A 56136-nucleotide genomic window follows, 5' to 3' on the forward strand; every position below is an offset into this window, starting at 1 on the left:
GCGGCGCCATCGCGCTGGGCCATCCGCTCGGCGCGTCCGGCGCGCGCCTGGTCCTCACCGCCTTGCGCCAGCTAGAAGCCATCGGCGGCCAGCGCGGCCTCGCCACCCTCTGCATCGGCGTAGGCCAGGGCGCGGCCCTGGCCTTCGAACGCGTCTAGGAGCCGCCGATGAACCCGAACTTCAAGCGCGAGGACGCAGGCCAACCGCCGTCGCTGCACGCTCCCTACGCCTCGACCGTCCCGCGCTCGCCGCGCCAGCCGTTGGTCAGGATCCCCCACACCCTGACCGAGACGACCGGCCCGTCCAACGCCTGGCCGCGCCTGATGGGCGGGGCGATGGCGGACCTGACCACCCAGCACAAGGCCATGCCCCAGGGCCAGCGGATCATCGTCTCGGGTCGCGTCCTGGACGAGGACGGCCGCCCCGTGCCCAACACCGTGATGGAGATCTGGCAGGCCAACGCCGCCGGGCGCTACATCCACAAGAAGGACCAGTGGGACGCCCCGCTGGACCCCAATTTCACCGGCGCGGGCCGAGTGATCACGGACGACGAGGGCCGCTACCAGTTCGTCAGCATCCGGCCGGGGGCCTATCCGTGGGGCAACCACCACAACGCCTGGCGACCGGCGCATATCCATCTGTCGCTGCTGGGTCCGGCCTTCGCCACGCGGCTGGTGACGCAGATGTATTTCCCCGACGATCCGCTGATCGAAATCGATCCGATCGCCAACGCCGTGCCCCTGCCCTATCGCCAACGCCTGGTCTCCCGGTTCGATATCGAGACCACCAAACCCAACTGGGCGCTGGGCTATCTGTTCGACGTGGTTCTGCGCGGGCGGGATCAGACGCCGTTCGAGGACGACCATCATGCATGACCAGGTCAATCCGGCCCCGCGCCTCGACAACCAGGATCCGGTCCTGTTCGGCCAGACGCCCTCCCAGACCGTTGGCCCTTTCTTCCACTATGGCCTGCCCTGGAAGGGCTGCGCCGACCTGATCGGCGACAGCGAGATCGGCGCTCGCCCCGAGCTGTTTCCGGCCGAGCACTACGTCCTGGCCTCCCCCACCGCCAAGGGCGAGGTGGCGGGCGAACCGATCGTGATCGAGGGCGCGGTGCTGGACGCCGACGGCAAGGCCGTATCCGACGCCATGATCGAGATCTGGCAGGCCGACGCGGCCGGTCGCTATGTCGACGGGTCTAGCCATAGCGGCTTCATCGGCTGGGGTCGCGCCTCGACCGGCGAGGACGGCGTCTATCGCTTCGTCACCATCCGCCCCGGCCGCGTGGATGACCAACAGGCGCCGCACATCGCCATCGGCGTCTTCGGGCGAGGCGTGATCAAGCGGCTGGCGACGCGGCTCTATTTCGAGGACGACGCCGCCAATGCCGCCGACCCGATCCTGGCTCTGGTTCCCGCCGAGCGCCGCCAAACCCTGATCGCCCGCAAGGTCGGCCAAGCCTGGCGCTTCGACATCGTCTTACAAGGCGACCGCGAAACTGTCTTCTTCGACATCTGAGCTGAAAGGAGCCGCCGTCTTGAGCTGCCTGCTGCGCGACCGTCCGGCCTCGACGCCGGAAATGCTGACCGCGTTCAGCGACGAGGCCCTACTGCGCGCGGCCCTGACCTTCGAGACCATGCTGGCTCGGGCCCAGGCGGACGTGGGTCTGATCCCGAGCGACGCGGCCGAGACGATCGCGACCGCCTGCGCCGAGCTTCCCGATGTCGTGTCCCTGGCGGAAGCCGCGGCCCACGCCGGCACCCTGGCGATCCCGCTGGTCGCCCTGATCCGCGAGCGCATCGCCGATCCCGAAGTCGCCAAGTTGGTCCACAAGGGCGCGACCAGCCAGGATCTGGCCGACACCGCCCTTATGCTGCAAGCCAAGACCGGCGCAGCCCTGGTGCTCCGCGACGCGTCGCGCCTCGCCCAGGCGCTGGCGGTTCTGGCGCAACGGCACGCGGCCACGCCCATGCTGGGCCGGACCCTGCTGCAGGCGGCCCAACCCATCACCTTCGGCCTCAAGGCCGCCGGCTGGCTGCAAGGCGTCGCCAGCGCCCTGGCGCGTTTCGAGCGGGAGACCGGTGCCATCCAGATGCAACTGGGCGGCGCGACAGGCTCGCTGGCCGGACTGGACGGACGGGCCGGCGACGTCGCCGAACGCCTGGCCGCGCGGCTTGGCCTGCCCGCGCCCGAGACGCCGTGGCACGCGCGCCGCGAAGGCCTGGCGGGCCTGGCCTCCAGCCTGGCCATCCTCACCGGAGCGGTCGGCAAGATCGCCGGCGACATCGCCCTGATGGCCCAGACCGAGGTCGCCGAGGCCTTCGAGCCCAAGGTCGTCGGACGCGGCGGCTCCTCGACCATGGCGCACAAGCGCAATCCCACCGGTTGCCAGGTGGCGCTGTCAGCGTCGATCCGCGCGCCGCACCTAGCCGCGACCATCCTGTCGGCCCTGCCTCAACAGCATGAGCGCGGACTGGGCGGCTGGCAGGTCGAAGGTCCTGTGCTGGCCGAACTGTTTGAACTGGCGCATGGCGCCCTGGCGGCGATGGCCGTCGTGGTCGAGGGCCTTGAGGTCGACGCCGACCGCATGGCCGCCAACCTCGCGGCCGCCCGGGTCGGAATCGACACCGGCGAATCCGAGCGCCTGGTCGCACGCGCTCTCAACGCCCACCCAAAGGACCGCTGATGCCCTTCGCTGTCTCGCAAGGCGCCCGGATCTACTGGCGGACCGATGGCGCGGCCGACAAGCCCTTGCTGGTGCTGCTGAACTCGATCGGTTGCGATCTTTCGCTGCACGATCCCGTCACGCCCCTGCTGACGCCCGACTTCCGCGTCCTACGCATCGACACACGCGGCCACGGCGCCTCGGACGCGCCGAGCGGCGATTACAGCCTCGACCTACTGGCCGACGATGTGCTGGCGGTGATGGACGCGGCGGGCGCAGCCAAGGCGACGATCTGTGGCACATCACTGGGCGGGATGATCGCCATGGCCCTAGCCTCCAGGGCGCCGGACCGGGTCGAGGCGCTGGTCCTGGCCTGCACCTCGCCGGCCATGGACTCCTCGTCATGGGAGCAGCGCCTGGCCGTGATCCGCGCCGAGGGGCTGTCGGCCATCGTCGAGGCGGTGATGAGCCGCTTCTTCTCGGATGACTTCCGCGCGCTGCACCCCGAGGTGGTCGAGACGGTCCGCGCCGGCATGCTGGCCCAGAACCCCGACGGCTATTGCGGCTGCGGCGCGGCGATCCGGGATATGGCCCTGCTGGACCGCCTGCCGAAGATCGCCGCACCGACCCTGGTGCTGACCGGCTCCAAGGATGTGGCGACGCCGTTCGAAGGCCACGCGGATCGGATAGTCGCGGCCGTGCCCGGAGCCCGCCACGCCGTGATCGAGGCCGCCCATCTGCCCAGCCTGGAGGCTCCCGCCGCCTTCGCCGGCGCTGTGCGCGGCTTTTTGGCCGAAGTCCTTCACGGCGCCGCCGTCAGCGACGCCAAGGCCGTACTGTTCGAGGCCGGCCTCGTGACGCGACGCAGGGTGCTGGGCGACGCCTGGGTCGACAAGTCGCTAGCCAAGCGCACGGCCTTCACCGCCGACTACCAGGCGATGATCACACGCTACGCCTGGAACGAGATCTGGGGCCGTCCGGGCCTGGACCACCGCACGCGCCGCCTTCTGGTGCTAGCGATCTGCGCCAGCCTGGCGCGCTGGGAGGAGTTCCGCCTCCACGTCCGCGCCGGTCTCGAACAAGGCGGCTTCACCCAGGACGAGCTCAAGGAGGTGCTGATGCAGATCGCCATCTACGCGGGCGTGCCCGCCGCCAACACCGCCTTCACCGAGGCCGTGGACGTGATGTCCGAACTCGGCTGAACGGCGCGCCACCAGATCGAACCGCAGAGTTCGACATCGAGGAAACGCCAGGAGCTCCCATGACCACCAAAGGCCGATCCGCACCCGGAACCCATGGTGGCTTAGTCGCCGTCGCGATTTGCTGCCTCCTGGCGGTCTTCGAGGGGTTCGACCTCCAGGCCGCCGGCGTCGCCGCGCCGCGCCTGGCCCCTGACCTTGGCCTGAAGCCGGAGGATCTTGGCTGGTTCTTCAGCATCAGCACGTTCGGCCTGATGGTCGGCGCCGCGCTGGGCGGGCGTCTTTCCGATCGCTTCGGCCGCAAGGTCACGCTGCTGGTCTCCGTTGCGGCGTTTGGTCTGCTGTCGATCGCCACGGGCCTGGCCCAGGATCTAAACGGCCTGCTGGTCGCTCGCTTTCTAACCGGGGTTGGGCTGGGCGGCGCCTTGCCTAACCTGATCGCCATCGTGGCCGAGAGCGTCTCGCCCAAGCTTCGTGGTCGCGCCGTGGGCTTCCTCTATGCCGGCTTGCCCTGTGGCGGCGCCCTGGCCAGCCTCGTCAGCCTAGCGGGGGCCGATCCCTCAGACTGGCGCATCGTCTTCTTCGTCGGAGGCGTCGGACCGCTGCTGGCCATGCTGCTTGCGATGGTCCTGCTGCCCGATACTCCCATGGCCCAGGTCGGCCCGGTCGGCGACCAGAAGTCAGGTTTCGTCGAAGCGCTGGCCGGCGAGGGTCGAGGCCTGACCACCCTGCTGCTGTGGATCGCCTTCTTCCTGGCGCTGCTGATCATGTACCTGCTGCTCAGCTGGCTGCCATCGCTGATGATCGGGCGGGGCCTCAGCCGCTCCGACGCTGGACTGATCCAGATGGCGTTCAATCTGGCCGGAGCGGCCGGCAGCGTCGCCACAGGCTGGCTGATGGATCACCGTCGCTGGCGCACCCTGACGATCCTGGGCGCGTTCGGCGCTTCTGCCGCAGCTATGGCGACAGCCGCCGCCGCGCCGGCGTCACTGGCCGTGTTCCTGATCGTCGGCGCGGCGTTGGGCGCCACGGTGTCAGGCGTCCAGTCGGTGGTCTACGGCCTGGCGCCGGGCTTCTACCCGGCCCGGCTGCGCGGCACCGGCGTGGGCGCGGCGGTGGTCGTGGGACGGCTCGGCTCGGCGGCCGGCCCATTGCTAGCCGCCACCCTGATCGGGGCCGGAGGATCCTCCAACCAGGTGCTGCTGGCGCTGATGCCGGTCATCGCCCTGGGCGGCCTAGTCAGCCTGCTGCTGGCGACACGCCCGCATTCGGAAGACTGACGACCCAGCCAGGGTCGCCCCGGCGTGCGGCCAGAGCGACATCTCTAAGCGGCCTAGACATGGGGCGTAAGAGCCGGCCGTAGGCCCAACTCCCACAGGCTCGTCTGGATGAAGCGCTAGGCCTTGCCGTTGGTCCTGGGCGTGTAGGGCCTGGCGCGCACGCTTGGCCAGCCATCAGAACTGGCGATTGGTGCTGGCGGCGGCCGGGGGGCGTCATCGGCCGCGCTCTTGTTGGGACGAGCGTTCCCGTCCTGCTGGTCAACGCAGCGCCGACCAAGGTGAGCCTGGCCCGAACGGCGGGCTTGGACTCGAAAGCGCCCATGCACCGGAAGGCGCGAAGCGACGCCCCGCCTTTGCCCAGCGCCTGAGACGGCGGACACAGAACGATCAAGCGCAGATCACCAAGGTCCCGCACGCGCGGTAGGTTGGAATCAAACCGACGTCATGAAGCCAAGATCGGGCGTCGCAAACGCCGGTAACCTGGGTATGATTTTGGCGAGGTTGTCGGAGGGAACGCCAAACCACTTGGCCAAAGTCGCCATGTACTGATCCACCGACGTGGTCGGGATCAAGGCTGTGCCGGACATGTCGGGGTTGTTGAAGCCCGTCGCCGCGTCATCGACGCCGACCGTGGGAAACTGTCCATAGATGTCGCCGCCCTTGACCGCGCCGCCAAGGATAAGGTGGTGCGCGCCCCAGGCGTGATCGGTGCCGTCGCCGTTGGTGGTGAAGGTGCGGCTGAAGTCCGAGGCGGTGAACGTCGTGACAGCCTCGCCATAACCTTTGGCGGTCATCTCGGCGTCGAAATAGGCCAAGGCGTGGTCCACCTGAGCCAACAACAGGCTTTGCCGATCGTTCTGGCCATCGTGGGTGTCGAACGAGCCGATCTGCACAAAGAACACTTGGCGCTTTGGCCCCAGGGTCCCATGGGCGACGATCGTCTGCGCCACGGCGCGCAATTGATCAGCGAGACTGTTGGTCTGCGTCGCACCGGTCAGGGGATTGGTGAAAGCGGGGGGCGCGCTCACCGGAGAACTTGCGAGCGCCGTGCTAAAGGCCGCCGCCGTGTTGTTGGACGTGACCATCGCATCGGCATAGGCCTGGCCGAGCACACTGCCCTCGGCGTCATTGCCCAGAAGCGTCGCCGACAGCGCCGACAGGAAGGTGGGCGAGTTGTTGTACGAGCCCGTCTTCTGCAACAAATCAACCCGCACGGCGCTGCCGCCCGTGGGACCGACCGAGATGCGATACGCCTTGACTTGGGCGCCCACCGGAAACCCGGTCAGTCCTGCGGTCGTAAAGGCGGTGAAGTTGATGCTCGCCGCACCGCTGCTGGAGGCGGCGAACACATCGCCCATTTGCCCCCCATAACCCAAGGCGCCGTAACCAACCTGGCCGGTTTGCCATGTCTGCTGCTGGTCATTGTGCGAAAACAGCCTTGGGGGGATCTGCACGCCCGCCGTCGGCTTCTGATACTGCGCCTTGGTCAAGGGCGCGACCAATGTCCCGACATTGGCCAAGGCGGCCAGCCGTCCGGCGTTGAAGGCCTTTTGCATGTTCGGCATTAACGGATGCAGACCAAAGGTGCGCGCCGGCGCGCCGGGCGCCGCTCCGGCCGCGCGCTGCGGCGTCTTTGGCGTGATCGGCAGCACGCCGCCCCAGTACTCTGGGAAATTGGTGGCGCTCACCGTGCGCTTGCTCACAGCATTCACCGACCCGATGGGCGTGGGAGCCGTCCCCGGCGGCATAAGCGCGATCGGCGTGGCGCCGCGGAATCTCGCGGACCAATAGCGTTGCCAACTGGCGTCATCGGTCGCCACGAGCAGATTGTTGGCGTCGTTGCCGCCGACGAGAAACAGGCAAACGATCGCCTTGTAGTCCGTCGGGTTCTCGGCGGCTGCGGCGGCGCCGACCGCCGACAGGTTCAACACCAGCGGCGCGGCGGTTCCAAAGCCAATCAGACCCTTCAGGGCGTCGCGACGGCTGGGCGTTCTTGGGCGCGTCATCTCCGTCTCCCTCAGCGCTGGATCAAGAAGTCGGTCGACACCATGGCCAGAGCCACGGCGTTTCGAACACGGTTGAGGTTGAGCGTGGTCAGCTGAGCGGACGTCGGCTTGGCGATGGTCGTTGAGCCGACGACCTCAATGATCCGTTTGGCCAGCTTGTCGCCCATCTGGCCGCCGAACAGCAGCATGTTCAAACGCCGCGCCAAGCGTTTACCGTCCACCAAACCGTTGACGTCAGTGAGCGCCAGCTCTCTGGCGTAGGTGGTGGTGACGTCCTTGTTTCCCCAGTTCTGCTCCTGGACGTTGCTCAGGATTTTATTGGCGTAGCTGGCGGTCGTCAGAACATCGACCCCCTGGAACTCGGGTGCGACCTTGTTGGCCTTGGCGATGGCGCTGCCCAAGGGCGCGAAATCAGGCATCCAGAAATTGAACACCGACGGCGCCATGAGCGGCGCCTGGTTGAAGGCGGCCGCGGGGCTAAAGTCGTACGGCAAGCGATAGTTCTTCGACTCCGACGCCGCCGAGAAAGCCCGCAGGAAACTTGAAAGGCGCAAGATTGGCTCGCGCAGCTTACCGTCGAACTCACCAAAACTGCTCGGCCACGCCTCGGGATCTGAAAGCACCGCCGCGATCACAGCGGTGAGATTGCCGCGGACTTTGGCCCCGTCATCCACGAAGACCTTGGCCACGCGCTCGATATAGGCCGGACTAGGGTTGCTCTTGACGAACCGCTGGATCAGACGCCGCGCCATGAACGGCGGGGTGTTGGGGTGGTTGGCGAGGGTGTCGAGGGCGAACTTCAGTCCCGCCACCTGATAGGCCCCGACGCTCTTGGTCGTGCCGGCCGGCGGCGTCCAGGCGCTGTAGGTCGGAAAGCTAGCGCCAAGGAAGGTCTTGGACAGCTGCGAGTGATAGGCCGTGTAGCCCATCAGCGGCTTGATGTCGGCGTCGACGTCGCGGGGCTTGGCAAAGGTCGCGCTGGTTGGCTTGGCTGACCAAAAGCCCCAGCCGGTGAAGATCTTGGCCAAGCCTGCGATATCGTCCTGCCCGTAGGTCGGGATCGCCGCCCCCTGCGCGTCGAGCTTGGCCGAGCCGTCCATATTGAGCTGATAGAGCCCGATCGACATGAGCTGCATGATCTCGCGGGCGTAGTTCTCGTCCGGCCGACGGGTCTTGTCGTTGTCAGCCTGGATGTTCCCGATGATGTTCAGATACGTGCCCATGGCGGGCGACAGCGACACCGCCTCAATCAGATCGCGGTAGGTTCCCAGCGAACGCGCGCGAAGCATGTCAAAATAGGCCGCGCCCATTCGCGCCGTGACCGTCGAGCCCTGAAACGAGACCACGCAGATTTCGGACAGCGCGAACGCCATGCGCGTGCGCAGCTGCTCGGGACCGGCCAAGGCTGCGGCCCAGAACGCCTCCTGGACCTGATCAAAGCTGGCGCGGGCCTTCTTCTTGGGATCGGCGGCGTTGATCTCGGTGTCGCGCCGCACATACCAGTCGATGAAATGCGTGGCGCTGAACGCGATGTCGGCCTGGCGCTTGACCCATTGCGCCGGCGCGACCTCCTTGGTCTCGGTCACAGTTGCGGCCGTCGCGCCGAAGGTGGCGAAGTTCAGCAATCGCGCGGCGTCAAGGTCGGCGGGGGTCGGATCGCCCGCCTCCGCGCCGCTCAGCACACCGCCACTGCTGGTGGCGAGGATGGCGACCGTCGCGGCCGCCGCCGCCGTGGCGGCGATCACCGCCGTCGAGGCCGTAGTGTTTGACGCGCCCGTGGCCATCAGACCCTCCCCGCTGGTCGCCCGCACGAACATCCCACACGCGGCAAGCGACGATTTCCCTAACGTCTAATCAAAACTGCTTTTTAACCTAACGTTCTCGACTTGGCGGGACGCTTGGTCACATTGGCTGAGGCCCGCTTGGATGCGGAACTGGACCTGAAACGCGCTGGGAAAAAGGAATCCGTCGCAAGGCGAAGATCTTTTTTGTCACAGCGACGGACTTGGCTCCCGAGCGCGTGAAAAGGCTGACCTTGTGCGGCGCGTACGAAGCGCGTGATAGTCATGGAGGACACACTGGGGGAGTTGGTGCGCCGTTCTGTTCGATCCCGTTCAGCGCCTGGCCTGGCCTGGGCCTGCGGCGTCGCCGCGATCGGCTTGCTTTGCGCCGCTCGGGGGCACGCTCAGGTCTTGGAGATCGACGACCAAGGCGCCGTTCGCCGCTTTGATGGTCCCACCCAATTCCTAGGCGATGGTCCGCCGGTTCCCCTTCAGGCTGCTTCACGCGCCGAGCGTCATCGGATGGGAAGCGACCGCACGCCGACCGCGCCGGTCAAACGCCTCCTCGAAGATGCAGCGCAGCGCTCACAGATCAGCCCCGACCTGTTGACCGCCGTCGCCCGTCGCGAATCCGGACTAAACCCGCAAGCGCGGTCCGCGAAGGGCGCGCTGGGCGTCATGCAGTTGATGCCTGGCACGGCCAAGGACCTGGCCGTCGATCCGCTTGATCCCGCCGCCAATGTCGACGGCGGAACGCGTTACCTGAAAACACTTCTGGCCCGCTATGACGGCGACGTCATCAAGGCCCTCGCCGCTTACAACGCGGGCATGGGCGCGGTGGACCGTCACGGCGGCGTTCCCCCGTTTCCTGAGACCAAAGCCTATGTGGACGCCATTCTCGAGCACATGGCCCAGGCCGTGGCGCCGCGCCGCAAGCCCTGATCGGAGCGCATCTTGACCCTGGTTCGTCGTCTTTCGCCGGCTTTGGCCCTCGCCGCGCTCGCCGCCCCCGCTCACGCCCAAACGGTGCAGAGCGACCCGGCCGGTTCGGGGCCCCTGCTGGCGGCGTTGCAATGGATGCAAGGCACCTTGCTGGGCAATCTGGCGACCACAGCGGCCGTCATCGCCGTGGCGATCGTCGGCCTGATGATGCTGACCGGCCGCATTGATTGGCGGCGGGGCGTCACCGTGATCGTCGGCGCCTTTATCGTCTTTGGCGCAGCGGCCATCGTGGCCGGCATCCGGAGTATCGCGACGGGCGTGCAATGAGCGGACCTGGTTCTGACCCCGTGTTCGCAGCGCTGACCCGCCCGCAGATGGTCGCCGGCGTCACCTACAGCTACGCGGTCTTCAACCTCATCGTGACCATGGAGGCCTTTTTGATCAGCAAGTCCTTCTGGGCGCTGCTGATCGCGCCGCTCGTGCATGCCGTGGGATACCTCGGCTGCCTGAACGAGCCGCGCTTCTTCGACCTCTGGATCACCAAGGTCAGCCGCTGTCCGAACATCCGCAATCGCGGGTTCTGGCAGGCCAACTCCTACCGCCCATGACCTCGCGGTTCCTCAGCCTGGATCTTGGAGGACGTCTGGCGCCGCGCGAAGCCAGCATTGGCGATCGTCTCCCCTATGCGCGGCATATCGATGACCTGACCCTGATCACGCGCGATGGTCAGCTGCTGCAAGTCATCCAGTTGGATGGGCTGGCGTTCGAGACGTCCGACGATCAGGAACTGACCTACCGCAAACACATGCGGGAGATCTTGCTGCGCAGCGCCGCCAGCTCGCGGATCATCATCTATCATCATCTGATCCGCCGGCAGGTCGAGCCCAAGTCCGAGCCTGTGCGGAGCGACCCCTTCAGCCAAGCGCTGGACCAAGCCTGGCGAGACCGGCTGGCCGGTCGGCGACTGTTCGTCAACCAGCTCTATCTGACTCTGGTCAGCCGCCCGGCGCAGGGCAAGGTCGGCTGGCTGGACCGGCTGGCGCGCGCGGCCCCGGCCGGGGCTGACGCCCAGGCCCAGGACCTACGCCGTCTGCACAGTCTGCGCGAGAGCTTGCAAGCGGGTTTGACCGCCTATGGCGCGCGCGCCCTTGGCAAGCAGCGCGTGCGCGGCGTCGAGCGGTCAGAGCCCTGCGCCTTCCTCGCCGAGATCCTCAACGGTGAGCCTAACACGATGGCGACGCCCAGCGGCGATATCGGTCAGGCGCTTGGCGATCGTCGGCTGACCTTTGGCCTGGACGCTCTGGAGATCGGCGCAGGCGCCAAGCGCGACCGCCGCTTTGGGGCGATTGTGTCGCTCAAGGACTACCCCGCTCGCTCCGCGCCCGGGATGTTCGATGCGGTGTTTCGCCTGCCGGCCGAGATGGTGATGACGGAGAGCTTCTCGTTCCTGGATCGCCAGGCTGCGCTCGACCGGATGGGCTTGGCCCTGCGCCGCTTGCGCGCCGCCGAGGACGATGCGTTCTCGTTGCGCGATGACCTTACCGCCGCGCGCGATGAGGTTGGCGCGGGCCGTTCAGCGTTTGGCGAACATCACATGTCGGTGCTCGTCAAGGCCGACAGCCTAGCCGAGTTGGACGCCAGCGTGGCCGACCTGCAAGCCGCGTTCAATGAAGCCGGCGCGGTGGCGGTGCGCGAGGACGTCAATCTGGAGCCGGCGTTCTGGGCGCAGTTTCCAGGAAACTTCAAGTTCATCGCACGCAAGGCGATGATTTCAGCGGGCAATTTTGCGGCCTTCGCCTCCCTGCATAACCATTCGCCCGGTAAGGCCGAGGGGGGGCCTTGGGGCCCGCCGGTCAGCCTCCTTGAGACGACCGCGCATGGTCCCTACCACTTCAATTTCCACAATGGGGATCTTGGCAATTTCACGGTTATCGGCCCCAGCGGGGCGGGTAAAACCGTGCTCCTGACCTTCCTTTTGGCCCAGGCTCGGCGGTTTGATCCCCAGATTGTCTATTTCGACAAGGACCGCGGGGCCGAGCCCTTCATCCGCGCCATCGGCGGCCGCTACGACGTGCTGCGTCCCGGGGAGCCTTCTGGCCTGAATCCGCTGCTGATGGACGACACTGCGGCCAACCGCGCTTTTGTCGCCGACTGGCTGGCGCAGTTGCTGGGCGGCGCCGAGCGCCTGGAAGCCGAGGACTTGGCGATGATCGCAGATGCGGTCGACGCCAATTTTGACCAGCCCCCCGCCAATCGCCGCCTGACGTTTCTCCGCGAGCTCTTTGTCGGGGCCCGCCGTCCTCGCGCCGGCGATCTGGCCGCGCGCCTGCGCCCCTGGTGCGAGGGCGGCGAACACGCCTGGCTGTTCGACAGCACCGAAGACCTCATGCGCCTAGATGAGCGCGCCTATGGCTTCGACATGACGCGCATTCTCGATGCGCCGATCACCCGCACGCCAGCGATGATGTACCTGTTCCACCGCATCGAGCAGGCGCTCGACGGTCGCCCCACCATCATCGTCGTCGACGAGGGCTGGAAAGCGCTCGACGACAGCATCTTCACCCAGCGGCTGAAGGACTGGGAAAAGACCTTGCGCAAACGCAACGGCGTTGTCGGCTTCTGTACGCAGAGCGCCGCCGACGCGCTGGAGAGCCGGATCGCCTCCGCGATCGTCGAACAGGCCGCCACCCAGATCTTCCTGCCCAACCCGAAAGCCAAGCCGGCCGACTATATCGACGGTTTTGGCCTCACCCCCCACGAGTTTGACCTCGTGCGCGCCTTGCCCGACACCAGCCGCTGCTTCCTGGTCAAGCAAGCCGACCACAGCGCGGTGGCGCGCCTGGATCTCGCCGGCCTGGACGATGTGCTGACGGTCCTGGCCGGCAACGAACGGCGCGTGCGAAGACTAGATCAGGTGCGCGCGGAGGTCGGCGACGATCCCGCCGCCTGGCTGCCGCCGTACGTCGCCAGCGTGAGCGAGCATCGCTAGTGGACGTCTGCCCCGCCCCTCCTCCGACCGCCGGCGTCATCCGGGGCGTCCTGTCCACAATCGACTGCCACACGCGCGTTTACGCCCAGAGCGGCTATGAGGCGCTGAACGGTCCCCAGTCGATCTTTCCGACCGCGCTCACCCTTATGCTGACGCTCTACATCGCGCTGCTGGGCTATCGCATGCTGCTGGGTGTGAGCACGACCCGGCTGACAGATGCGCCCTTGATCGCGTTGAAGGTCGGTGTGGTCTTGTCGTTGGCCCTGAACTGGAACACGTTCCAGACGCTGGTGTTCGACGTGACCATGAAAGCGCCGCTACAACTGGCGCAAAACATCGGCGCTCCGGCCGCCGCCAGCGGCGCTGCCCTGGTCTCCGATCCACTCGGCGGGCTGCAGGTGACCTATGACGAGTTGGCGCGGAGCGCCTCGGCCCTGGGTAAGCTGGCCGGGCCCAACCCCGAAGTTTTGCGCGGCGGTGAGGCGGCGGCCGCGCAAGCGCTTTGGCAGGCGCAGACCGCGTTGTTCATGAGCACAGCCGGGGTGATGGCCATCGCCATCATCGCTGTGGGCGTGCTCTCGGCGACCGGCCCTGTGTTCATTGCGCTGGTGATGTTCGACGCCACGCGCGGCCTGTTCGAAGGCTGGCTGCGCGCCTTGCTCGCCGCAGCGTTCATCCCGATGCTGTGTTGGTCCGCCACGACGCTGCTGCTGGTCGTGGTCGATCCGCTTTTGGTGCGGCTAGCGCAGGGGCGGCTGGCCGGCGCGCCGGACACCCAGGCGGCGGTTATGGTCTCGGCGATCGTCTTCATCTTCGCCGCCGCCCAAGCGGCCTTGACCGTCGGGGCGGCGGTCATGGCCGGTGGCTTCCGGCCCGGCGGCGCCGATCAACGCGCCGGGCCCGCGCCGCGCTCGGAGGGCGCAGCGGCCTCCCCGGCCCCGGCCCTGTCTCGTCCCGATCGCCTGGCCCAGAGCCTGCAAGCCCGGTCCGCCCCCACATCGCACACGCTCGCCGCTATCTCCCTCGCCGCCAGCGCGTCGCCGCTCACGGCTCCGCCTCGAGCGACCTTGGCCTCTCCTCGCGCGCAAGCGCGCGAGGCGCCTCATCGCCGTAGCGCCTTCATGGATCACTATCGCAACCTGACCGGAGGGTCCCGATGACCTGGACGCGCGCCTTGCTCGGCGCTTTGGCGGCGTTGCTCCTGACCAACCCCGTCGCTTCCGCGAACGCCGCGCCTGACCAGCGTGTCCGGATCGTACGTTATGTACCCGACCAGGTCGTGCGGCTGGACGCCACGCTCGGCTTTGTCGTCACGCTGTTTTTCGGCGAGGACGAGCGGATCGAGAACGTCGCCGTCGGCGACAGCCTAGGCTGGCAGATCACGCCAAACCGCCGCGCGCGCGTTCTATTTGTCAAACCCAATGAGCGGGCCACGGCGACCAACATGACCGTAGTCACCACGCTGCGCAGCTATAACTTCGACCTGCGCGCCGTGGCGAGTTCGCGCGCCCGTCAGCCGCTGTTCTCCCTGCGCTTCGACTACCCAGCGCCCGCAAAGGCCGTCCTCGCAACACCGGCGATCACCCCTCCATCGCCGCCCGAACCACCCCAAGAGGTCAACAAGGCCTACAGCTTCCGCGGCTCGTCTCAAGGACTGCCCGAGCGGGTGTTCGACGATGGCGTATCGACCTTTTTCGTCTTCCCGGCGGGCGTCGACTATCCGGCGATCTTCGCGGTCGATCCCGACAACAAGGAGGCGGTCGTTAACATCGCCCAGCGAGATGGCTTTGTCATCGTCGACCGCCTGGCCAGCGCCTTCGTCCTGCGGCGGGGCCAACAGGTGACCCGCATCATCAATGACGGATATCGCGAGGCGACGACGGCCACCAGCCTCTCGGCTCGAAAGTCGCGTTGAGGACTCCCAGACCATGACCGCGCCTTCGCCTCCCTCAGACCCCCATCTCGACAGCCCCGTGCTGCGTCCACTGGGCTACGGGCCCACCGCCGTCAGCCGCCCACAGTCGCCGTGGGGTCTGGCGCTGGGGATCGTCGCGATCATCATCTTGGGCATGGTGGTCTACGCGTCGCTCAGTCAGGCCCGCGAAGCGGCTCAACGTCCGCCGACGCCGCCCCCGGCGCTCGCGGCCGAGACAGCGCCGCCGTCGCCCGCAGCATCAATACCCGCGATCGCTGTGGCGGATAGCGGAGCGATGCAACAAGGCCTGCCCTCGCCTGACGGCCTGCCTGAAGGCCCTTTAACCCCACAGACAGATACGGCTGCGCAAGAGGCGACGACGCGCTTGCGCGCCCCGGCCATGGTGGTCGATCTGGACAGTCGCCCCGCGCCAGACGGAGACGTCCGCGTCGCGGCGACAATAGGCGCTGAGCCTGCGCCAACCCGCGCCGCCCCGCGTCCACCCGCAGACGACAGCAAGATCTCAGCTGAAGAGCGCTTTGCTGAGAAGGTCGCCGGCGCCAACGCCGATGCGGCGCGCGCCACGCGCTTGACTGATCCCAGCCTCGTCGCGCCGCAAGGCACGGTGATCCCGGCGATTCTGGAAACGGCGATCAACTCCGACCTCCCGGGCTTTGTGCGCGCTGTGGTCAGCCGCGACGTGCGCGGCTTCGATGGCTCCACCGTGCTCATACCGCGTGGCTCCAAGCTGATCGGCCAGTACAAGAGCGGCGTGGCCGCCGGTCAGACGCGGGCGTTCATTGTCTGGTCGCGCGTGCTGACACCCCAGGGCGTGTCGATCGACATCGCCTCGCCGGGCGCCGACCGTCTGGGTCGCGGCGGCCTTGATGGCGAGACCAACACTCACTTCTTCCGCAGGTTTGGGGCTTCGATCCTGCTGTCGGTGCTCAACGCGGGCCTCAACGCCGCGTCCAACAACGGCAACGGCGGCGACAACACCGCCATCATCATCGGCTCGCCGCAGCAGGCCTCGAACATCGCGTCCATCGCCCTGCAGCGCGAGATCGATATCCCCACGACTATCACCGTCGCCCAAGGAGCGCCGATCCGCGTGTTCGTGGCGCGCGATCTTGATTTTTCCGGCGTGGTTCAAAAGACGCGATGAGCACGGGGGTCTATCTCGCCGCCTATCTGGCGCCGCTACAGCCTTGGCTGGATCGCGCTGACGTCACGGACATTTGGGTGAACCGGCCCGGAGAGGTTTGGATCGAGACCACCGAGGGGGTGACCTCACGCCTCGCTGCGCCGGACCTCACCGATCAGGCGTTGCAGCGCCTGGCCCGCCAGATCGCCGCCGCCAGCCACCAGGGCGTCAGTCGCGAACAGCCGCTGCTCAGCGCCAGTCTGCCAAACGGCGCCCGCGTACAGATCATTGCGCCGCCAGCCACGCGCGGCGACCTTGCCCTGGCCATCCGCAAACACACGCTCAGCGACCTCAGCCTCAGCGACCTCGCCATCGGCGGGACCTTGGCGCCCCCGGCCTTGGCCGGTCGGGCCGATGCGGACGCTCAGTTGCGCGCCTTGCTGAGCGCCGGCGACGTCGAAGGTTTTCTTCGAACCGCCATCCAACGCCGCAAGACGATCGTCCTGTCGGGCGGCACGTCCTCGGGCAAAACCACCTTGCTCAACGCTCTGGTCAAGGAGATCCCGGCGCACGAGCGCCTCGTCCTGATCGAAGACGCCCCCGAAATCCAACTGCGTCACGAGAACGCGATCGGCCTGATCGCCGCGCGCAGCGACACGGGCGAGGCCCAGGTCGACGCCGAGGATCTCCTACAAGCCAGCCTGCGGATGCGCCCTGACCGGATCTTGCTGGGCGAGTTGCGCGGTCGTGAGGCCTTCGCTTTCCTCCGGGCGGTCAATACCGGCCATCCCGGCTCCATCACCACGGTCCATGCCGATAGTCCGCAAGGCGCCCTGGATCAGATCGCGCTGCTTTCGCTGCTCGCGGGCGTGGACCTAGGCTGGGACACGGTTCGCAACTATGTGCGCCAGGTCGTCGATATCGTGGTGCAACTCAATCGGGTTGGCGGCGGCCGCAAGGTGACGGCGGTGGAGTTTCTGTGTTGAGCCGAACTTTCGATTAAGTCAGGCCTCACGATAACATGTTGAACAGAAAGCATAAATTCGAGTGACGGGTGGTGACGTGCCCCCCCCTGAAACTCCTCCAAAAACAACTAGAGTCCGCCCCACCATGACCTTGCCCCCAACCTTGGACTAGGTAGGGCTGGGATTTCTCGCCGGTCAGGCGCTGGCGGGCCATATGGCCCGGCGCCGTTCATCAGCTCAATCGGGCACTTGTCGCCGATCGCGCTGTGGGGACGATGTTCGTTATAGTCCTTACACCGAGCCTCGCGTTTTGAGCGGGCGTCGTCGAGGGATATGAACCAGGCGGTGTTCAGGCATTCGGCCCGGACCTTGCCCCATGCGTCACTCACGGCCACGAACCCAGTAGCGAAACACCCAAGAGCGCCCACCGGTCCCGGCGACCTGCGAATGAAGGCCATCACCGTCCGGATCGAAACCCGGCGAGTCGAGGCGCCTCAGCGCCGAAGCATTCAGCCGCTGCACCAGACGGGGCGTGGTCAGTCCGCTTCTTTATACGGTTCTTTATACGGTCTTTGAACGCGCCAGATGGAGATGCGTGTGGACGCACGCGGACATCCACCCGAGTCGAAAAGTTATAAATGATTGAAAATTCGCGACTTTTCCAGCACCCCTGGACACGCTCAGACGAGCGTTGACACGCGGGAATTACCAAAAAAAGGGAGGAATGGCGGAGACGGAGGGATTCGAACCCTCGATACCCTTTTGAGGTATGCCGCTTTAGCAAAGCGGTGCCTTCAGCCTCTCGGCCACGTCTCCTCCTGAGAGGGAGCGGTTCGATAGCGTGTTCGCTTCGCGATGACAACGGCGGATGTCGGAATTTTCCGGTGTTAACGTGACGCTCAGACGGGATCGCTAGGCTGAACGTGGTTTTCCCAACGACGAGCATCCTGCGTCCCGTGTCTCCTCCCCTCTCCCAGGCTGAACCCCTCGCCTTCGCCCCCACGCCGGAGACTTCTTCTCCTCGCTCGGGGGACGGAGGAGGCGATCCGTCGGGCGCGGCGAAGCGAGGGCCTTTCCGGCCGGGCCGACTGGTGCCTTCGCGCGCACGGTTGGAAACACGGCTGCTGGCCCGCACCTTTCGCGCCGTCGACATCCTGATCGCCGCCGCCGTCGCGGTTGCGGTCACCGCGCTGGGCGCGCCCATTGTGGCGGGTCTTTGGGCCATAGCCGCCTTGATCGGCCTTCGCCTTGTCGGCGCCTACGTCTTCCCGAGGAAGCAGCCTCTGACCGCGCACATGACGCGCGCGGGGCTGGCCCTCGGCGTCAGCCTGCTGATAGGGATCGGGGCCAGCCTGGCGACCGGCGGAGCCCAAACGCCTGTCGTGTGGACTCTTTTGGCGGCGTCCGGCGCCGTGGCCGGAGCGCACGTCGCCTGGTGGACGGTGATCGCACGCGGCCGCGCCCAAGGGCGACTGACGCCCAACATCGTCGTGGTCGGCGCGACCAAGAACGCCGAACGCCTGATCGAGGCGGCCATGCGGACCGGCGAGGTCAATGTGTTGGGCGTCTTCGACGACCGCCTGGACCGCGCGCCGGCCAACATCCTCGGCGTGCCGGTGTTGGGCGACACCGGCGCCCTGCTCGACCACCGCATCATGCCCTATGTTGACCGCGTCGTGATCGCGGTGGCCTCGACCGCGCAGACCCGCGTGCGGCAGCTGGTCGAGAAGCTGGACGTCCTGCCCAACCCGCTGCACCTGTTCATCGATGTCGGCGGCGCGGCCGAGGACGATGCGGCGCTGGTCCGTATCGCCGCCGGAAGCGCAGCGCCGCTCTCGGGTTCGCCCGCCTCGACCCGTCGCGCCCTGCTCAAGCGCGCCCAGGATCTGGTGGTCGCGGGCGCGGGCCTCTTGGTCGCCGGACCGGTGATGCTGCTGGTCGCCCTGGCGGTGAAGCTGGACAGCCCGGGCCCGGTCTTTTTCCGCCAGCGCCGTCACGGCTTCAATAACGAGGCGATTCTCGTCTGGAAGTTCCGCTCGATGCGGCATGAGATGGCCGACGCCAGCGCCGCCCGCCAGGTCAGCGCCGATGACGACCGCGTCACGCGCGTGGGCAAGTTCATCCGCAAGACCAGCCTTGATGAGCTGCCCCAACTGTTCAACGTGCTGACGGGCGAGATGTCGATCGTCGGCCCCCGCCCCCACGCCATCGGCATGAAGACCGCCGGCGTGGAGTCGGCCAAGCTGGTCGCCCAGTACGCCCACCGCCATCGTATGAAGCCCGGCGTCACCGGCTGGGCCGCCATCAAGGGCTCGCGCGGTCCGGTCGACACGCCCGAAAGCGTCCGCCTGCGGGTGGCGCTGGACGTCGAGTACATCGAGCGTCAGTCGTTCTGGCTGGATATCTACATCATCGCCATGACCATCCCCTGCCTGCTGGGGGATCGGTCCGCCGTGCGCTAGGCCGCGCATGTTCTGGCGCGGCGTCCTCGGCTATCTGCCGGTCAACATCGTCCAAGGCGTGGTGGGCCTGCTCACCATCGTCCTCTTCACGCGCCTGCTGGATCCGGCGCAATACGGCGTCTACGCCCTGGCGTTCTCGGTCTTCAGCCTGGTGCAGACCGGTCTGCTGACCTGGACCGAGGCGGCCATGGCGCGGTTCCTGGCCACGCGGAGCGAGGACGGTCGGATCGCCGACCACTTCGCGACGCTCTATCGGCTCTGGCTCGGCGCAGCCCTGGCCGTGCCTGTGGTCGGCGGCGCGGTCCTGGCCTTCGCACCGCTGAACGGCCCCCTGCGTATCGCGCTCGCGGCCGGCTTCGCCGCCGTGCTGGTCAACAGCCTGGTGAAGCTGGCGCAGGAACGTCGACGTGCGGCGGGCGAGGTCTCGGGCGCGGCTATGCTGTCGATGGTCCAGACCGCCGGCGGCTTCGCCCTGGGCCTGGGCTTCGCGCTGGCGGGCCTGGGCGGCGCGGCGCCGCTGCTGGGGATCGGGATCGTGTCCCTGGCCTGCGTCGCCGTGGTGCTGTCGCGCGAGTTGAAGTTCATGACCGGCGGACGCTTCGATAAGGCGCTGGCGCGAACCTATTTCACCTACGGCGCGCCCGTGGCGCTGTCGCTGATCCTGGCCCTGGTGCTGGCCAGCACCGACCGCCTGCTGCTGGCGACCTTCCTCGACGAGGCCACGGTCGGTGTCTACCATGCCGGCTACTCGCTGGGCAGCCGCACGCTCGACGTGGTGTTCATCTGGCTGGGCATGGCCGGCGGTCCTGCCTTGATCCAGGCGCTGGAGCGCGGCGGCCAGCCGGCCCTGGAAGACGCCGCCCGCGAGCAGGCCGGCGTCATCGTGCTGCTGACCCTGCCCGCCGCCGTCGGCCTCGCGCTCGTCGCCCGCCCCCTGGCGGACCTGATGGTCGGCGAGGCCATGCGCGAACAAGCCAGTCACGTCACCCCATGGATCGCCGCCAGCGGCTGGCTGTCGGGCGTCACCACCTACTATCTGCTGCAGGCCTTCACCCTGGCGCGTCGGACCTCGCTGCTGATCGTCAGCATGAGCGCGCCGGCCCTGGCCAATGTGGCCCTGAACCTTGTCCTGATCCCGCGCCTTGGCCTCGACGGCGCGCTGATCGCCACCACGGTCAGCTACGGCCTGGGCGCCGTCGCGGCCTGGGCGCTGGGCCGCCGCGCCTGCCCTCTGCCGATCCCCTGGGCGGTGCTGACTAAGGCCGCCGGCGCGAGCCTGGCCATGGCCGCCTGCGTCGCGCTGCTTCCCGCGCCGGGCGGGCTGCTTGAACTGGTCCTGAAGGCCGGCGTCGGCGCAGCCGTCTACGGCGCCCTGGTGCTGGGCCTTGATGTCGCCGGCCTGCGCGGCAAGCTTTCCCTGATCCTTCGTCGAAAGGCGCAAGCCGCATGAACGCGCCCGTCACTGATCTGCGCCTCGAGAACGCCGCCTGGGCCGCGGCGCAGCCGCGCCTGTCGGTGCTGATCCCGACCTTCCGCGACGACCCCAGCGCCCTGCTCAAGGCCCTGGACCACACCAATGCCGCCGTAGAGGTCGTGGTGCTGGACGACGGTGGCGGCGATGACGCCCTGGCCGAACGGATCGCCCGACGGATCGAGAAGATGCGCACGCCCGCCCGCTTCGTGCGCCTGTCGCGCAATGAGGGCCGCGCCAAGGGCCGCAATCGCTTGGCCTCGCACGCGCGCGGCGGCCACTTCCTGTTCTTGGACAGCGACATGCTGCCCGACACCCCCGACTTCCTGGACCGCTGGTCGGCGGTGGCAGATACCGGCGCAGCGGTAGCCTTCGGCGGCTTCACCCTGGACCAGACCCCTCAGCGTCCCGAGCACGCCCTGCACCGGGCCATGGCCCTGAAGAGCGACTGCACGCCGGCGCCCGAGCGCGCCAAGGCGCCGGAAAAGCACGTCTTCACCTCGAACCTGCTGGTCCGCCGCGATGTCTTCGAGACCGTCGGCTTCGACGAGGGCTTTTCCGGCTGGGGCTGGGAGGATGTGGAGTGGGCGATGCGCGTCGCACGCCAGCATCCGATCCTGCACATCGACAACACCGCCACGCATCTGGGCCTGGACCCCGCCCCGGTGATGGCCGCCAAGTACGAACAGTCCGCCGCCAATTTCGCGCGCGTGGTGGCCAGCCACCGCGACGTGGTCAGCGCCTATCCCAGCTACAAGGTCGCCAAGCTGCTGAAGGCCGTTCCGCTCAGCAGCGTCTGGCGGCCGCTTCTGAAAAAGGTGGCGCTGGCCGAGGCCGCGCCCGTCTCCCTTCGCGCCTTCGCCATGCGGCTCTATCGCGCGGCGCTCTACAGCGAGGCCGTCTGATGCAGGTGGAATTCGAGAAGGTCGACGCCTACGAGCCCGACCGCAGCCTGAAGGGCAAGCTGCGCCGCCGGCTGATCCGGCTGGCCCACCGCCGGCCGGCCAAGGTGGCGCTGGAGCGTCCGATGGTGTCGTTCAGCTTCGACGACGCCCCCACCACCGCCTGTGAGGCCGGCGCCAGGGCTCTGGAGGCGCGGGGCCTGCGCGGCACCTATTACTTCGCGGCGGGTCTGACGGGCCGCGACGGTCCGATGGGCCGCTACGCCACGGGCGAGGACGCGCGCCGCCTGCATGAGGCCGGCCACGAGATCGCCTGCCACACCTACTCCCACCTCGATTGCGGCCAGTCGAGCCAGGCCGAGACGCTGGCGGACGTGGACCGCAACGCCGAGAGCCTCGCGGCCTGGGGCGCGGGAGACCCAGTCAGCTTCGCCTATCCCTACGGGGATGTGGCCGCGCCGGCCAAGACCGCGCTGAGCGGCCGGTTCAAGACGCTGCGCGCCCTGCACCACGGGCTGATCACCGACGGCGCGGATCTCAACCAGACGCCCGCCGTCGGCATCGAGGGCGAGGATGGGGAGACAGTCGCCAAGGCTTGGCTCGACAAGGCCAAGGCGCGCAAGGCCTGGCTGATCCTCTACACCCACGATGTGGCTGAGCAGCCGTCCCAATGGGGCTGCACCACGGAGGCGCTGGAGCGCCTGATCGATCGCGCCCTCGCCGACGGGTTCGATGTGGTGACCGTGGCCGAGGGCTCGCGGCGGATCGGGCTCTAGACTTCCTCCTGAGCCCGGTCGGAGAAGGCCAGCTTGGCGGCCAGCGAGACGAACAGCACCCAGCGGAAGTCGTTATAGACCACCGCGATGCTCTCGGTCAGGCTGACCAGGGTGAACACCACCAGGAACGGGAAGGCCAGCATCGCGCCGCGCTCGCGATAAACCGCGACCACCGCCAGCGACATGGTCTGCAGGTAGAACAGCCCCCAGGCGATCAGGCCGAACAGGCCGATGCCGAGCCACTGTTCCAGCCAGGAATTGTGGGCGTGCTGGGGGACGAACTTGGCGTCATTGACGATCCAGGCCAGCGGCCCCCAGCCGGACTTGTCGCTCCAGACCGCCGCATAACCATAGCCCTGCCAGGGTCGCTGCTCGATCTGGCGCATGGCGGCGGTCCAGATCTCGGTGCGGCCCGTCAGGGTGGCGTCCTTGCCGAGAATCTCGAACAGCATGTCCGAGGCCAGCAGCACGAACATCACCAGCAGCAGCGCCCCGGTGACCCCGGCCCAGGTGGCGGCCGCGCCGAGGGCCGGCCCGCGCTGGACGATCCACACGAACCCGAGCGCCGTCATGCCCAGCAGGAGCGAGGCCAGCGCCGTCTTGGACTGCGACAGCAGCACCAGGCCTATGGCCAGACCCGCGAACAGCGTGAAAAGCTTGGCGCGATCCGGGTTCAGCAAGGCCGCCGCGCCCAGCAGACAGGCCCCGAAGGCCATCAGTCCGCCCAGTCCGTTCTTCTCCATCCATAGCCCGCGCCAGGCGCCGGGAAAGATCTCGGTCATCACGCCGATCGAGGGAAGGGCCAGGCTGACCAGGTAGCTGGCCACGATCAGGAAGCAGTAGGTGATCGCGAACAACCGGGCCAACTCAGCCCAGCGGAAGCGAGAGGCCAGGGCCAGGCCCGCCAGGGTCGTGCAGCCGACGGCGAAGCCGCGGCGGATCGAGACATCCGGCTGGATCGACCAGGAGATCGAGGCCACGACCACGACCATCAGGATGATCAGAAACGGCTGTCGAACCGTGACCCGGACCATGTTCCAGGGCCGCCCCATGATCAGCAGGAAGGCCAGACCATAGGCGGGCAGGAACGCCACACGCAGAAGGCCCGAAGCCGCCTCGTCGGCCTTCTCTCCAAACAGCGGCAAGTGCCAGCCGGCGCTGAAGATCAACAACATCACGACGGCCACCGCCACCGTGAGGAGCGAGGGCGAGACTGCTTGAGGTCGCTCCGCGCTCCAGCCCAGGGGCGCCGGCGCGTAGGTCACGGCAGGATGGCCTTCAGGAAGGCTGGCGGTTGCAGCGAGACCTTGTTGAAGAACAGCCCCGCGCAGCGTCCGCCCGCCGCCGTGATCGCATCGCGCAGCAGCGCAGGCTGACGCACGTCGGGTTGGTCGGCGGAGACGACGAGGACGGTCTGGTCCATGTGCCGCGCGATGGTCGGCCCAGATTGCGAGCGATCGACCGAGGGGCAGTCCACGACGATGACCTCGGCGTGCTTGCGCAGCGCGCGCCAGTAGTCCGGCGACGGGATCACGTGGGCCTGCTGCCGGCCCCGCAGGGCCTCACGGTTCAAACGCGCCACCCACAGGCGCGGTCCGCCTACGCTATGGCCAACCAGATACTTGGCGTCCGGCCAGACGCCCCCCTCGGGGTTTGGCGCGGGCGGCTGCACGGTGAAGAAAACCGACCCGTCCGGCGAGGCCGCGACCGGCGGGCCCAGCGGTCCGTAGCGTTGGGGATCGGCCGCTAGGGCCTGAAACTGGGTGGGATCGCTGAGATCCATGTCGATCAGCCAGGTCTTGCGACCCGCGCGGCGAGACGCAAAGCGCGCGAATTCGCGGGCCACGGTCGATGTGCCCTCCCCGCGCCGCGCCGCCACGAACTGAACGACGTGCGGACGGCCAGCCGGGGGCGCGCCCAGCGCACTCCACAACTCCGTCATCTCGACGTTCAAATCCACCATCTACCGAATCGCTACGCGGCCAGGACTTCGCAAACTGCGATATTAACCCTGCGGGCGAAAGGCGACCAAAGCGCTCACCGCTTGACGGCCGCCGTCGCCAGCACCGGCATGCCCAGGGTGCGCGAGGCCGAGGCCGGGGTCTGCAGGCCCGGACGCAGGAACATCCGCACCAGACCCGCACAAAGGGCGGTGAAACCGGCGAACATGATCGCCAGGGCCAGGACGGGCTTCTTCAGGCTCTTGCCGGTCGACGGAGCCACGGCGCGCTGGACGATGCGGATGTTGTCGCTGCTCTCGGCCGACATCTGCCGCTGAGCCTCGTCCTGCTGTTCCTTGACGGTGAAGTCGCGAACGTTCGAGGACAACACGTCGCGGTCTCGCGACAGCTCGTTGAACTGCGGCTCCAGTTGCGCCAGGCGCAGAAGGCGTGAATTCACGTCGGTCACCTGCTGGGCGTAGGCGGCCTGCGACTGCTGCAGAGCCGCGACCTCGGCTCGCAGGTCGTTGCGGGTCGTGGCCAGGGTCTGCCAGATCGGGTTCGGGCCGCTGCGGCGCGCGCCCTCGCCCGCCGTGCGGCCGGCGGCCAGGCCCGCCTCCAGCTGGGCGATCTGGGCGTTGATGTCGATCACCGGCTGGGCGTTGGGCGTGTAGCGCGACAGCAGGCCTTCCCGGTCCAGTTTCAGCTGCGCCAGCTTGGTCGACGCCGACATGTCGGTGTCGCGATAGAGGATCGTCTCGGCCGGCGTGCGCGCCAGCTCGGCCTCGACGGCCCCGAGGCGACCCGTACGGTCCTGTAGCTGAGCGTCTATAGAGTATTTCTGCTGTTCGACCTGGGCCTGCAGTTGGGTCAGCGCCGTCTTCTGGGCGTTGAAGTCGCCGATGTCGTTGGTCATCAGGAAGGACTGATAGGCCGCGTCCGCCTCGGACAGCTTCTGCGAGAAGATATCGCGCTGGCGCTCCAGAACCCGGTTGTCGCCGCCGATCAGCAGCGTGCGGCGATAGATCAGATACTCTTCAAGCAGAGTATTCAGCACTTTCTCTGCGATCTCGGGGTTCTGGTGCTGATAGGCCAGGCGGATGATCGAGTTGTCCGGCGCGGTCTCGATCTTGAGGCTCTTGGCGATCGAGTCTCGCCCCTCGGCGATCAGCTTGCGCTTCTCCTCAGGCGAAGCCACCGCGTACTTGGCGGCCGCGCTCGGGAAGATGTTTCCAAAGCCGATCTTGCGGATCACGCGCTCGCGCAGCTCGCCACTGCCCAGGATCTCGGCTTCGGACTGGATGACCTCGTCATTGGTCGGCACCGCGCCTCGGCCGGCGTCGCCGGCGCGCGGCTCATAGACATATTCCTGGCCCAGCCGCACGAAGAGGCTGGACTGGGCTTCGTAGCTCTTCTTCAGCGTCATGGCGAAGCCGACGCCGATCACGGCGATGACCACGAACACCATGAGCATAAGGAATCGCTCGCGCCACAGCAGGGTGATGAAGTCGCTGGGGGCGTAGCGCGCCCGCGCGCCGGCGCCTCCCCCCGCCATGGGCGGCGGAGAGTCGTGCGGCACGCTGATCCAGGCGCTCGTCGACATGCGAATCCGGGCGGTCTAACTTGGCTCGCACCCTGGGGCTGGCGGTCTTAAGGGTTCGTTACCCATTCCTGTTAAGACTTGTCGCATGCAGAGCCGCACGCACTTCATGACGGCCTTGGCCGTGGTCCTGATGGCAGGCGGGACGACCGCCTGCGGGCACCTCGACGCAGAGCCGATCACGCCTGCGCCGCGCCCGACCGCGACCTTCTCCAACATCGGTTACGCGGACTGGAGCGAGGCAGAGCCCGACTATCGCTTCTATCCGGGCGACGAGATCGAGATGACGGTGCCCTCGGCGCCGGAACTGAACAAGACCGCCACCGTGCAGCCTGACGGCCGGATCACCGTGCCGCTCGTGCAGCCGGTCATGGCCGCCGATCGCACGATCGGCGAGCTGCAAGCCTCGCTGAGCCAGGCCTATGCCGGCACCCTGCTGCGTCCACAGGTGCAGATTTCAGTGAAGGCGACAGCGCCGCTGAAGGTGTTCGTCGGCGGCGAGGTCGGGAATCCCGGCGTGTTCGACATGGCCGGCGACGGCGACGCCTTGCGCGCCATCATCCAGGCGGGCGGGTTCAAGACCACCGCCAAGCGCAATCAGGTCGTGATCATTCGTCGCGGCCCCGACGGGCGGGCGATGATGCGGACGGCCGACCTGCTGAGGGGTCTGACCAGCCCCGGCGGTGCGGACCTGGTGCCGCTACGCCGCTTCGACATCGTCTACGTGCCGCGCAGCGGCGCGGCGGAGACGGGTCTGTTCATGCAGCAGTACTTCCGCGACCTGCTGCCGGTCAGCTTCAGCTACGCGATCAACGGCAACATCCGCTAAGCGGCGGATGAGCGAAGGCGCATCGAGCCCGGAGAACCGGGCTCAGCCGTGGGCCAGCCACTCGCGCGCCTGACGCTGGGCTTCGGCGACCTCTTCGCTGGCCATCTCCTGCGAGAGTTCCTTGCGATAGACCTTGGCCTCGATCGACCCGCGCATGGCGGCCAGATTGAACAGCATGTGGGCCGACACATAGTCCAGCGGCGCGCCGCCCTGACCGGTCGAGTACAGCAGACCCATGCGGAACAGTTCGTCGCCGGTGGATTCGGCGGTGGGCAGCGGCAGCGTGGAAACGACGGCCGGCGGTTCATTCATCAACATCATGGCACATCTCCTCTCTCAAGCTCGCCCCGCCGTTCTGGCGGATCAGAGCCTGAGAGAAGAAAAGTCCACAGCCACTGAACATATAGTTAAGCGGCAAAACATCATGAAAATAATGTCGAGTATACTAGTTATTAGAGGTGATTACTGCGCGTAAAGGCCAGTATACAGCACGTTAACGGGCGCGCTGACCGAACAGGACTCTGCGAGCGTCTTCCGCAGCTTTTCCAGAGGCTTGCAGGCCGCCGGAGCGGAGTTCCGCGCCCAGCTTGAAGCCCTTCTGGACGGCCTCGCGCGCGCCGACGCGCTCGAACCACGCCTTCAGGTGCGGAAACTCTTCCAGAATGATGCCCTGATTTTTCCACGGCACAATCCAGGGCCAGATCATGAAGTCGGCGATGGACAATTGGCCGCAGACGAACTCACGCCCCTCAAGACGCTTGTTCAAGACGCCGTACAGGCGGTGGGTCTCGTTGGTGTAGCGGATCACGCCATAGGCGATCTGGCGCTGGTCGGCGATGATCGCAGGCGCATACTGGCGGAAGTGATGCGTCTGGCCGGCCATGGGTCCGAGCCCGCCCATCTGCCACATCACCCACTGGTCGATATCGACCCGCTCACGCTCATTGGCGCCGTAGAACTGGCCGGACTTGCGGGCCAGGTACTGCAGGATCGCGCCGGATTCGAAGATCGAGATCGGCTGACCGTCCGGCCCATCGGGGTCGACGATCGCCGGCATGCGGTTGTTGGGGCTTATGGCCAGGAACTCCGGCTTGAACTGCTCGCCGACGCCGATGTTCACCGGAACCATCTCGTAGGGCAGGCCCATTTCCTCCAGGGCGATGGAGATCTTCCAGCCGTTGGGCGTGGGCCAATAGTGCAGTTCGATCGGACGGCTCATCGGCCTCCCCTCCCGTAATCGTCGTTGTTCCCGAACATGGTCCCCGCCGCGCCGCCCGCCAAGGGGGCGGCAGGGCAAATCGCTGACAACCCCATTCAGGCTGGGTTCAGCCGCGCCCGCTGATCGTGCGCTCCAGGGTCGAGGGACGTTTTGGCGGCGCCGGAGGGTGTTCGCCCGACCACGAGGAGAAGACGAGATGAAGCGTCTGCTGCTGACGATCGCCGCTGTGGCGTCTGTGGCCGGCCCGATGGCCCTGAGCGCCACCGACGCCGCCGCCCAGGACCGCGGACGCTGGGAACACCGTGACCGCGACCGTGACTGGGATCGGGACCGTGACTGGGATCGCGGCCGAGACCACGACCTAGGCGGCTGGGATCGCGATCACCGCGGCGGCTGGGATCGTGGCGACCGCTGGGATCGTCGAGACCGCTGGGATCGCGGTCGTCACAACGGCTACTACTATAACAGCCGCTGGTACTATGGCCCGCCGCCCTCGGCCTATTACGGCCATCCCGGCTATCGCCCAGGCTACAGCGCCTGGCGTCGCGGCGCCTATCTGCCCAGCTACTATCGCGGCCATGGCTATGTCGTGAGCGACTACTATCGCTACAACCTGCGTTCGCCGCCGCGCGGCTATTACTGGTACCGCACCGGCGACGACTATGTGCTGGCGGCGATTGCGACCGGCCTGATCTTCGACGTTATCGCAGGCCGCTAAACGACCAAGAAAAAGGGCCCGCAGCTTGCGCCGCGGGCCCTCGTCCGTCTTGGGGCTGATCGAGCGCCTACTCGACGCCCAGCTTCTTGCGCAGAAGCTCGTTGACCGTGCCCGGATTGGCCTTGCCGCCGGTGGCCTTCATGACCTGACCGACGAACCAGCCCAGCGCCTGCGGCTTGTCCTTCACGGCTTCGGCCTTGTCGGGATTGCCCGCGATCAGGTCGTCGATGGCCTTCTCGATGGCGCCGGTGTCGTTGATCTGAACCAGGCCGCGCTTCTCGACGATCTCGGCGGGACGGCCTTCGCCGGCCCACATGTGCTCGAAGACTTCCTTGGCGATCTTCGAGGAGATGGTGCCGTTCTCGATCAGCTCGACCAGCTGGCCGATGTCGGTGTGCGGCAGCGGCGAGTTGGAGAACTCGGTCCCGGCCGCCGACAGCTTGGCCAGCAGTTCGTTGGTGACCCAGTTGGCCACCAGCTTGGCGTCGCGCCCCTTGGCCGCAGCCTCGAAGTAGTCGGCGCGGTCGGCGTCGATGATCAAGACGCCGGCGTCATAGGCCGACAGGCCATACTGGCTCTGCAGGCGCGCCTTCTTGGCGTCCGGCAGTTCCGGCAGGGTCTCTTCGATCGACTTCACCCAGGCCGGATCCAGCACCAGCGGCAGCAGGTCCGGATCGGGGAAGTAGCGATAGTCGTGCGCCTCTTCCTTCGAACGCATCGAGCGCGTCTCGCCCTTGGTCGGGTCGAACAGGCGGGTTTCCTGATCGACCTTGCCGCCGTCCTCGAGGATCTCGATCTGGCGACGGGCCTCATATTCGATGGCCTGCTGGATGTAGCGATACGAGTTGACGTTCTTGATCTCGCAGCGCGTGCCCAGGTGCTTGAAGTCGCCCGTGGCGCGGAACTTCTCATAGTCGCCGGGACGGCAGACCGAGACGTTGACGTCGGCGCGCAGGTTGCCCTTCTCCATGTCGCCGTCGCAGGTGCCCAGATAGACCAGGATCGTGCGCAGCTTCTTCACATAGGCGGCGGCCTCTTCGGAGGTGCGCATGTCGGGCTTAGAGACGATCTCCATCAGCGCGGTGCCGGCGCGGTTCAGGTCGACATAGGTCGCGTTCGGATCCTGATCGTGCAGCGACTTGCCGGCGTCCTGTTCCAGGTGCAGGCGCTCAATGCGCACGTCGAAGGTCGTGCCGTCGTCGCGCTCGACGCTGACCACGCCCTCGCCGACGATCGGCTGGTCGAACTGGCTGATCTGATAGCCCTGCGGCAGATCCGGATAGAAGTAGTTCTTCCGGTCGAAGCGGCTCTTCAGGTTGATCTGCGCGCGCAGGCCCAGACCCGTCTTCACCGCCTGCTCGACGCAGAACCGGTTCAGCACCGGCAGCATGCCGGGCATGGCCGCGTCCACGAGGCTGACCTGCTCGTTCGGCCCCGCGCCGAAACCGACGGCGGCGCCCGAGAAGAGCTTGGACTTGCTGGCGACCTGGGCGTGGACCTCAAGACCGAGGACCATTTCCCAGTCGCCCGTGCGGCCCTTGATGACCTTGGCGTTCTCGTTCATCGCGCTCACCACCACTTCTCGGCCTTGGCCGTGAAACCGGCCGCCTTCTCGACCGCCCCGGCGACCGAGAACACGGTCGCCTCGTCCAGCGGCTTGCCGATGATCTGCAGGCCCAGCGGCAGGCCGTTGGCGTCGAGGCCGGCGGGCAGGCTGAGGCCCGGCAGGCCGGCCAGGTTCGTCGTCACCGTGAAGACGTCGTTCAGGTACATGGCGATCGGATCATTGCTGTTCTCGCCCAGGCCAAACGCCGCCGAGGGCGCGGTCGGGGTGAGGATCGCGTCGCACTTCGTCCAGGCGTTGTCGAAATCCTCGGCGATGCGGCGACGCACCTTCAGGGCCTTCAGATAGTAGGCGTCGTAATAGCCGGCGCTCAGCACATAGGTGCCGATCAGGATGCGGCGTTTGACCTCGTCGCCGAAACCCGAGGCGCGCGTGTTCTCGTAGATCTCGGTGAGGTTGGCGCCCTCTTCGCGCAGGCCGTAACGCATGCCGTCATAGCGGGCGAGGTTCGAGGACGCCTCGGCAGGGGCCACGATGTAGTAGGCCGGCAGGGCATACTTGGTGTGCGGCAGGCTGATGTCGACGATCTCGCAGCCGGCCTCCTTCAGCCAGGCGATGCCATCCTGCCAGAGCTTCTCGATCTCGGCCGGCATGTTGTCGACGCGGTACTCCTTCGGAATACCGATCTTCAGGCCCTTCACCGACTTGCCGACGAACTGGGTGAAGTCCGGAACCGGGATGTCGAGGCTGGTCGAGTCCTTGGGGTCATGGCCCGACATCGAGGTCAGCAGCAGGGCCGCATCCTCGACGGTCTTGGCGATGGGCCCCGCCTGGTCCAGCGAGCTGGCGAAAGCCACCACGCCCCAGCGCGAGCAGCGGCCGTAGGTCGGCTTGATACCCACGGTGCCGGTGAAGGCGGCCGGCTGGCGGATCGAGCCGCCGGTGTCGGTGGCCGTCGCGCCCAGGCACAGGTCCGCCGCGACCGCCGCGGCCGAGCCGCCGGACGAGCCGCCCGGGGTCAGGGCCTTGGTCGAGCCCTGGGCGCGCCAGGGGTTGGTCACCGGGCCGAAATAGCTGGTCTCGTTCGACGAGCCCATGGCGAACTGGTCGAGGTTAAGCTTGCCCAGCATCACCGCGCCGTCGCGCCACAGCTGGCTGGTCACCGTCGACTCGTAGGTCGGGACGAAGTTCTCGAGGATCTTCGAGCAGGCCGTGGTCCGCACGCCGTTGGTGCAGAACAGATCCTTCACGCCCAGCGGCGCGCCTTCCAGGGGACCAGCCTCGCCCAGCGCCCGGCGGGCGTCGGACTTGGCGGCCATGTCTATCGCCTTGTCCGGGGTCTCCAGGATGTAGGCGTTCAGGCCGCGCGCGGCCTCGATGGCGTCGATGTGGGCGCGGGTCAGCTCGACCGAGGTGAACTCGCGGGCGGCCAGGCCGTCGATGGCGGCCTTCAGGGTCAGGTTCGTCAGGCTCATTATTCGACGACCTTCGGCACGACGAAGAAGTTGTTGATCGACTTGGGCGCGTTGCTGGTCACGCGGGCCGGATCGCCGCCCATGGTGACGACATCCTCGCGCAGCGGCAGGCCGGCCGCGACGACGCTGGTCAGGGGCTCGCAGCCATCGGTGTCCACCTCGGCCAACTGCTCGATCCACGTCATGATGCCGTTCAGTTCCTGGGCCAGCGGCTCCAGGCGCTCTTCGGGCGTCGCGATGCGGGCGAGGCGCGCGACCTTCCGCACGGTGGCGGCGTCAATGGCCATGAGGATCTCCTGAAATTCGAACGCGTCGGTTACTAGGCTGGCGGCGAGGTTTCAAGGATGGTTTCAGGCGCGCCGGCTCCTGTTATGAAGCCTCATGCCCGTTCTCGACATCGAAGACTTCGCCGCCGCCCTCCCCCAGTACGCCGCCGTCGTGGGTCTGGACCCCGGCGAGAAGACCATTGGGGTAGCCGTCTCCGACGTCACGCGCACCGTCGCCAGCCCTCTGGCCCTGATCGAGAAGACCAAGTTCAGCAAGGACGCCGAGCAGCTTTTCAAGCTGATGGACAGTCGCGGCGCCGTCGCAATCGTCATCGGCCTGCCGATGAACATGGACGGCACCGAAGGCGTGCGTTGCCAGTCCAACCGGGCATTGGGCCGCAATCTGCTGCGCCTGAAGCCCGACCTGCCGATCACCTTCTGGGACGAACGCCTTTCGACGGCGGCGGTCACCCGCGTGCTGATCGACGAGCACGACATCTCGCGCAAACGCCGGGACGAGGTCGTCGACAAGATGGCCGCCGGCTGGATCCTGCAGGGCGCGCTGGAGCGGCTTCGCGGCCTTTGAGACCATCGCCGTCACTGAATTTTCGCCCCGGGCGAGAAAGTCAGGGCTTTGCCGCCGTGAACCGGCTTGGTTAATGTCGGCGAATTCGCGAACTCGGGGGCGGGCGTGGACTTCAGACGAAAGAACGACCGTCGTCGCGTGGTCGCGACCGGCGCGGCCTTGATCGCGGTGCTTGCGGCCGACATCGGCGTCGCTGGCGACGGCGGCGACTGCCCGCCCAACCCCGAGCCGGGCAAGTGCTACGAGAAGGTCTACAGCCCTGCCCAATACGAGGATCAGGCTGAGCAGGTGCTCGACCAGCCGGCGCGCGTCGAGACCCGCACGATCGAGGCGGTCTACCGGTTCGAAGAGAAACGACTCCCGACCGGCGACAGCGGCGGCCAAGCCTATCGCACCGTCGTCGAGAAGGTTCTGGTCGCGCCGGCCCGGGTTGAGCGTTACGCCACGCCGGCGACCTACCGGATCGTCATGACTCGCCGAAAGATCCGCGACGCCAGCTTTACGTGGCAGGTCATCGCGTGCGCGGCGGGCCGCACGCCGCCCCGGGTCGGCGGCTGAAGCGAAAATGCGCGGAAAATCATCTCAAGTAACAATAGGTAGCGTCTAAAACCCTTTTTGGGTTCTAAACCTGCCCGGATCGGCGGACCTGAAAAGAAATTCGCTCAGCAGGTGAATTTTCGGGACAACATCGTTTTGTCTTTGGTTAAGGTTAATTGTCGCGTTCAGGGACCGGACTCCAAGTTCGTTCCACGACTTTACAGATTCCGGTTGAGGGCAAACGAGGGGGCTCGAGTGACGAAGAAGGTCTTGATGGGTTTGGTGGCGGTCGCCATCACCGGCATGTCGGTGAGCCCTGCGCTCGCAGACGGCCGCAACTATGCGCCGGCGCCGGCGCAGCGCAGCTATCCGCCGGTTCCGCCGCCGCCGTCTTATCCGCCCGCGCCGCGTCCGCCGTCGCCGCCGCCCGGTCCGCCAGTGGATGACTGCCTCTGCACGCGTCCGGTGGTGTTCTATGGCCCGACCACGGGCTGGGGCGACATCCGAGTCGCGGCCCCGGGCGTGCGCGTCTTTGGCGAGCCGGTGGTCGTGCCGTCGGGCCGCATCGATATCCAGGGCCCGCCGGTCTATGTCGACGCCCCGCCCGTTCGCGTGGCCGCGCCGCAGATCTATCTGCACCGTCCCGAAGTGCATGTGCGTCCGTCGGCCGTCACGGTCGAGGCGCCGCAGATCCACTTCAGCGGCTGCGCCGACGGCGTGCGCTGCGAGCCGGCTCCGCCGCGTCGTTAAGACCTGGATCCGTCGCGAAGTTACCGAGGAGGGTGGCCCAAGGCCCCCTCCTCTTTCTTTTTGGGCTTAGAGAGAGGCTCAGCGCTGCGGCGCGCAGAACGCCCGGGCTTCACGCGCCAGCGACAGGTCGCCGCCTTCCAGAGCCGCCTTCACCGCCTCGTCGCAGCGATTCTCGCTCAGCAGGCCCGTGACCTTGCCGCGCAAGGCGTCGGACTTGGCCGCGGCTTCCTTGAGCATCTGGGCTTCCTTGCGCTCGCCCGGCAGACAGGCCGAGTACCACTTGGCGTCACCGCAGCGAGCGATCAGCCGCGTCTGCCGCGAAGGATCAGCGGGCTTTTCTGAAACAGGCTTTTCGGGCGGCGGCTTGGCGCTCGCGGCCGGCGCCAACTCCACCGTGGCGGGCGGCGCGACCACCGGCGGCTGCCCTTCCAGCGGTTTAACCGTCATCTCGGTCGGCATCTGGTAGTGGCAGACCCAGCCCTTGTCGGTCGTCTGGCAGGACTGCAGCGTCGCACGCGCCTCCTCGGACGGCGCGGAGGCCTGCAACAAAGCGAGCATAAGCAACAGCATGGCCGACCCCGAACGGCGCGTTCCAGAACGCGACCTCTACAGTATGCGCCTCCTGCGCCCCGCAACAAGCCAGGGCATGGATTGAGGCGACGATCCGGCCCGTTGTGGGCCACCGCCCAGCGCGGCCTTTCCTTAACGGTCAAAGCCGCCTAAGACGCGGGCTCATGACGGCTTCCGCCCATGACCCCGCCCGCGAGGCGATCGAGACGATCCGCGCCCGCGTCTTCGCCTTTCCCAAGCGCCATTTCCTGTCGGCCGGCGATCTGAACGCGCCCCAGGCGGCCGATCTGCTGGATCTGGCCGACGCGTTCGTGGCCCTAAACCGGCAAACGTCCAAGACCCTGGATATTCTCAAGGGCCGGACGCTGATGAACCTGTTCTTCGAGAACAGCACCCGCACCCAGAGCTCGTTCGAGCTGGCGGGCAAGCGTCTGGGCGCCGACGTCGTCAACATGAACCCCAAGACCTCGTCGGTCGCCAAGGGCGAGACCCTGATCGACACGGCCGTCACCCTGAACGCCATGCGGCCCGACCTCTTGGTCGTCCGCCACGCCTCGTCCGGCGCGGCCAGCCTGCTGAGCCAAAAGGTCAGCGGCCACGTCGTCAACGCCGGCGACGGCCAGCACGAGCACCCGACCCAGGCCCTCCTGGACGCCCTGTCGATCCGCCGCGCCTTTGGCCGCGTCTCGGGCCTGACTGTGGCCATCTGCGGCGACGTGCTGCACAGCCGCGTGGCGCGTTCGAACGTCGCCTTGCTGCACACCCTGGGCGCCAGCGTGCGCCTGGTGGGACCGCCCACCCTGATGCCGGCCCAGGCCGAGCGCTGGGGCGTGGCCGTCCACCACGACATGAAGTCGGGCCTGGCCGGCGCCGACGTCGTCATGATGCTGCGCCTGCAGCTGGAGCGCATGCAGGGCGCCTTCGTGCCGTCCACCCGTGAATACTTCCGCTTCTACGGCCTTGATCGCGAAAAGCTTTCCCGCGCCGCGCCCGGCGCCAAGGTCATGCACCCCGGCCCGATGAACCGGGGCGTCGAGATCGACTCCGACGTCGCCGACGATCCGGCCGTCAGCCTGATCCAGGACCAGGTCGAGATGGGCGTCGCCGCCCGGATGGCGGTGCTGGCGAGCCTGGCGGCCAGGATCGAGGAGGCTGGGCGATGAAGCGCCCTGCGTCCTTCGAGGCTCGCCTTCGGCTCACACCTCAGGATGAGGTTTTCAGCAGCAACGTTCCTCATCCTGAGGCGCCCGCAAAGCGGGCCTCGAAGGACGCAGGGCGCCTGCCCGAGATTGAACAATGAACGCCCCCCAGCCCCTCGCCTTCGTCAACGCCCGCCTGGTCGACCCCGAGAGCGGCTATGACGGCCCCGGCGGCGTCATCGTCTCCGAAGGCGTCATCACCGACGTGGCCAAGGGCCGCGAGTTCGGCAAGCTGTCCAAGGCCGTGCGGGTCGTGGACTGCGGCGGCGCCCTGCTGGCCCCCGGCCTGATCGACCTGCGGGTCCGCACCGGCGAGCCCGGGGCCGAGACCAAGGAAACCCTGGCCAGCGCCGCCAAGGCCGCCGCGGCCGGCGGCGTCACCTCGTTCGTCGTCCAGCCCGACACCGCGCCGGCGATCGACGACCCCAGCATGGTCGACTTCATCCTGCGCCGCGCCCGCGACGTCGACAGCGCCCGCATCCTGGTGGCCGGCGCGGCGACCAAGGCCCTCCTGGGCGAGCAGATGGCCGAGATCGGCCTGATGCGCGAGGCCGGCTGCGTCTATGTCACCGACGCTGGCAAACCCATCGTCGACAGCAAGGTCATGCAGCGCGTCCTGACCTACGCCAAGGGCTTCGACACCCTGCTGGCCCACCGTCCGATGGACCCGTGGCTGGGCAGGGGCGGCGCAGCGATCGGCGGCGAGTTCGCCGGCCGCATGGGCCTGCCCTCGATCTCGCCGATGGCCGAGCGGATCATGCTCGAGCGGGACGTGGCCCTCCTGGAAGCCACCGGCGGCCGACTGCTGGTCGACCAGATCAGCTCGGCCCAGGCGCTGGAAACCCTGGCCCGCGCCAAGAGCAAGGGCCTGCGGATCAACGCCTCGGTGTCAATCAATCACCTGTCTTTCAATGAACTGGACATCGGCGACTACCGCACCTTCGCCAAGCTGAACCCGCCCCTGCGCGGCGAGGACGACCGCCAGGCCCTGATCGAGGCTTTGGCCTCGGGCCTGATCGACATCGTCGTCTCCTCGCACAGCCCGGCCCCGGCCGAGGACAAGCGCCTGCCGTTCGATGAGGCCGCGCCCGGCGCGGTGGGCCTGGAAACCCTGCTGCCCGCCCTGCTGTCGCTGTACCACGAGGAGCGCCTGCCGCTGCTGGACCTGATCCGCGCCGTCACCCTGGCCCCGGCTCAGCTGCTGGGCCTGCGCGGCGGCCGCCTCGCGCCCGGCGCGCCGGCCGATCTGGTGCTCTGCGACATCGACGCGCCGATCATCGTGGATGCGGCCCGCCTGCTGTCAAAGTCCAAGAACTCGCCGTTCGACGGACGACGGCTGCAGGGCCAGGTGTTGATGACCGTGGTCGATGGTCGGGTGGTGCATCGCGCGGAGGGGTAAACTCGCAAATGCCGCACCTTTTGGCTGCTCAGCCTATCCCACCTCGTCGAGCAAAGCTGATCGTCGCGGTTTTCTGCGTTCTGGGCCCGTTGATTGGCTACTGCGTCTTTGTCGCGCCATTCGCATTGACAGGTGGCGATCTCGGCCCCCCCGGCTTTGTCATTCTGGCTTATCTCTACGGTGGCCCGATAGCTCTGCTGACCGGCTTGGTCGCTGCGTACCATCTCGCCCGCTTAGCGTCCGGCCTAATCTACATCCTTTCGACTACTCTCGTAGGGGCAGCGGTTTCCTGCGCCCCAACAGTCGCCCTTGGTTGGAATGCGCAATTCATTCTTGCCGGCACATTCGCTGGATTAACGTGCGGCCTAGCATCAGCCTGGTTGCGGCCAAGGAGCAATGCCTAGGCAAGTCTTTCGGCTTTTGCCGGCCTGCCAGCTTTTGCCCTGCCACCGACTCTGCACTACACCTAAGGCACAACTTTCGCTTGCGCAGCGGTTGAAGTCGCGCGCAACTCGCCCTAAGGTCGAACCGTGCAAGATCTCGCCGCCATCGCCTATCTCACCCTCGGGATCGCCATCGTCGGCGGCTACCTGCTGGGCTCCATCCCGTTCGGGCTGATCGCCACGCGCCTGGGCGGCGCCGGTGACATCCGCCAGATCGGCTCGGGCAATATCGGCGCGACCAATGTGCTGCGCTCGGGGCGCAAGGACCTGGCCGCCATCACCCTGCTGGGCGACGCGGGCAAGGGCGTGGTGGCCGTGCTGCTGGCCCGGTACCTGACCAACGGCAACCCTGCCATCATCGCCCTGGCCGGCGGGTCGGCGTTCCTGGGCCACCTGTTCCCGGTCTGGCTGAAGTTCAAGGGCGGCAAGGGCGTGGCCACCTTCTATGGCGTGCTGCTCAGCGCCTGCTGGCCGGTGGGGATCGCCGCCGGCGCCACCTGGCTGGCCATGGCCTTCCTGTTCCGCATCAGCTCTCTGGCGGCCCTGACCGCAGCGACCCTGGCTGCGCCTTTCGCCCTGGCCTTCGACCAGCCCTATCCGTTCATGGGCCTTTGCCTGTTCATGGCCGTGCTGATCTTCATCCGTCACCGCGAGAACATCGCGCGCCTGCTCAAGGGCGAAGAGCCCAAGATCGGCAAGAAGAAGCCGGCGGAGGAAGCTCCGCCGACGCCCGAAGCGCCGTGATCTCGGGCCGGCTCTCGGACATCCAGCGCTTCGCCTGGCTTCGGCTGGCGCGCACCGAGACCGTCGGCCCCGTCGCCTTCGACCATCTGCTGACCCGCTACGGAACGCCCGAGCGGGCTCTGTCGGCCCTGCCCGACCTGTCGCGTAAGGGCGGCCGCGCCGTGCCGCTGTCCCTACCGCCGCGCGAGGCGATCGAGCAGGAGCTTGAGGCCGGCGAGAAACTGGGCGCGCGCCTGATCTGCGGCTGCGAGCCGGACTTCCCGCCCCGCTTGGCGGCCCTGGACCCGCCGCCGCCGGTGCTGTGGACGCTGGGGCGAGCCGAACTGCTCTCCCAGCCCAGTCTCGCCATCGTCGGGGCCCGTATCGCCTCGGCCGCCGGCCAGCGCTTCGCGCGCCAACTGGCCACCGATCTCGGAACCGCCGGCCATGTCATCGTCTCGGGCATGGCGCGCGGCATCGACGGCGCCGCCCACGAGGGCTCGCTGGCGACCGGCGCGGTGGCGGTGCTGGGCGGCGGGGTCGGCGACATCTATCCGCCCGAACACGACCGGCTGCACGCCCGTCTGGCCGCCGAGGGCTGCGTCGTCTCGGAAAGCGCACCCGACCGCCGGGCCCAGGCCAAGGACTTCCCGCGCCGCAACCGGATCATCTCGGGCCTGTCGCTGGGCGTGATCGTGGTCGAGGCCGAGCTGAAGTCGGGCTCGTTGATCACCGCGCGCCTGGCCGCCGAGCAGGGCCGCGACGTCTTCGCCGTGCCGGGCTCGCCGCTGGATCCGCGCTCCAAGGGCACGAACGACCTGATCCGCCAGGGCGCGATCCTGTGCGAAGGCGCGGAGGACGTGCTGCGGTCGCTGTCGGGCCAGACCCACCTGCGCGAACAGGACCGCGCCTACGAGGCCCTGCCCGACATGGATATCGACCACGACGCCCTGCGCGAGCGCGTCGCCGCCCTGCTCTCGCCCACGCCGGTGTCGCGCAACGATCTGGTTCGTGCGGCCGCCGCCCCCGCCTCGGCGGTGATGGCCGCGCTGGTGGAGCTGAGCCTGGCCGGCCGCGCCGAGCTTCTGGACGGCGGGACGGTCGCAGGGGTGTAGCCTTCCCGTCGGCGATCCGAACGGCGCCTGATAAGCTGCGCGAAGAAAGAGCGGGAGCGATTCGTGGACGCCGACCACCTGCAGCGGATCTTCGACGAGGCGGTTCAAGCTCACGGCGAAGGCCGGCTGGACGAGGCCGAGGCCGGCTTTCGCGCCGTGCTTGAGGTCCTTCCGCACGAGGGCGAGGCGCTGTTTGGCCTGGGCCTGACCCTGATGGGCCTTCGTCGCTTTTCCGAAGCCATTGCGCCGCTCAAGGCCGCCGCCGCCGAGCCGGGCGCCGAGCCGGTCCGTTTCCTCTGCCTCGCCCAGGGTCTCTACATGACGGGCGCCTTCGCCGAGGCGGCCGAGACCTTCGCCGCAGTGGCGCACCAGGACGGCTTCAACGACGGCGCCCGCCTGACCTGGGCCCGCTCGGCCGCCTATGCCGCGCTGGACGACACTGACGCCGACAGCGCCCTGGCGCTCTATGGGCGGCTGGCCGGGCCGCTGGCCGAGGATCTCGACACCGTGGCGCGCGAAGGCTTTTCCACCCTCGTCGCCTTCGAACGCCTGGCCGCCGCGCGCAAGCTTGGCCAATGGCTGGAAGCCCACGCGCCGGACGATGCGATCCGGGCGCACGAACTGCGGGTGCTGACCGATCCGCAGATCGACCGCGCCCCGCCCGCCTATGTCGAAGCGCTGTTCGACGCCTTCGCCGAGCGCTTCGATCACCAGTTGCTCGACAATCTGGAATACCAGACGCCGCCCCTCCTGGCCGAGATGATCGGCGTCGCGGACCGCCGCTTTACGCACATGCTGGACCTGGGCTGCGGCACGGGCCTGGCCGGTCCGCCCCTGAGGGACAGGGTCGGACGCCTGACCGGCGTTGACCTTTCCACCGCCATGTTGGCCAAGGCGGCCGAGCGTGGCGGCTATGACGCCCTGGTCCACGCCGAGGCCGTCGCCTTCCTGCGCGAGACGCCCGACCGCTTCGACCTGATCGTGGCCGCCGACGTGTTCAGCTATCTCGGCGACCTGGGCGACATCCTGGCCGCTGCGGCGGGCGCGCTCAGCGACGATGGCCTGCTGGCCTTCAGCGTCGAACAGGGTGAGAGCGGCTGGCGACTGCTGTCCTCGGCGCGCTACGCGCATGGCGACGACTATGTGCGCGCGAGCGCCGCCAGCGCCGGGTTCGAGGTTGCGGAGCATCGCCAGGCGCCGCTGCGCCGACAAGCCGACGCCATCACGCCGGGCGGCCTCTACGTGCTGCGGAAGATGCAGGCCTAACGCCGCGCGGCGCTATACCTCGTCTCGCGACCTCCCCGGCATTGGCTTCGCCGGACTGACGTGTCGCCGAGGGGGGCGGGTTTCTGGAGGGAGGTTAGAGACTGTTGCCGACCCGGAGGGGACGTGTTTCCCTCTCCCCTTGAGGGAGAGGGGGGCCGCCGAAGGCGGTCGGGTGAGGGGTCGCGTCCGCTATCCTGAGATGCTTTTCAACCCCTCATCCGTCAGCTTCGCTGACACCTTCTCCCGCAAGGGGAGAAGGAAAACTAGGTCCGTAACCCACCCGTCTCAGCCGCTCCCAAGTCCGCTTTCGGGATCTCGCGGGAAGGTGGCGGAGGTGACGTAGCTAAACGCTCAAATCCACCAACAACCCCGTCCCCGCCGCCGGCGCGGCGCGCACGGCTTCTTTCAGCCGCTCGACGATTTCCGCGCGTTCGGCGTTCGAGGTCACAGGCTTGATCGGTCGGATCGGCGAGACATAGGCCTCGGTGGCGATCCGATTGACGGTCAGGTCCATCGGGGTCAGCACAGGTGGAACTTGCCATTCCAGTGTCGCGCAAGGGGCTTAACAAGCGCCTACCAGACACCAAAGCCTGACTGTTTTCCGGGTCCTTCGTTGACAGACCCCTAGTGAAGCCCCCACTTTCGCGCCGCTCGCCTGCAGGGCGATCTCTTTTTCCTGAACAAGAGTCAGAATGAACGTCGTCGTCGTCGAGAGCCCGGCCAAGGCCAAGACCATCAACAAGTACCTCGGGTCCGACTACACGGTTCTCGCTTCCTACGGCCACATCCGCGACCTGCCGTCCAAGGACGGTTCGGTCGAGCCGGACAACGACTTCGCCATGAGCTGGGAGGTCGACGCCAAGGCTTCCAAGCGCGTCAGCGACATCGTCGACGCCATGAAGAAGGCCGACCGCCTGATCCTGGCCACCGACCCGGATCGCGAGGGCGAGGCGATCAGCTGGCACGTGCTGGAAGTGCTGAACAAGAAGAAGGCGCTGAAGGACAAGACCGTCCAGCGCGTCACCTTCAACGCCATCACCAAGACCGCCGTGACCGAGGCCATGAAGGCCCCGCGCGATCTCGACATGGAGCTGGTCGAGGCCTATCTGGCCCGCCGCGCCCTCGACTATCTCGTGGGTTTCACGCTCTCGCCCGTGCTGTGGCGCAAGCTTCCGGGCAGCCGCTCGGCCGGCCGCGTGCAGTCGGTGGCCCTGCGCCTAGTCGTCGATCGCGAGCTGGAGATCGAGCGCTTCAGGACCCAGGAATACTGGACCGTCGACGCCGACGTCTCGGCCGGTTCTGATCCGTTCCTGGCGCGCCTGGTCAAGCACGAGGGCAAGAAGCTCACCAAGTTCGACCTCGGCAACGAGACCTCGGCCCTGGCCGCCAAGGCCGCCGTCGAGGCCGCCGTGTTCAAGGTCGAGGCCGTCGAGAAGAAGCCCGGCAAGCGCTCGCCTGCCCCGCCCTTCACCACCTCGACCCTGCAGCAGGAAGCCGCGCGCAAGCTGGGCTTCTCGGCCCAGCGCACCATGCAGGCCGCCCAGAAGCTGTACGAAGGCGTCGACATCGGCGGCGAGACCGTGGGCCTGATCACCTATATGCGTACCGACGGCGTCTCGATGGCGCCCGAAGCCATCTTCGAGGCCCGCGACGTCATCGGCGCGGTCTATGGCAAGGAGTACGTCCCGGACTCGCCGCGGATGTACAAGTCCAAGGCCAAGAACGCCCAGGAGGCCCACGAAGCCATCCGTCCCACCGCCATGGGCCGCAATCCCGGCTCGCTGCGCCTGGAGCCGGAGCTGGGGCGTCTGTACGAACTGATCTGGAAACGCACCATCGCCTCGCAGATGGAGAGCGCCCGCATCGAGCGCACGACCGTCGACCTGACCAGCGCCGACGGCCAGACCGGCCTGCGCGCCACCGGCCAGGTGGTGCAGTTCCCCGGCTATCTGGCGGTCTATGAAGAAGGCCGCGATGACGAGGGCGACGAGGACAGCGCCCGCCTGCCCGCCATCACCGAAGGCGCCAGCGCCAAGGTGCTGAAGTCGCGCGCCGACCAGCACTTCACCGAACCGCCGCCGCGCTATTCCGAAGCCAGCCTCGTCAAGAAGATGGAAGAGCTGGGCATCGGCCGCCCGTCCACCTACGCCTCGGTGCTGGGCGTGCTGCGCGACCGCGAATATGTCCGCATGGAGAAGCAGCGCTTCATCCCCGAGGACAAGGGTCGCCTGGTCACCGCGTTCCTCGAGCAGTTCTTCAAGCGCTATGTCGAGTATGACTTCACGGCCGCGCTGGAAGAGAAGCTCGACCTCGTCTCGGACGGCAAGCTGGACTGGAAGGAGTTCCTTCGCGAGTTCTGGAAGGACTTCCACGCCGCCGTCGGCGAGATCGCCGAGCTGCGCACCACCAACGTCCTGGACGCCCTGAACGAGGCGCTGGGCCCGCACATCTTCCCCGACAAGGGCGATGGGTCGAACCCGCGCCTGTGCCCGACCTGCGGCTCGGGGCAACTGTCGCTTAAGACCGGCAAGTTCGGGGCCTTCATCGGCTGCTCGAACTATCCCGAGTGCCGCTACACGCGCCAGCTGGGCGTGTCCGAGGGCGACGGCGACGCCGAGAGCGCCGACAAGCAGCTGGGCCTCAACCCGGCCACGGGCCTGGCGGTCTGGCTGAAGAACGGCCGCTTTGGCCCCTATGTCGAGGAGCTGGCCGCCGAAGGCAGCAGCGACAAGCCTAAGCGCTCGTCCCTGCCCAAGGGCTGGATCGCCTCGGCCATGGACCTGGAGAAGGCCCTGCGCCTGCTCTCGCTGCCGCGCGAGGTGGGCAAGCACCCCGACGACGGCAAGGTCATCACCGCCGGCCTCGGGCGCTTTGGGCCCTTCGTGCTGCACGACGGCACCTACGCCAATCTGGAGAACGCCGACGAGGTGTTCGATGTCGGCCTCAACCGCGCCGTCGCCATCCTGGCCGACAAGCGCGCGGGCGGCGGTCGTCCGCAGCGCGGCGCCGCTGCGGCCCTGGCGGAACTGGGCAATCACCCCGAGGACGGCAAGCCGATCCGCGTGCTGTCGGGCCGCTTTGGTCCCTACATCAAGCACGGCGACACCAACGCCAACGTGCCCAAGGGCAAGGATCCGGCCGCCATCACCCTTGAAGAGGCGCTGGCCCTGATCGCCGAGCGCGCGGCCAAGGGCGGCGGCAAAAAGCCCGCCAAGAAGGCGGCGGCCACCAAGTCCAAGGCCAAGGCCGAGGGCGACGCGCCGGCCAAGAAGACGGCCGCGAAGAAGCCCGCCGCCAAGAAGCCGGCTGCGAAGAAGGCTGCGCCGAAGGCCAAGGCGAAGGCCACGGCGGCGTCCGACGACGGCGCCGCACCCTGGGACGACGAGGGCTGACGCCTGTTCAGCCCTCAGGGACGGGAGTAGACTTCACCCATGACGACCTTGGAACGTCCCCTGCCGCTGCAGGTCGTGGTCGTGGCCCTGGTGCTGTGCTGCATCGGTGGCTTCGCCATGGGCCTGACCAACGCCATGAAGCTGGATCGCGGCGGCGCCGTGACCAGCCCGCAGCCGCTGGCCGAGACCTCGGGCGCGCCCGTCAAGGACGCCACCCCCGCCCTCGCCTACGAGCCGCCGCCGGTCGAAAAGCCCAAGCCCAAGGCCGTCGAGGTGGAGACCGTCGAGCAGGAGGCCCCGCCGCCCGCGCCGGTGGTCGAGGCGCCGCCGCCCGCGCCCGCGCCGGTCGCCGAAACCAAGCCCGCCGAGCCTCAGGCGCCGAAGTCGATCGAGGATCTGTACTGAGGGTCTGCGCCCCCTCCGTTTCAGGGGTGGGGATGACCTAGCCTCCTCCCTCGCAAAGCGGGGGAGGTGTCGCGATGCGGATACGCATCGTGACGGAGGGGGCGCGGGCCCCCACCCCGCGTTTCCCTAAGGCCGCCGAACGCGTTAAGGCAGGACATGGCCAAACTTCGCCCCACCAAGCCCTTCAAGCCCAAGCCTCCGGCCGGCCTGCCCGACCGCGAGACGCTGCTGGCGTTCCTGCGCGACGCGGGCGAGACGGGGAAGGCCGACATCGCCCGCCACTTCGGGCTCAAGGGCGCCGATCGCCGGGCCCTGCGCGAGATGATCCGCGAGCTGGAAGCCCAAGGCGCGCTGGCCAAGCGCGGCCGCAAGGGTTTTGCGGAAGCCGGCTCCCTGCCCCCGGTCGGCGTGGCCGACGTGGTCGAGCGCGACGGCGACGGCGAGCTCTATGTGAAGCTGACCAAGTCCGACGACGACGTGCCCAATGTCCGCCTTGCGCCCGGCAAGGGCGAGGCCGCCGCCGGCGCGCCGGGCCTCGGCGACCGCCTTCTGGTCCGCTTCGAGCGTCTGGAGACCGGCGAGTTCGAGGCCAAGCTGATCAAGAAGCTGGGCCAGAGCGCGCACAAGATCCTGGGCGTCATCCGCAAGCATCGCCGCGAGGTCCGCGTCGAGCCGGTGGATCGCAAGTCCAAGGAAAGCCTGGTCCTGGACCCCAGCGTCGCCCACGACTTCAAGGAGGGCGACCTCGTCCTGGCCCAGGTCGGCACGCACGGCGGCCGCTATGGCCCCAAGCCCGGCAAGGTGCTGGAGGTGGTCGGCACCGAGAACGACCCGCGCGCCGCCTCGCTGATCGCCATCCACAGCCACGGCATCCCCACCGGCTTCTCCGAGGCCGCCGAGGCCGAGGCCAAGACCGCCGTCGAGCCGACCCTGACGGGCCGCGAGGACCTGCGCGATCTGCCGTTCGTGACCATCGACCCGGTGGACGCCCGCGACCACGACGACGCCGTCTACGCCCATCCCGACGAGGACGAGACCAACAAAGGCGGCTTTGTCGTCTGGGTGGCCATCGCCGACGTCGCGGCTTACGTCCGCCCGGGCTCGGCCCTGGACCGCGACGCCCGCGAGAAGGGCAACAGCGTCTATTTCCCCGACCGGGTGGAGCCGATGCTGCCGGAAACCCTGTCGAACGGCCTGTGCTCGCTGCGCGAAAGCGAGAACCGCGCGACGCTGGCCGTGCGGATGGTGTTCGACAAGTCGGGCCGCAAGAAGGGCCACAGGTTCGTGCGCGGCCTGATGCGCTCGGCCGCCAAGCTCTCCTACGAGCAGGCCCAGGCGGCGATCGACGGCCAGCCGGATGACAAGGCTGGCCCGCTGCTCGACCCGATCCTCAAGCCGCTGTGGGACGCCTACCGGACGATGAAGATCGGCCGCGACGCCCGCTCGCCGCTGGCCATCGAGAGCGACGAGCGCCGGATCATCATCAAGGGCGGCGAGATCACCTCGATCACCAAGCGCGCCTCCCTCGAAGCCCACAAGCTGATCGAGGAGATGATGGTGCAGGCCAATGTCTGCGCCGCCGAGAGCCTGGAGGCCAAGCGCTCGCCCCTGATCTACCGGGTGCACGACACGCCCAGCCTGGAGAAGGTGCAAAACCTCGCCGACTTCCTGCAGACCCTGGAGATCCGCTGGAGCAAGGGCGAGGCCCCGCAGACCGCGCGGTTCAACAAGCTGCTGGAAGAGACGCGAGAGAGCCCCAATGCGGCGATCATCAACGAGGTGGTGCTGCGCACCCAGATGCAGGCTCACTACAGCGCCGACAACATCGGCCACTTCGGCCTGAATCTGGCCAAGTACGCCCACTTCACCAGCCCGATCCGCCGCTACGCCGACCTGATCGTCCACCGGGGGCTGATCCGGGCCCTGGGCCTGGGGACCGACGGCCTGACCGACCAGGACATCGCCCAGATCAAGGACACCGCCGAGGTCATCACCCACGCCGAGCGCCGGGCCATGGCCGCCGAGCGCGACGCCACCGACCGCTACATCGCCGCCTTCCTGGCCGACCGCGTGGGCGCCACCTTCGAGGGCCGGATCACCGGCGTCACTCGCTTTGGCCTGTTCATCAAGCTGGCCGACACCGGCGCCGACGGCCTCGTGCCCGTCTCGAGCCTCGGCCAGGAGTTCTTCGTCCACGACGACAAGATGCATGCCCTGGTCGGCGAGCGGACCGGCAAGCGCTGGCCGCTGGGCATGGGCGTCGAGGTCAAGCTGGTCGAGGCGACGCCGGTCACCGGCGGCCTGCTGTTCGAGATGCTCAGCGAGCCGCTGCCGCCTGATCCCAAGATGCCCCGCCCTCGTCTCGGAGCGCGACGCCAGGCGGCGGTCAAGCCGCGCGGCGGATTACCCAAGGGCGTGCGGCGCGGGAAGCGGCGGTAGGCATCGCCAAGATCCTCCCCCCAACGGGGGAGGTGTCCGCGCAGCGGAGGGAGAGGGAAGTCCTGCTCCCCCTGCCCCTTCCCCCTCCGTCGTCTCTTCGAGCCGACACCTCCCCCGCTAGGGGGAGGATTTGATCGCCGCCTCCAGCCGATCGGCCATCATCAGCTGATCCGCCGCCGACGGGTGCCAGTCGCACGCCATGAGGTCCATGCCGGTGATCCGCACGGCCTTGGCGCCGGTGCGATCGGCGACCTCGGCGACATCCTCGGCGAAGCTGTCCCCGGCGATCAGGAAGACCTTGGCCTTGGGGCGGCTGGCCTTCAGCGCCTCAATGAAGGCCACATAGCGGTCGCGATAATCCTTGCGCAGCGCGGCCTCATCCTTCCACGGCTCGCCAGGGTTCAGCGGCGTCGAGAAGTCGTTGGTGCCCAGGCCGATCACCAGCAGATCGGGACTCCAGGAATCACTGACGTCCACACGAGGCTGCTCCTGGCCGGGGATCAGGCGCGGGAACAGCACGGGCAGCGGCAGACCCGGCGCGCCGCCGTTGTAGTTGCGAACCACGCCCCGGCCGGAGAAGGCCTGGATGCGATAGTCGGCGTCCAGCCGGCGGGCCAGGATCGGTCCGAACGCCAGGCTGGTGTCGGTCAGGTCGTGTATCTGCTGCGCAGTGCAGCTGCGGCTCGTCGAGCGCGAGCCGTAGCCCACCGTGTGGGAGTCGCCGATGAACTCGATCTTGCGCGGCCGCGCGGGCGCCGGCAGCGCCTTGCCCCCCTCGCCGACGAAGAAGCCTTGGAAGCGCGACGATCCCGACTGGCTCTCGGTCAGCTTGTCCAGCCGCACCACGTGTTCGCCCGGCCCCAGGCGATCCAGCTTCAGCCGGGTCTGGCCCGACTTGGTCAGCTCGGCCTTGCGGACGCCGTCGACGCTGACCGCCAGGTGCTCGCCGCCGGTGTCGACGACGATCTCGACCGAGGCCCCCGTGAATCGGCCCTCGAAATAGACCCCGGGCCAGCCGAAGTCATAGGCGCCGTTCGGGGCGGGCGCGACACGGCCGCCGATATTGAGTGACAGCGCTGTCTGAGCAAGCGCTGGCGTGGACAGGGCCAGGGCGGCGGCAAGGGAGAGCAAAAGACGCATGGCCGTTTGATGCCACGCGCCACGCCGATGTTCCAGACTCGATCTGCGAGGCTGCCATCACCGCCGAACTTGGCTATGCAGTCGCCATGCGCGCCGAGATCGAACCCTTCCACGCCATCGCCATCAGCCGTCTGGCCCACCAGTTGAAGATGGAGGGGCGCTCGATCATCCATATGGAGTTTGGCCAGCCCTCGACCGGCGCGCCGAGCAAGGCCCTGGCCAAGGCGCATGACATTCTCGACGCCGAAGCCATGGGCTATTGGGAAAGCCCGCTGCTGCGCGAGAAGATCGCCCAGCGCTATCAGACCCTGTACGGCGTCACCGTCGAGCCCGAGCGGATCATCCTGACCTGCGGCGCCTCACCGGCCCTGGTGCTGGCGCTGTCCAGCCTGTTCAAGCCCGGCGACCGCATCGCCCTGGCCCGTCCCGGCTATGTCGCCTATCGCAACACGCTGAAGGCCCTGCACCTGGAGCCGGTCGAGATCGCCTGCGGCCCCGAAGACCGTTTCCAGCTGACGGCCAAGCACCTGGCCGACCTAGAACCCGCTCCCGTCGGCGTCATCGTCGCCAGTCCGGCCAATCCGACCGGCACGATCATCGAACCCGCCGAACTGGAAGCGATCGCCAAGGTCTGCCGCGAGCGCGGCATCCGGATCATCAGCGACGAGATCTATCACGGCCTCAGCTACACCGACCGCACGCCCTCGATGCTGGAGTTCGCCCCCGACGCCCTGATCGCCAACAGCTTCTCCAAGTACTTCAGCATGGCCGGCTGGCGCCTGGGCTGGCTGCTGACCCCGCCGGGCGAGGACCTGGAGCGGGCGCGGGCCTATGTCGGCAACCTGTTCCTGACCGCGCCTTCGCTGGCCCAGCACGCGGGCCTGGCGGCCATGGACTGCATCGACGAGCTGGAAGGCCATATCGACGTCTATCGCGCCAATCGGCAGTTGATGCTCGACGCCCTGCCGGCGCTGGGCCTGAAGGAGATCGCGCCGCCGGACGGGGCCTTCTACATCTGGGCGAACATCGCCCACCTGACCGACGACTCGCTGGCCTTCTGCGAAGACCTGCTGCGCGACACCGGCGTGGCCACCGCGCCCGGCGTCGATTTCGACCCGGTCGAGGGCAAGCGCTTCATCCGCTTCAGCTTCGCGGTCTCGACACCCGAGGTCGAAGAGGCCCTGCGGCGGATCACGCCGTGGTTCGAGGCGCGTACGGCTAGCGCAGCATAAAAATCCTCCCCCTCGCGGGGGAGGTGTCGGCTCGAAGAGACGACGGAGGGGGAAGAGACCGGGTCAGGACTTGTTCCCCCTCCGGCGCTTCGCGCCACCTCCCCCGCTAGGGGGAGGATCTGTCAGCCCCCTACTTCTTCGCCAGATAGTCCAGCGCCATGAAGGCGTGGGCCTTCACGCCGGTCTCGAACACGGCCTCGTCGACGTCGAAATAGGGCGAGTGGTTGACCGGAACGGTCTCGCGCGGAACATCGGCCTTGCGGCCGCCCAGCTGGATGAACACGCCCGGCACCTTCTCGGCGTACATCGAGAAGTCTTCAGCGCCGGTGACCAGGGCGGCGTTGTCGTCGACCTTGCCGGGCGAGGCCTTCTCCAGGGTCCCCTTCACCCACTTGGACAGGGCTGGGTCATTATAGGTGACCGGATAGGGCTGGGTGAACGCCACCTCGGCCTTGGCGCCGTAGCGGTCGCCGATGGCCGTGACGGACTTCTGCATGCGGGCGATCAGGTCCTCGCGGCGCTCTTTGGAGAAGGTCCGCATGGTCCCCTCCATCTTCAGGTCCTCGGGGATGATGTTCTGGCGGAAGCCCATATTGATGGTGGCGATGGTCAGCACCGACGGCGAGACGCCGACGTCGACCTGGCGCGCGGCGATCTGGTTGGTCGCCTGGATGATGTCGGCGGCGACGCTGGCCATGTCGATACCGGCCCAGGGGCGGGCGCCGTGGGTCTGGCGGCCCTTGACGGTGATCGTGATGCGGTCCGACGAGGCGTAGAAGCCCTCGGGGCGATAGTTCAGCTCGTGCGGATCGCCGGGGCCGATGTGCACGCCGAACACCGCGTCGACCTTGGGATTGTCCAGCGCGCCGTCGCGGATCATCAGCTTGGCGCCGCCCTCCTCGCCGGCCGGCGGGCCTTCTTCGGCGGGCTGGAAGATGAAGACCACAGTGCCCTGGATGTCCTGCTTCATGCCGGCCAGCACCGTGGCCGCGCCCAGCAGCATGGCCACGTGGGTGTCGTGACCGCAGGCGTGCATCACCGGCACCGTGCGGCCTTCCCAGGTCGCCTTGACCTTGGAGGCGAACGGCAGGCCGGTCTTCTCCTCGACCGGCAGGGCGTCCATGTCGGCGCGCAGGGCCACGACCTTGCCGGGCTTGCCGCCCTTCAGAACGCCCACGACGCCGGTCTTGCCGACGCCTTCACGCACTTCGATGCCCAGGGCCTTCAGTTCCTTGGCGATCAGAGCCGCCGTGCGGACCTCCTGGTTGCCCAGTTCGGGGTTCTCGTGGATGTCGCGACGCCAGGCGACGACCTTGGGCTGGACCGCCTTGGCGGCCGCCTCGATCTTGGCCTTGGAAGGCGCAGCCACCGCCGGCGCGCCCATGGCCAAGCCGGCGACCAGCGCCAGCGTCGAAACCCGTCCAATCATCACAACCCCTCCAACAAAAGCGGCGCGAGATTGGGGCGCGTCGCCGCGAGGGGTCAAGCCGCAAGCGGCCTTGACGCTACGTCGCCGTAGAGCCTGTCGGCTTTAGATGGAACCATCTAAAGCCGATAAACAGGCTCTAAGATCACACATTTAGAGCCCTTTTTTCCGATCTGATTAGTTCAATCAGATCGGAAAGGGCTCTAGGCAGCTGCGCAGATGGGTCTAACCTGAGCGCATGAGCCTGCCGCCCATCGACGCGAAATTCGACACCCTCAACGACGGCGCGACGCGCGAGACGGGCGTGGCGCTCAAGCCCCGGCATGCGGCCACCCTGATCATCGTCCGCACCGACGGCCCCCAGCCGCGCCTTCTGATGGGCCGCCGCAACCGCGGCCACGCCTTCATGCCCGACAAGTGGGTGTTCCCCGGCGGACGCGTGGACCGCACCGACTATGACGCTCCCAGCGCCACCGAGCTGGACGCCGAGGTCACGACACGCCTGGAGTTGGAGCCGCGCCATCCCAAGCCCGCGCGCCTGGCCCGCGCCCTGGCGCTGGCGGCCGTGCGCGAGACCTTCGAGGAGACAGGGCTCCTGCTGGCCAAGCCCGCGCCGGAGCGGCCCGGCGCCGGGCCCTGGCGGCCGTTCCTGGCCCAGGGCGCCCTGCCCGACCTGGAGCCGCTCAGCTTCGTGGCCCGCGCCATCACCCCACCCTATCGTCCCCGCCGCTTCGACGCGCGGTTCTTCATGGCGTCAGCCGAGTCGCTGCTGTCGCTGGACCGCCGTCCCGACTGCGGCGAGCTGGACGAGATCGCCTGGGTCGACTTCCAGGAAGCCATGGCCCTGGACCTGCCCAACATCACCCGCTTCGTGGTGCATGAGATCGGTCAGCGGCTGGCGGAGGCTGGACGTCCGGCGCCGTTCATGCGCTTCCTGAACGGCAAGCGCCATCTGACCCATCTCTAGCTGTCAGGCGCTGTTCGGGAGGTTCGCATGATCGCCGCCCTCATGGCCCTGAGCGTCGTGGCCGCGCCCACCGATATCGACAAGCTGGCCTTCATGGGCGGCTGCTGGACGCTGGTTCGTCCCAACGGCACGAAGATCGAGGAACAGTGGCTGCCCCCGGCCGGCGGCGCGATGATCGGCATGAGCCGCAGCGTGCGCGACGGCAAGATGCGTGAGTTCGAGTTCATGCGCATCGTTCCCGGCGAGGACGGGACGCTGCGCTATGTGGCGATTCCGTTCGGCCAGGCCGAGACGGTCTTCCCCTTGAAGGATCTCGCCGCCAACGCCGTGACCTTCGAGAACCCCAAGAACGGCTTTCCCCAGCGGATTCTCTACCTGCTCGCCGATAGGGACACGCTGGTGGCCCGGATCGAGGGCTCCGTGAACGGCCAGGAGCGCTCGGCGGACTTTCCTTACAAGCGGTGCCCCGCCGGCAATTGACTTTGAGCCGCCGATGAGTATCTTCCGCGCCTCTCATTTCCAACGCGCGGGAACCTGCGCGACCATCGCAGGGATTCGACCATGGCCAAACCGGCTTCCATCAAGATCCGCCTGAACTCGACGGCGGACACCGGCTTCTTCTACGTCACCAAGAAGAACGCCCGCACCAAGACCGAAAAGATGGTGCTGAAGAAGTACGACCCGGTCATCCGCAAGCACGTCGAATTCCGCGAAGGCAAGATCAAGTAAGATCGCTTTCAGCGCTACGACATTGAAACGCCCGGCTAGCGATAGCCGGGCGTTTTGCTTTTGGGCCGCCCTACGGGCTCTCGCCGAACCAAAACCAGCGGAAGAAGGCGAAACCGCCCCGGATCACGGTGACCGTAAGAACCACCGGGCCGACGCAGAGTGCGACGAACGCGGCCAGCACAGCCGCTGTTGACAGACCGCCGGACGGATCACCTTCAAGGCGCGCGCCCAGCCAGAACAATGACACGCAGGCCACTAGGGCCAGCGCCAGCCAGCCGGCCGAATAAGGCCGCCGTCTCGCGCGAAGTCTCGCCCTCATCGAACCCTCCCGCATAGGATGCATACGGGAGGCTGCGCCCCTTGCGTGTGAGAGAGCTTAAAAAGTCGCCCTAACCGCCGTTAGCAACGTTGGCCGTAGACCAGCGGCCGGCACTTGCCGTCGATGTCGGCGGGCGGCGTCACGCCGGTGACCGCCGCGATCGTCGGCGCGATGTCCACCGTGTCCAGCGGCAGTACGCGCTCGTGCGGCGCAGCCCCCTTCCACCAGAACAGGATCGGCACCCGGCGGTCATAGTCCCAGGGGCTGCCGTGGGTGGACACATAGGTCGGGCCGGCGGTCGCCGGCACGCGATCGGGACGGAAGGCTACGACGATGTCGCCCACCCGGCCAGGATAGACGCTGCGACGCAGGCGCTCGGCCAGCGACAGTTCCTCAGGCGAGGCGTCGGCGGGCGCGGGCTGCAGGGTGAGCAAGGCGTTTGAGTCGAAGGCGCCCGCCACAGCCGGATCGCCGATGATCAGCGGCAGAGCGGCGGCGGTGATGCGCGCGCGGTCGATGTCGGACGTCGCCTTGCCGTCAGGGCCGACGACATAGATCTGGTCGAGCCCGCCTTCGGCGTTCAGCGGATCCCAGGACAGGCCCAACTGGGCGCGGACCTGGGCGTTCAGCTTGGCGATCCAGGGCTTGCCGATCACCCGCTCGTAGTCGTAGCCCTCGCCATGCAGGCGTTCGGCCATGTCGGCGCCGCCGTGGTCGGCGCTCAGGGCGACCAGCACGCCGCCCTTCACCTTCTCCAGGCCCTTGAGAAAGGCGCCGAGGCGCTCGTCCAGGCGGGCGATCTGGTCGCACATCTCCGGGCCGCGCGTGCCATAGCGGTGGCCGATATAGTCGGTTGCCGAGAGGCTGATCGCGAGGACATCGACCTGCGGGCCGTCGCCCAGGCCGTAGGCCTCGCGCAGGGCGCTCGCCAGCTCCAAAGTCACCTGATCGGTATACGGGCTGGCGGCGAGATCGCGGCGCTTCTCAGCCTCGGTGGTCGCCGCCGGGATCGGCAGGGCCGCGCGCCACTTGCGGCCACCCGTCTCATAGTCGGCTTCCAGGGCCTTGCAGCGCTTGGCCGAGCCGCCGCCGGTCACCGCGTCCAAGGGGCTCCTGGCGTAGTCCCAGACGAACGGCTGCTTCTTCAAATCCGCCGCCAGCTTGGCGTTGAAGGCCGCGACGGGCTTGAGACGCGCCTCGGCGGTCTGGCCCGGGCGGACATAAGTCGTGAAGCCAAAGCCCGGCTGGTACCAGAACTGCCCATCGGCCGCGTGGCCCGACATGGTGATCGCGCCGCGATCCTTACCCGAGACGCCGAACACGCGGCTGTTGGGCGAGACGGCCTTCAGCCAGTCGCCATAGGTCGTAGCCACCATGTTGGCCGGCGAAACCGCCCGGCCCTTGGGGTCATCGGCCAGGGTGACGCTGGGATCGGCCAGGCAATAGACGGTCTTGCCCGTCGTCTTGTCGTACCAGTCGTTGGCGCTGATGCCGGTCTTGTTGGGATGCTTGCCCGTCAGCAGGGTCGAGTGACCGGGGCAGGTCTCGGTGAAGGCGTGCGACTGATAGCCGTTCGGATAGACGATTCCAGCGCTCAGCTGCTTCAGCCCGCCGGTGAACTCAGGCCGGTGCTGGGCGTAGAGATTGGCGCTGAACTGATCGATCGAGATGACGACCACCAGCTTGGGCGCGGGCTTGGTCGCAGTCGACTGGGCCTGGGCCGCGAAGCCGACAGACACGGCGGCGGCGATCACGCCGCAGGTAAGCATCTTCTTCATGGCCAGCGATGTCGCGCGAAGCCGCCTTTCGCGCAAGAACGGAAGCGTTTCACCGATGCAATATGGGCTGGGCGCCCGCTGCTCAGGCGGCCTTGCCGACCACCGCGTTCCGCCCCGAGGCCTTAGCCTGATAGACGCCTTCGTCAGCGCGCTTGAGCAGGGCTTCGGGCGTATCGCCCTCACCCGCCGTGGCCGAGACGCCGATCGAGATGGTGACGTTCAGCATTTCGCGGCCATGGGCGACCGTGAAGGGCGAGCCGGAGACATGCATCCGGATCCGCTCAGCGATGCGCAGGGCGTCGGCCAGAGCGGTGTCAGGCATGATCACCACGAACTCTTCCCCGCCGTAGCGGCAAGGCAGATCGATGGCGCGGACGTTCGAGGCCAGACGCAAGGCGAACTCGCGCAGCACCTCGTCGCCGATATCGTGACCGAAGGTGTCGTTGATTTTCTTGAAGAAATCGATGTCGATCAGCAGGGCCGAGACCGGGTCGCCGCCCAGGGTCGCGCGCTTGACCAGCGAGTCGAGCTGACCGGTCATGTAGCGGCGATTGTGCAGGCCGGTCAGCTGGTCGGTGACGGCCAGCTCCAGCGAGTGATCCAGGTTGTTGCGCAGATAGTCGGTGTAGCGCTTGCGCTGGATCTGCGTCTTCACGCGCGCCGACAGTTCCTGCGGATCGATCGGGCGCGACAGGATGTCGTTCACGCCGATCTCCAGCGCCTTGACCATGCGGCCACGATCATCGGGATCGACCATGGCCAGCACGGGCAGCTGGCGGGTGCGTTCCTCGGACCGCAGCGCGGCGGTGAAGCGCAGGCCATCGAAGTTCTTGGCCGCGGCGTTGACGATGACCAGGTCGACCGGACCGCCGGCGCTGATCTTGGCCTTCTCAGGGTCGCTCTCGATCACCGGGCGGTGTTCGACGCCTAGCTCGGCGGCGACGCGTTGAGCCTGGCGTTCGTTGTCGTCGACGATCAGCACCCGACCGCCCAGACCGTCCAGGCGCGCGGCGGCGCCGGCGATCACGCCCATGCGGCGGCCCGAGGCCTCGCGCTGACGCAGTTCGTCAATCACCAGCTTGAAGCGGGTCAGGCTGCGCACGCGGGCGAACAGCATGACATCGTCGATCGGCTTGGTGAGAAAGTCCGAAGCGCCTGATTCCAGGCCCTGGATGCGGTCGCCACGCCCGTCGAGCGCGGTGATCAACACGACGGGGATGTGGCGGGTAGTCGGATCGTCCTTCAGCTTACGGCAGACGGTGAAGCCGTCCATGCCGGGCATCATGACGTCCAGCAGAATGATGTCGGGCAGATCGCGCGCGGCCATGGCCAGGGCCGTCGGCCCGTCCATGGCGGTGGAAACCTCATAGTACTCGGCCGTCAGCTTGGCCTCGAGCAGGCGGACATTGGCCTCGATGTCGTCGACGACGAGGATCCGGGCGCTCATGCAGGCTGCCTTTCCAGCAGACGCTTGATGGTCTCGAGGAAGTGCACGACCGAGATCGGCTTGGAGATATAGGCCTCGCAACCGCCCTCGCGGATGCGCTCCTCATCCCCCTTCATGGCGAAAGCGGTCACCGCCACCACAGGAATGTGGGCCAGATCGTCGTCTT

General features: G+C 67.6%; 53 protein-coding genes, 1 tRNA gene and 3 pseudogenes (1 of these 57 only partly in view). 37 read left to right on the forward strand and 20 right to left on the reverse strand.

Going from position 1 to position 56136, the window contains the following annotated elements:
* From CVUC_RS04055 to mhpT, 6 genes and pseudogenes are all read left to right on the forward strand, one after another.
* A pseudogene (locus tag CVUC_RS04055) lies at positions 1 to 158 on the forward strand (3-oxoadipyl-CoA thiolase); the annotation flags it as partial.
* Between the two features lie 9 nt (positions 159 to 167).
* A complete protein-coding gene (pcaH, locus tag CVUC_RS04060) occupies positions 168 to 875 on the forward strand; it encodes a protocatechuate 3,4-dioxygenase subunit beta (RefSeq protein ID WP_096033764.1) in 708 nt (235 codons plus the stop codon).
* Positions 868 to 1518 (forward strand): protocatechuate 3,4-dioxygenase subunit alpha, encoded by a 651-nt coding sequence (gene pcaG, locus CVUC_RS04065; RefSeq protein WP_010920267.1) that lies wholly within the window; start codon positions 868 to 870, stop codon positions 1516 to 1518. The genes pcaH and pcaG overlap by 8 nt, the downstream gene beginning before the upstream one ends.
* 19 nt (positions 1519 to 1537) lie before the next feature.
* Complete coding sequence (pcaB, locus tag CVUC_RS04070) at positions 1538 to 2686, forward strand: 3-carboxy-cis,cis-muconate cycloisomerase (RefSeq protein ID WP_096033765.1); 1149 nt, start codon at positions 1538 to 1540, stop codon at positions 2684 to 2686.
* Positions 2686 to 3867 carry a 3-oxoadipate enol-lactonase gene (pcaD, locus tag CVUC_RS04075; protein ID WP_096033766.1) on the forward strand — a complete coding sequence of 394 codons (1182 nt, stop codon included), beginning with the start codon at positions 2686 to 2688 and terminating at the stop codon, positions 3865 to 3867. The genes pcaB and pcaD overlap by 1 nt, the downstream gene beginning before the upstream one ends.
* Positions 3868 to 3926: 59 nt before the next feature.
* Entirely contained in the window at positions 3927 to 5144 is a 1218-nt protein-coding gene (gene mhpT / locus CVUC_RS04080; RefSeq protein WP_096033767.1) for a 3-(3-hydroxy-phenyl)propionate transporter MhpT, read from the forward strand.
* A gap of 431 nt (positions 5145 to 5575) precedes the next feature.
* Here the strand turns inward: mhpT and CVUC_RS04090 are convergent, their stop codons facing one another.
* Complete coding sequence (locus CVUC_RS04090) at positions 5576 to 7150, reverse strand: DUF1501 domain-containing protein (RefSeq protein ID WP_096033769.1); 1575 nt, start codon at positions 7148 to 7150, stop codon at positions 5576 to 5578.
* Positions 7151 to 7161: 11 nt separating this feature from the next.
* Positions 7162 to 8967, reverse strand: coding sequence for a DUF1800 domain-containing protein (locus CVUC_RS04095; protein WP_096033770.1), 1806 nt, complete (start codon positions 8965 to 8967; stop codon positions 7162 to 7164).
* A 249-nt stretch (positions 8968 to 9216) separates the two neighbouring features.
* Between CVUC_RS04095 and CVUC_RS04100 the strand changes: the two genes are divergently transcribed.
* Genes CVUC_RS04100 through virB11 form a run of 8 tightly spaced genes read left to right on the forward strand, consistent with a single transcriptional unit; the run spans position 9217 to position 16907 of the window.
* On the forward strand, positions 9217 to 9873 hold the full coding sequence (locus tag CVUC_RS04100; RefSeq protein WP_010920274.1) for a lytic transglycosylase domain-containing protein: 657 nt from the start codon (positions 9217 to 9219) through the stop codon (positions 9871 to 9873).
* A 12-nt stretch (positions 9874 to 9885) separates the two neighbouring features.
* On the forward strand, positions 9886 to 10200 hold the full coding sequence (locus CVUC_RS04105; protein WP_010920275.1) for a TrbC/VirB2 family protein: 315 nt from the start codon (positions 9886 to 9888) through the stop codon (positions 10198 to 10200).
* Complete coding sequence (locus CVUC_RS04110) at positions 10197 to 10481, forward strand: type IV secretion system protein VirB3 (RefSeq protein ID WP_010920276.1); 285 nt, start codon at positions 10197 to 10199, stop codon at positions 10479 to 10481. The genes CVUC_RS04105 and CVUC_RS04110 overlap by 4 nt, the downstream gene beginning before the upstream one ends.
* Positions 10478 to 12862: a VirB4 family type IV secretion/conjugal transfer ATPase gene (locus CVUC_RS04115; RefSeq protein WP_096033771.1), complete on the forward strand. Its 2385-nt coding sequence runs from the start codon at positions 10478 to 10480 to the stop codon at positions 12860 to 12862. Before CVUC_RS04110 ends, CVUC_RS04115 begins: the two co-directional genes overlap by 4 nt.
* A complete protein-coding gene (locus CVUC_RS04120; protein ID WP_096033772.1) occupies positions 12862 to 14022 on the forward strand; it encodes a type IV secretion system protein in 1161 nt (386 codons plus the stop codon). Before CVUC_RS04115 ends, CVUC_RS04120 begins: the two co-directional genes overlap by 1 nt.
* Positions 14019 to 14777: a P-type conjugative transfer protein VirB9 gene (gene virB9, locus CVUC_RS04125; protein ID WP_096033773.1), complete on the forward strand. Its 759-nt coding sequence runs from the start codon at positions 14019 to 14021 to the stop codon at positions 14775 to 14777. Before CVUC_RS04120 ends, virB9 begins: the two co-directional genes overlap by 4 nt.
* A 13-nt stretch (positions 14778 to 14790) precedes the next feature.
* On the forward strand, positions 14791 to 15942 hold the full coding sequence (gene virB10, locus CVUC_RS04130; protein ID WP_096033774.1) for a type IV secretion system protein VirB10: 1152 nt from the start codon (positions 14791 to 14793) through the stop codon (positions 15940 to 15942).
* Complete coding sequence (gene virB11 / locus CVUC_RS04135) at positions 15939 to 16907, forward strand: P-type DNA transfer ATPase VirB11 (RefSeq protein WP_096033775.1); 969 nt, start codon at positions 15939 to 15941, stop codon at positions 16905 to 16907. The genes virB10 and virB11 overlap by 4 nt, the downstream gene beginning before the upstream one ends.
* Positions 16908 to 17014: 107 nt before the next feature.
* Here virB11 and CVUC_RS04140 read toward each other — a convergent pair.
* Positions 17015 to 17260: pseudogene (locus CVUC_RS04140) on the reverse strand (integrase core domain-containing protein); the annotation flags it as partial.
* Positions 17261 to 17611: 351 nt separating this feature from the next.
* Positions 17612 to 17702: transfer RNA gene (locus CVUC_RS04145), tRNA-Ser, on the reverse strand.
* A gap of 140 nt (positions 17703 to 17842) precedes the next feature.
* Between CVUC_RS04145 and hfsE the strand changes: the two genes are divergently transcribed.
* From hfsE to hfsH, 4 genes are read left to right on the forward strand one after another with little or no spacing between them, the layout of a single operon-like run.
* On the forward strand, positions 17843 to 19348 hold the full coding sequence (hfsE, locus tag CVUC_RS04150) for a polysaccharide biosynthesis protein HfsE (protein WP_164468158.1): 1506 nt from the start codon (positions 17843 to 17845) through the stop codon (positions 19346 to 19348).
* A gap of 7 nt (positions 19349 to 19355) precedes the next feature.
* Positions 19356 to 20798, forward strand: a complete 1443-nt coding sequence (gene hfsF / locus CVUC_RS04155) for a polysaccharide biosynthesis protein HsfF (RefSeq protein WP_096033777.1) — start codon at positions 19356 to 19358, stop codon at positions 20796 to 20798.
* Entirely contained in the window at positions 20795 to 21724 is a 930-nt protein-coding gene (gene hfsG / locus CVUC_RS04160; RefSeq protein ID WP_096033778.1) for a polysaccharide biosynthesis protein HfsG, read from the forward strand. The genes hfsF and hfsG overlap by 4 nt, the downstream gene beginning before the upstream one ends.
* Positions 21724 to 22497, forward strand: a complete 774-nt coding sequence (gene hfsH, locus CVUC_RS04165; RefSeq protein ID WP_096033779.1) for an oligosaccharide deacetylase HfsH — start codon at positions 21724 to 21726, stop codon at positions 22495 to 22497. Before hfsG ends, hfsH begins: the two co-directional genes overlap by 1 nt.
* Here hfsH and CVUC_RS04170 read toward each other — a convergent pair.
* The 3 genes and pseudogenes from CVUC_RS04170 to CVUC_RS04180 all read right to left on the reverse strand — a co-directional run bounded on the left by CVUC_RS04170 (position 22494) and on the right by CVUC_RS04180 (position 26040).
* Positions 22494 to 23762 carry an O-antigen ligase family protein gene (locus CVUC_RS04170; RefSeq protein WP_096033780.1) on the reverse strand — a complete coding sequence of 423 codons (1269 nt, stop codon included), beginning with the start codon at positions 23760 to 23762 and terminating at the stop codon, positions 22494 to 22496. The two genes, hfsH and CVUC_RS04170, sit on opposite strands and share 4 nt — an antisense overlap.
* On the reverse strand, positions 23759 to 24460 hold the full coding sequence (locus CVUC_RS04175) for a sugar kinase (protein WP_096033781.1): 702 nt from the start codon (positions 24458 to 24460) through the stop codon (positions 23759 to 23761). The genes CVUC_RS04170 and CVUC_RS04175 overlap by 4 nt, the downstream gene beginning before the upstream one ends.
* 42 nt (positions 24461 to 24502) lie before the next feature.
* Positions 24503 to 26040 (reverse strand): annotated as a pseudogene (locus CVUC_RS04180) (Wzz/FepE/Etk N-terminal domain-containing protein).
* An 85-nt stretch (positions 26041 to 26125) separates the two neighbouring features.
* Here CVUC_RS04180 and CVUC_RS04185 point away from each other — a divergent pair.
* Entirely contained in the window at positions 26126 to 26866 is a 741-nt protein-coding gene (locus CVUC_RS04185) for a polysaccharide biosynthesis/export family protein (protein ID WP_012640491.1), read from the forward strand.
* A gap of 42 nt (positions 26867 to 26908) precedes the next feature.
* Here CVUC_RS04185 and CVUC_RS04190 read toward each other — a convergent pair whose 3' ends face one another.
* A complete protein-coding gene (locus tag CVUC_RS04190) occupies positions 26909 to 27187 on the reverse strand; it encodes a sel1 repeat family protein (protein WP_010920291.1) in 279 nt (92 codons plus the stop codon).
* Positions 27188 to 27359: 172 nt separating this feature from the next.
* Entirely contained in the window at positions 27360 to 28085 is a 726-nt protein-coding gene (locus CVUC_RS04195) for a glutathione S-transferase N-terminal domain-containing protein (protein ID WP_010920292.1), read from the reverse strand.
* 196 nt (positions 28086 to 28281) lie between these two features.
* Between CVUC_RS04195 and CVUC_RS04200 the strand changes: the two genes are divergently transcribed.
* A complete protein-coding gene (locus tag CVUC_RS04200) occupies positions 28282 to 28803 on the forward strand; it encodes an RcnB family protein (RefSeq protein WP_096033783.1) in 522 nt (173 codons plus the stop codon).
* Between the two features lie 67 nt (positions 28804 to 28870).
* Here CVUC_RS04200 and gatB read toward each other — a convergent pair whose 3' ends face one another.
* The 3 genes from gatB to gatC are packed head-to-tail and all read right to left on the reverse strand — an operon-like array spanning position 28871 to position 32129.
* Positions 28871 to 30367 (reverse strand): Asp-tRNA(Asn)/Glu-tRNA(Gln) amidotransferase subunit GatB, encoded by a 1497-nt coding sequence (gene gatB, locus CVUC_RS04205; protein WP_096034795.1) that lies wholly within the window; start codon positions 30365 to 30367, stop codon positions 28871 to 28873.
* A 5-nt stretch (positions 30368 to 30372) separates the two neighbouring features.
* Complete coding sequence (gene gatA, locus CVUC_RS04210) at positions 30373 to 31842, reverse strand: Asp-tRNA(Asn)/Glu-tRNA(Gln) amidotransferase subunit GatA (RefSeq protein WP_096033784.1); 1470 nt, start codon at positions 31840 to 31842, stop codon at positions 30373 to 30375.
* Positions 31842 to 32129 (reverse strand): Asp-tRNA(Asn)/Glu-tRNA(Gln) amidotransferase subunit GatC, encoded by a 288-nt coding sequence (gene gatC / locus CVUC_RS04215; RefSeq protein WP_010920296.1) that lies wholly within the window; start codon positions 32127 to 32129, stop codon positions 31842 to 31844. Before gatC ends, gatA begins: the two co-directional genes overlap by 1 nt.
* A 94-nt stretch (positions 32130 to 32223) precedes the next feature.
* On the opposite strand from gatC, the gene ruvX reads away from it, so the two are divergent.
* From ruvX to CVUC_RS04230, 3 genes are all read left to right on the forward strand, one after another.
* Complete coding sequence (gene ruvX, locus CVUC_RS04220) at positions 32224 to 32694, forward strand: Holliday junction resolvase RuvX (protein WP_096033785.1); 471 nt, start codon at positions 32224 to 32226, stop codon at positions 32692 to 32694.
* A gap of 105 nt (positions 32695 to 32799) precedes the next feature.
* A complete protein-coding gene (locus tag CVUC_RS04225; RefSeq protein WP_164468159.1) occupies positions 32800 to 33252 on the forward strand; it encodes a hypothetical protein in 453 nt (150 codons plus the stop codon).
* A gap of 234 nt (positions 33253 to 33486) precedes the next feature.
* Positions 33487 to 33981 carry a hypothetical protein gene (locus CVUC_RS04230; protein ID WP_010920299.1) on the forward strand — a complete coding sequence of 165 codons (495 nt, stop codon included), beginning with the start codon at positions 33487 to 33489 and terminating at the stop codon, positions 33979 to 33981.
* A gap of 78 nt (positions 33982 to 34059) precedes the next feature.
* Here the strand turns inward: CVUC_RS04230 and CVUC_RS19820 are convergent, their stop codons facing one another.
* Positions 34060 to 34551, reverse strand: a complete 492-nt coding sequence (locus CVUC_RS19820; protein ID WP_164468160.1) for a hypothetical protein — start codon at positions 34549 to 34551, stop codon at positions 34060 to 34062.
* Positions 34552 to 34715: 164 nt separating this feature from the next.
* On the opposite strand from CVUC_RS19820, the gene CVUC_RS04240 reads away from it, so the two are divergent.
* The 7 genes from CVUC_RS04240 (at position 34716) to CVUC_RS04270 (ending at position 40696) form a co-directional block, all read left to right on the forward strand.
* Positions 34716 to 35714 carry an aspartate carbamoyltransferase catalytic subunit gene (locus CVUC_RS04240; RefSeq protein ID WP_096033787.1) on the forward strand — a complete coding sequence of 333 codons (999 nt, stop codon included), beginning with the start codon at positions 34716 to 34718 and terminating at the stop codon, positions 35712 to 35714.
* Positions 35711 to 35851 carry a hypothetical protein gene (locus CVUC_RS04245; protein WP_024265807.1) on the forward strand — a complete coding sequence of 47 codons (141 nt, stop codon included), beginning with the start codon at positions 35711 to 35713 and terminating at the stop codon, positions 35849 to 35851. The genes CVUC_RS04240 and CVUC_RS04245 overlap by 4 nt, the downstream gene beginning before the upstream one ends.
* On the forward strand, positions 35848 to 37149 hold the full coding sequence (gene pyrC, locus CVUC_RS04250; protein ID WP_096033788.1) for a dihydroorotase: 1302 nt from the start codon (positions 35848 to 35850) through the stop codon (positions 37147 to 37149). The genes CVUC_RS04245 and pyrC overlap by 4 nt, the downstream gene beginning before the upstream one ends.
* Positions 37118 to 37648: a hypothetical protein gene (locus tag CVUC_RS04255; protein WP_164468161.1), complete on the forward strand. Its 531-nt coding sequence runs from the start codon at positions 37118 to 37120 to the stop codon at positions 37646 to 37648. The genes pyrC and CVUC_RS04255 overlap by 32 nt, the downstream gene beginning before the upstream one ends.
* A gap of 31 nt (positions 37649 to 37679) precedes the next feature.
* Entirely contained in the window at positions 37680 to 38336 is a 657-nt protein-coding gene (gene plsY / locus CVUC_RS04260) for a glycerol-3-phosphate 1-O-acyltransferase PlsY (RefSeq protein ID WP_096033789.1), read from the forward strand.
* Positions 38333 to 39430, forward strand: a complete 1098-nt coding sequence (gene dprA, locus CVUC_RS04265) for a DNA-processing protein DprA (protein ID WP_096033790.1) — start codon at positions 38333 to 38335, stop codon at positions 39428 to 39430. The genes plsY and dprA overlap by 4 nt, the downstream gene beginning before the upstream one ends.
* 63 nt (positions 39431 to 39493) lie before the next feature.
* On the forward strand, positions 39494 to 40696 hold the full coding sequence (locus CVUC_RS04270) for a class I SAM-dependent DNA methyltransferase (protein ID WP_096033791.1): 1203 nt from the start codon (positions 39494 to 39496) through the stop codon (positions 40694 to 40696).
* Between the two features lie 343 nt (positions 40697 to 41039).
* Here the strand turns inward: CVUC_RS04270 and CVUC_RS04275 are convergent, their stop codons facing one another.
* The gene (locus CVUC_RS04275; protein ID WP_024265810.1) at positions 41040 to 41210 is read right to left on the reverse strand and encodes a hypothetical protein; all 171 of its coding nucleotides are present in this window, start codon (positions 41208 to 41210) and stop codon (positions 41040 to 41042) included.
* 178 nt (positions 41211 to 41388) lie between these two features.
* Here CVUC_RS04275 and topA point away from each other — a divergent pair, with 178 nt between their 5' ends.
* The 3 genes from topA to rnr all read left to right on the forward strand — a co-directional run bounded on the left by topA (position 41389) and on the right by rnr (position 46932).
* On the forward strand, positions 41389 to 44088 hold the full coding sequence (gene topA / locus CVUC_RS04280; protein WP_096033792.1) for a type I DNA topoisomerase: 2700 nt from the start codon (positions 41389 to 41391) through the stop codon (positions 44086 to 44088).
* Positions 44089 to 44127: 39 nt separating this feature from the next.
* Positions 44128 to 44493, forward strand: coding sequence for a hypothetical protein (locus CVUC_RS04285; protein WP_096033793.1), 366 nt, complete (start codon positions 44128 to 44130; stop codon positions 44491 to 44493).
* A gap of 156 nt (positions 44494 to 44649) precedes the next feature.
* Positions 44650 to 46932, forward strand: coding sequence for a ribonuclease R (gene rnr, locus CVUC_RS04290; RefSeq protein WP_096033794.1), 2283 nt, complete (start codon positions 44650 to 44652; stop codon positions 46930 to 46932).
* 117 nt (positions 46933 to 47049) lie between these two features.
* Here rnr and CVUC_RS04295 read toward each other — a convergent pair whose 3' ends face one another.
* Positions 47050 to 48072, reverse strand: coding sequence for an SGNH/GDSL hydrolase family protein (locus CVUC_RS04295; protein WP_096033795.1), 1023 nt, complete (start codon positions 48070 to 48072; stop codon positions 47050 to 47052).
* An 86-nt stretch (positions 48073 to 48158) separates the two neighbouring features.
* Between CVUC_RS04295 and CVUC_RS04300 the strand changes: the two genes are divergently transcribed.
* Entirely contained in the window at positions 48159 to 49304 is a 1146-nt protein-coding gene (locus CVUC_RS04300) for a pyridoxal phosphate-dependent aminotransferase (RefSeq protein WP_096033796.1), read from the forward strand.
* Between the two features lie 130 nt (positions 49305 to 49434).
* On the opposite strand, the gene CVUC_RS04310 is transcribed toward CVUC_RS04300, so the two are convergent.
* A complete protein-coding gene (locus tag CVUC_RS04310; RefSeq protein ID WP_096033797.1) occupies positions 49435 to 50733 on the reverse strand; it encodes an amidohydrolase in 1299 nt (432 codons plus the stop codon).
* A 235-nt stretch (positions 50734 to 50968) separates the two neighbouring features.
* Here CVUC_RS04310 and CVUC_RS04315 point away from each other — a divergent pair, with 235 nt between their 5' ends.
* The 3 genes from CVUC_RS04315 to rpmG all read left to right on the forward strand — a co-directional run bounded on the left by CVUC_RS04315 (position 50969) and on the right by rpmG (position 52426).
* A complete protein-coding gene (locus tag CVUC_RS04315) occupies positions 50969 to 51697 on the forward strand; it encodes an NUDIX hydrolase (RefSeq protein WP_096033798.1) in 729 nt (242 codons plus the stop codon).
* Between the two features lie 27 nt (positions 51698 to 51724).
* Positions 51725 to 52177 (forward strand): DUF6265 family protein, encoded by a 453-nt coding sequence (locus CVUC_RS04320; RefSeq protein WP_096033799.1) that lies wholly within the window; start codon positions 51725 to 51727, stop codon positions 52175 to 52177.
* 81 nt (positions 52178 to 52258) lie between these two features.
* Complete coding sequence (gene rpmG, locus CVUC_RS04325) at positions 52259 to 52426, forward strand: 50S ribosomal protein L33 (protein ID WP_010920317.1); 168 nt, start codon at positions 52259 to 52261, stop codon at positions 52424 to 52426.
* Between the two features lie 70 nt (positions 52427 to 52496).
* Here the strand turns inward: rpmG and CVUC_RS04330 are convergent, their stop codons facing one another.
* The 4 genes from CVUC_RS04330 to divK all read right to left on the reverse strand — a co-directional run.
* Positions 52497 to 52769 carry a hypothetical protein gene (locus CVUC_RS04330; RefSeq protein WP_012640498.1) on the reverse strand — a complete coding sequence of 91 codons (273 nt, stop codon included), beginning with the start codon at positions 52767 to 52769 and terminating at the stop codon, positions 52497 to 52499.
* Between the two features lie 56 nt (positions 52770 to 52825).
* Positions 52826 to 54499, reverse strand: coding sequence for an alkaline phosphatase PhoY (gene phoY / locus CVUC_RS04335; protein ID WP_145991835.1), 1674 nt, complete (start codon positions 54497 to 54499; stop codon positions 52826 to 52828).
* Between the two features lie 106 nt (positions 54500 to 54605).
* Positions 54606 to 55970 carry a PleD family two-component system response regulator gene (locus CVUC_RS04340; protein ID WP_010920320.1) on the reverse strand — a complete coding sequence of 455 codons (1365 nt, stop codon included), beginning with the start codon at positions 55968 to 55970 and terminating at the stop codon, positions 54606 to 54608.
* Positions 55967 to 56136, reverse strand: the 3' end of a protein-coding gene (gene divK, locus CVUC_RS04345) for a cell-cycle response regulator DivK (protein WP_012640499.1). It continues 208 nt past the right edge of the window; only the last 170 of its 378 coding nucleotides appear in the window; its start codon lies off the right edge, out of view; it ends in the stop codon at positions 55967 to 55969. The genes CVUC_RS04340 and divK overlap by 4 nt, the downstream gene beginning before the upstream one ends.

The sequence above is a fragment of the Caulobacter vibrioides genome, from assembly GCF_002858865.1.
GTDB lineage: Bacteria > Pseudomonadota > Alphaproteobacteria > Caulobacterales > Caulobacteraceae > Caulobacter > Caulobacter vibrioides.

Coding starts and splice junctions, on each gene's coding strand:
- pcaH (WP_096033764.1), top strand. CDS start 168: ATGAACCCGAACTTCAAGCGCGAGGACGCAGGCCAACCGCCGTCGCTG.
- pcaG (WP_010920267.1), top strand. CDS start 868: ATGCATGACCAGGTCAATCCGGCCCCGCGCCTCGACAACCAGGATCCG.
- pcaD (WP_096033766.1), top strand. CDS start 2,686: ATGCCCTTCGCTGTCTCGCAAGGCGCCCGGATCTACTGGCGGACCGAT.
- mhpT (WP_096033767.1), top strand. CDS start 3,927: ATGACCACCAAAGGCCGATCCGCACCCGGAACCCATGGTGGCTTAGTC.
- CVUC_RS04090 (WP_096033769.1), bottom strand. CDS start 7,150: ATGACGCGCCCAAGAACGCCCAGCCGTCGCGACGCCCTGAAGGGTCTG.
- CVUC_RS04095 (WP_096033770.1), bottom strand. CDS start 8,967: ATGTTCGTGCGGGCGACCAGCGGGGAGGGTCTGATGGCCACGGGCGCG.
- CVUC_RS04100 (WP_010920274.1), top strand. CDS start 9,217: ATGGAGGACACACTGGGGGAGTTGGTGCGCCGTTCTGTTCGATCCCGT.
- CVUC_RS04110 (WP_010920276.1), top strand. CDS start 10,197: ATGAGCGGACCTGGTTCTGACCCCGTGTTCGCAGCGCTGACCCGCCCG.
- CVUC_RS04115 (WP_096033771.1), top strand. CDS start 10,478: ATGACCTCGCGGTTCCTCAGCCTGGATCTTGGAGGACGTCTGGCGCCG.
- virB9 (WP_096033773.1), top strand. CDS start 14,019: ATGACCTGGACGCGCGCCTTGCTCGGCGCTTTGGCGGCGTTGCTCCTG.
- virB10 (WP_096033774.1), top strand. CDS start 14,791: ATGACCGCGCCTTCGCCTCCCTCAGACCCCCATCTCGACAGCCCCGTG.
- virB11 (WP_096033775.1), top strand. CDS start 15,939: ATGAGCACGGGGGTCTATCTCGCCGCCTATCTGGCGCCGCTACAGCCT.
- hfsF (WP_096033777.1), top strand. CDS start 19,356: ATGTTCTGGCGCGGCGTCCTCGGCTATCTGCCGGTCAACATCGTCCAA.
- hfsG (WP_096033778.1), top strand. CDS start 20,795: ATGAACGCGCCCGTCACTGATCTGCGCCTCGAGAACGCCGCCTGGGCC.
- hfsH (WP_096033779.1), top strand. CDS start 21,724: ATGCAGGTGGAATTCGAGAAGGTCGACGCCTACGAGCCCGACCGCAGC.
- CVUC_RS04175 (WP_096033781.1), bottom strand. CDS start 24,460: ATGGTGGATTTGAACGTCGAGATGACGGAGTTGTGGAGTGCGCTGGGC.
- CVUC_RS04185 (WP_012640491.1), top strand. CDS start 26,126: ATGCAGAGCCGCACGCACTTCATGACGGCCTTGGCCGTGGTCCTGATG.
- CVUC_RS04190 (WP_010920291.1), bottom strand. CDS start 27,187: ATGATGTTGATGAATGAACCGCCGGCCGTCGTTTCCACGCTGCCGCTG.
- CVUC_RS04195 (WP_010920292.1), bottom strand. CDS start 28,085: ATGAGCCGTCCGATCGAACTGCACTATTGGCCCACGCCCAACGGCTGG.
- CVUC_RS04200 (WP_096033783.1), top strand. CDS start 28,282: ATGAAGCGTCTGCTGCTGACGATCGCCGCTGTGGCGTCTGTGGCCGGC.
- gatB (WP_096034795.1), bottom strand. CDS start 30,367: ATGAACGAGAACGCCAAGGTCATCAAGGGCCGCACGGGCGACTGGGAA.
- gatA (WP_096033784.1), bottom strand. CDS start 31,842: ATGAGCCTGACGAACCTGACCCTGAAGGCCGCCATCGACGGCCTGGCC.
- gatC (WP_010920296.1), bottom strand. CDS start 32,129: ATGGCCATTGACGCCGCCACCGTGCGGAAGGTCGCGCGCCTCGCCCGC.
- ruvX (WP_096033785.1), top strand. CDS start 32,224: ATGCCCGTTCTCGACATCGAAGACTTCGCCGCCGCCCTCCCCCAGTAC.
- CVUC_RS19820 (WP_164468160.1), bottom strand. CDS start 34,551: ATGCTGTTGCTTATGCTCGCTTTGTTGCAGGCCTCCGCGCCGTCCGAG.
- CVUC_RS04240 (WP_096033787.1), top strand. CDS start 34,716: ATGACGGCTTCCGCCCATGACCCCGCCCGCGAGGCGATCGAGACGATC.
- CVUC_RS04245 (WP_024265807.1), top strand. CDS start 35,711: ATGAAGCGCCCTGCGTCCTTCGAGGCTCGCCTTCGGCTCACACCTCAG.
- pyrC (WP_096033788.1), top strand. CDS start 35,848: ATGAACGCCCCCCAGCCCCTCGCCTTCGTCAACGCCCGCCTGGTCGAC.
- CVUC_RS04255 (WP_164468161.1), top strand. CDS start 37,118: ATGGTCGGGTGGTGCATCGCGCGGAGGGGTAAACTCGCAAATGCCGCA.
- CVUC_RS04275 (WP_024265810.1), bottom strand. CDS start 41,210: ATGGACCTGACCGTCAATCGGATCGCCACCGAGGCCTATGTCTCGCCG.
- topA (WP_096033792.1), top strand. CDS start 41,389: ATGAACGTCGTCGTCGTCGAGAGCCCGGCCAAGGCCAAGACCATCAAC.
- CVUC_RS04285 (WP_096033793.1), top strand. CDS start 44,128: ATGACGACCTTGGAACGTCCCCTGCCGCTGCAGGTCGTGGTCGTGGCC.
- rnr (WP_096033794.1), top strand. CDS start 44,650: ATGGCCAAACTTCGCCCCACCAAGCCCTTCAAGCCCAAGCCTCCGGCC.
- CVUC_RS04295 (WP_096033795.1), bottom strand. CDS start 48,072: ATGCGTCTTTTGCTCTCCCTTGCCGCCGCCCTGGCCCTGTCCACGCCA.
- CVUC_RS04300 (WP_096033796.1), top strand. CDS start 48,159: ATGCGCGCCGAGATCGAACCCTTCCACGCCATCGCCATCAGCCGTCTG.
- CVUC_RS04310 (WP_096033797.1), bottom strand. CDS start 50,733: ATGATTGGACGGGTTTCGACGCTGGCGCTGGTCGCCGGCTTGGCCATG.
- CVUC_RS04315 (WP_096033798.1), top strand. CDS start 50,969: ATGAGCCTGCCGCCCATCGACGCGAAATTCGACACCCTCAACGACGGC.
- CVUC_RS04320 (WP_096033799.1), top strand. CDS start 51,725: ATGATCGCCGCCCTCATGGCCCTGAGCGTCGTGGCCGCGCCCACCGAT.
- rpmG (WP_010920317.1), top strand. CDS start 52,259: ATGGCCAAACCGGCTTCCATCAAGATCCGCCTGAACTCGACGGCGGAC.
- CVUC_RS04330 (WP_012640498.1), bottom strand. CDS start 52,769: ATGCATCCTATGCGGGAGGGTTCGATGAGGGCGAGACTTCGCGCGAGA.
- CVUC_RS04340 (WP_010920320.1), bottom strand. CDS start 55,970: ATGAGCGCCCGGATCCTCGTCGTCGACGACATCGAGGCCAATGTCCGC.